This is a genomic window from Pseudomonas sp. NFX15, from assembly GCF_049132105.1.
GTDB lineage: Bacteria > Pseudomonadota > Gammaproteobacteria > Pseudomonadales > Pseudomonadaceae > Aquipseudomonas.
On sequence record NZ_JAFMPV010000038.1, the window covers coordinates 1 to 48,447 of the forward strand.

47 protein-coding genes, 2 tRNA genes and 1 pseudogene are annotated in these 48,447 nt (G+C 60.5%); 16 read left to right on the forward strand and 34 right to left on the reverse strand.

Annotated features, from left to right (window positions below; all coding sequences use genetic code 11):
- Window positions 1-37: 37 nt before the first annotated feature.
- The 4 genes from J1D76_RS25635 to rimO form a co-directional block, all read right to left on the reverse strand.
- Entirely contained in the window at window positions 38-508 is a 471-nt protein-coding gene (locus J1D76_RS25635) for a DUF1456 family protein (protein WP_108216691.1), read from the reverse strand.
- 76 nt (window positions 509-584) lie between these two features.
- The gene (locus J1D76_RS25640; protein ID WP_007992725.1) at window positions 585-1,295 is read right to left on the reverse strand and encodes an rRNA pseudouridine synthase; all 711 of its coding nucleotides are present in this window, start codon (window positions 1,293-1,295) and stop codon (window positions 585-587) included.
- Window positions 1,296-1,483: 188 nt separating this feature from the next.
- Window positions 1,484-1,957, reverse strand: a complete 474-nt coding sequence (locus J1D76_RS25645) for a GNAT family N-acetyltransferase (RefSeq protein ID WP_421141177.1) — start codon at window positions 1,955-1,957, stop codon at window positions 1,484-1,486.
- Window positions 1,958-2,069: 112 nt separating this feature from the next.
- Window positions 2,070-3,407: a 30S ribosomal protein S12 methylthiotransferase RimO gene (gene rimO / locus J1D76_RS25650; RefSeq protein WP_339546412.1), complete on the reverse strand. Its 1,338-nt coding sequence runs from the start codon at window positions 3,405-3,407 to the stop codon at window positions 2,070-2,072.
- A 291-nt stretch (window positions 3,408-3,698) separates the two neighbouring features.
- On the opposite strand from rimO, the gene J1D76_RS25655 reads away from it, so the two are divergent.
- Complete coding sequence (locus J1D76_RS25655; RefSeq protein WP_421141179.1) at window positions 3,699-5,600, forward strand: potassium transporter Kup; 1,902 nt, start codon at window positions 3,699-3,701, stop codon at window positions 5,598-5,600.
- Between the two features lie 260 nt (window positions 5,601-5,860).
- Here J1D76_RS25655 and J1D76_RS25660 read toward each other — a convergent pair whose 3' ends face one another.
- The 4 genes from J1D76_RS25660 to J1D76_RS25675 all read right to left on the reverse strand — a co-directional run bounded on the left by J1D76_RS25660 (window position 5,861) and on the right by J1D76_RS25675 (window position 10,463).
- Window positions 5,861-7,156 carry an AcvB/VirJ family lysyl-phosphatidylglycerol hydrolase gene (locus J1D76_RS25660; RefSeq protein WP_421141180.1) on the reverse strand — a complete coding sequence of 432 codons (1,296 nt, stop codon included), beginning with the start codon at window positions 7,154-7,156 and terminating at the stop codon, window positions 5,861-5,863.
- On the reverse strand, window positions 7,156-9,798 hold the full coding sequence (mprF, locus tag J1D76_RS25665; protein ID WP_421141181.1) for a bifunctional lysylphosphatidylglycerol flippase/synthetase MprF: 2,643 nt from the start codon (window positions 9,796-9,798) through the stop codon (window positions 7,156-7,158). Before mprF ends, J1D76_RS25660 begins: the two co-directional genes overlap by 1 nt.
- Before the next feature lie 279 nt (window positions 9,799-10,077).
- Window positions 10,078-10,154 (reverse strand) — tRNA-Met (locus tag J1D76_RS25670).
- Between the two features lie 232 nt (window positions 10,155-10,386).
- Window positions 10,387-10,463 (reverse strand) — tRNA-Met (locus J1D76_RS25675).
- A gap of 301 nt (window positions 10,464-10,764) precedes the next feature.
- Between J1D76_RS25675 and dinB the strand changes: the two genes are divergently transcribed.
- On the forward strand, window positions 10,765-11,826 hold the full coding sequence (gene dinB, locus J1D76_RS25680; protein WP_421141183.1) for a DNA polymerase IV: 1,062 nt from the start codon (window positions 10,765-10,767) through the stop codon (window positions 11,824-11,826).
- Between the two features lie 123 nt (window positions 11,827-11,949).
- Here dinB and J1D76_RS25685 read toward each other — a convergent pair whose 3' ends face one another.
- The 5 genes and pseudogenes from J1D76_RS25685 to J1D76_RS25705 form a co-directional block, all read right to left on the reverse strand.
- Window positions 11,950-12,903, reverse strand: a complete 954-nt coding sequence (locus tag J1D76_RS25685) for a hypothetical protein (RefSeq protein ID WP_421141185.1) — start codon at window positions 12,901-12,903, stop codon at window positions 11,950-11,952.
- Window positions 12,904-12,922: 19 nt separating this feature from the next.
- Complete coding sequence (locus tag J1D76_RS25690) at window positions 12,923-14,638, reverse strand: proline--tRNA ligase (RefSeq protein ID WP_421141186.1); 1,716 nt, start codon at window positions 14,636-14,638, stop codon at window positions 12,923-12,925.
- Window positions 14,639-14,781: 143 nt separating this feature from the next.
- Entirely contained in the window at window positions 14,782-16,341 is a 1,560-nt protein-coding gene (locus J1D76_RS25695; RefSeq protein ID WP_421141187.1) for an AmpG family muropeptide MFS transporter, read from the reverse strand.
- A 44-nt stretch (window positions 16,342-16,385) separates the two neighbouring features.
- Window positions 16,386-16,739 carry an MGMT family protein gene (locus J1D76_RS25700; RefSeq protein ID WP_421141188.1) on the reverse strand — a complete coding sequence of 118 codons (354 nt, stop codon included), beginning with the start codon at window positions 16,737-16,739 and terminating at the stop codon, window positions 16,386-16,388.
- 373 nt (window positions 16,740-17,112) lie between these two features.
- Window positions 17,113-17,187, reverse strand: a pseudogene (locus J1D76_RS25705) (hypothetical protein); the annotation flags it as partial.
- 77 nt (window positions 17,188-17,264) lie between these two features.
- Between J1D76_RS25705 and J1D76_RS25710 the strand changes: the two are divergent.
- Window positions 17,265-17,909 carry a DUF481 domain-containing protein gene (locus tag J1D76_RS25710; RefSeq protein WP_421141226.1) on the forward strand — a complete coding sequence of 215 codons (645 nt, stop codon included), beginning with the start codon at window positions 17,265-17,267 and terminating at the stop codon, window positions 17,907-17,909.
- Between the two features lie 150 nt (window positions 17,910-18,059).
- On the opposite strand, the gene J1D76_RS25715 is transcribed toward J1D76_RS25710, so the two are convergent.
- Window positions 18,060-18,269, reverse strand: coding sequence for a cold-shock protein (locus J1D76_RS25715; RefSeq protein WP_002554837.1), 210 nt, complete (start codon window positions 18,267-18,269; stop codon window positions 18,060-18,062).
- Window positions 18,270-18,624: 355 nt separating this feature from the next.
- Between J1D76_RS25715 and dcd the strand changes: the two genes are divergently transcribed.
- Window positions 18,625-19,191: a dCTP deaminase gene (gene dcd, locus J1D76_RS25720; RefSeq protein WP_007904652.1), complete on the forward strand. Its 567-nt coding sequence runs from the start codon at window positions 18,625-18,627 to the stop codon at window positions 19,189-19,191.
- Window positions 19,192-19,298: 107 nt separating this feature from the next.
- On the forward strand, window positions 19,299-19,508 hold the full coding sequence (locus J1D76_RS25725; protein ID WP_421141190.1) for a hypothetical protein: 210 nt from the start codon (window positions 19,299-19,301) through the stop codon (window positions 19,506-19,508).
- A 65-nt stretch (window positions 19,509-19,573) separates the two neighbouring features.
- Here the strand turns inward: J1D76_RS25725 and J1D76_RS25730 are convergent, their stop codons facing one another.
- The 8 genes from J1D76_RS25730 to J1D76_RS25765 all read right to left on the reverse strand — a co-directional run bounded on the left by J1D76_RS25730 (window position 19,574) and on the right by J1D76_RS25765 (window position 29,340).
- Window positions 19,574-20,338, reverse strand: coding sequence for an ABC transporter ATP-binding protein (locus tag J1D76_RS25730; protein WP_421141192.1), 765 nt, complete (start codon window positions 20,336-20,338; stop codon window positions 19,574-19,576).
- 13 nt (window positions 20,339-20,351) lie between these two features.
- Window positions 20,352-21,470, reverse strand: coding sequence for a succinylglutamate desuccinylase/aspartoacylase family protein (locus tag J1D76_RS25735; protein WP_421141194.1), 1,119 nt, complete (start codon window positions 21,468-21,470; stop codon window positions 20,352-20,354).
- A 27-nt stretch (window positions 21,471-21,497) separates the two neighbouring features.
- Window positions 21,498-22,208, reverse strand: a complete 711-nt coding sequence (locus J1D76_RS25740) for an ABC transporter permease (RefSeq protein ID WP_421141195.1) — start codon at window positions 22,206-22,208, stop codon at window positions 21,498-21,500.
- Window positions 22,205-22,933, reverse strand: a complete 729-nt coding sequence (locus tag J1D76_RS25745) for an ABC transporter permease (protein ID WP_421141197.1) — start codon at window positions 22,931-22,933, stop codon at window positions 22,205-22,207. Before J1D76_RS25745 ends, J1D76_RS25740 begins: the two co-directional genes overlap by 4 nt.
- A 56-nt stretch (window positions 22,934-22,989) precedes the next feature.
- On the reverse strand, window positions 22,990-23,772 hold the full coding sequence (locus J1D76_RS25750; RefSeq protein WP_421141198.1) for a transporter substrate-binding domain-containing protein: 783 nt from the start codon (window positions 23,770-23,772) through the stop codon (window positions 22,990-22,992).
- Window positions 23,773-24,000: 228 nt separating this feature from the next.
- Entirely contained in the window at window positions 24,001-25,671 is a 1,671-nt protein-coding gene (locus tag J1D76_RS25755; RefSeq protein WP_421141199.1) for an ATP-dependent DNA ligase, read from the reverse strand.
- Window positions 25,668-26,702 (reverse strand): ligase-associated DNA damage response exonuclease, encoded by a 1,035-nt coding sequence (locus tag J1D76_RS25760; RefSeq protein ID WP_421141201.1) that lies wholly within the window; start codon window positions 26,700-26,702, stop codon window positions 25,668-25,670. Before J1D76_RS25760 ends, J1D76_RS25755 begins: the two co-directional genes overlap by 4 nt.
- 187 nt (window positions 26,703-26,889) lie before the next feature.
- On the reverse strand, window positions 26,890-29,340 hold the full coding sequence (locus J1D76_RS25765) for a penicillin acylase family protein (RefSeq protein ID WP_421141202.1): 2,451 nt from the start codon (window positions 29,338-29,340) through the stop codon (window positions 26,890-26,892).
- A 186-nt stretch (window positions 29,341-29,526) separates the two neighbouring features.
- On the opposite strand from J1D76_RS25765, the gene J1D76_RS25770 reads away from it, so the two are divergent.
- Window positions 29,527-30,084, forward strand: coding sequence for a cysteine hydrolase family protein (locus tag J1D76_RS25770; protein ID WP_421141203.1), 558 nt, complete (start codon window positions 29,527-29,529; stop codon window positions 30,082-30,084).
- 197 nt (window positions 30,085-30,281) lie between these two features.
- Here J1D76_RS25770 and J1D76_RS25775 read toward each other — a convergent pair whose 3' ends face one another.
- The 4 genes from J1D76_RS25775 to J1D76_RS25790 form a co-directional block, all read right to left on the reverse strand.
- Window positions 30,282-30,488, reverse strand: coding sequence for an SEC-C metal-binding domain-containing protein (locus tag J1D76_RS25775; RefSeq protein ID WP_421141204.1), 207 nt, complete (start codon window positions 30,486-30,488; stop codon window positions 30,282-30,284).
- Window positions 30,485-30,979 carry an LEA type 2 family protein gene (locus J1D76_RS25780; RefSeq protein ID WP_421141206.1) on the reverse strand — a complete coding sequence of 165 codons (495 nt, stop codon included), beginning with the start codon at window positions 30,977-30,979 and terminating at the stop codon, window positions 30,485-30,487. Before J1D76_RS25780 ends, J1D76_RS25775 begins: the two co-directional genes overlap by 4 nt.
- 86 nt (window positions 30,980-31,065) lie before the next feature.
- Window positions 31,066-31,542: a YchJ family protein gene (locus tag J1D76_RS25785; RefSeq protein ID WP_421141207.1), complete on the reverse strand. Its 477-nt coding sequence runs from the start codon at window positions 31,540-31,542 to the stop codon at window positions 31,066-31,068.
- A 4-nt stretch (window positions 31,543-31,546) separates the two neighbouring features.
- Window positions 31,547-32,044 carry a DUF6231 family protein gene (locus tag J1D76_RS25790; protein ID WP_421141208.1) on the reverse strand — a complete coding sequence of 166 codons (498 nt, stop codon included), beginning with the start codon at window positions 32,042-32,044 and terminating at the stop codon, window positions 31,547-31,549.
- Between the two features lie 189 nt (window positions 32,045-32,233).
- On the opposite strand from J1D76_RS25790, the gene J1D76_RS25795 reads away from it, so the two are divergent.
- The 4 genes from J1D76_RS25795 to J1D76_RS25810 all read left to right on the forward strand — a co-directional run bounded on the left by J1D76_RS25795 (window position 32,234) and on the right by J1D76_RS25810 (window position 34,909).
- The gene (locus J1D76_RS25795; RefSeq protein WP_421141209.1) at window positions 32,234-32,923 is read left to right on the forward strand and encodes an OmpA family protein; all 690 of its coding nucleotides are present in this window, start codon (window positions 32,234-32,236) and stop codon (window positions 32,921-32,923) included.
- A 91-nt stretch (window positions 32,924-33,014) separates the two neighbouring features.
- Entirely contained in the window at window positions 33,015-33,731 is a 717-nt protein-coding gene (locus J1D76_RS25800) for an OmpA family protein (RefSeq protein ID WP_421141210.1), read from the forward strand.
- 148 nt (window positions 33,732-33,879) lie between these two features.
- Window positions 33,880-34,158: a DUF1145 domain-containing protein gene (locus tag J1D76_RS25805; protein ID WP_421141211.1), complete on the forward strand. Its 279-nt coding sequence runs from the start codon at window positions 33,880-33,882 to the stop codon at window positions 34,156-34,158.
- Window positions 34,151-34,909 carry a collagen-like protein gene (locus J1D76_RS25810; RefSeq protein ID WP_421141212.1) on the forward strand — a complete coding sequence of 253 codons (759 nt, stop codon included), beginning with the start codon at window positions 34,151-34,153 and terminating at the stop codon, window positions 34,907-34,909. The genes J1D76_RS25805 and J1D76_RS25810 overlap by 8 nt, the downstream gene beginning before the upstream one ends.
- Before the next feature lie 104 nt (window positions 34,910-35,013).
- Here J1D76_RS25810 and J1D76_RS25815 read toward each other — a convergent pair whose 3' ends face one another.
- Entirely contained in the window at window positions 35,014-35,478 is a 465-nt protein-coding gene (locus tag J1D76_RS25815) for a CopD family protein (RefSeq protein ID WP_421141213.1), read from the reverse strand.
- Between the two features lie 99 nt (window positions 35,479-35,577).
- On the opposite strand from J1D76_RS25815, the gene dinG reads away from it, so the two are divergent.
- The 5 genes from dinG to pdxH all read left to right on the forward strand — a co-directional run bounded on the left by dinG (window position 35,578) and on the right by pdxH (window position 43,462).
- The gene (gene dinG / locus J1D76_RS25820) at window positions 35,578-37,722 is read left to right on the forward strand and encodes an ATP-dependent DNA helicase DinG (protein WP_421141214.1); all 2,145 of its coding nucleotides are present in this window, start codon (window positions 35,578-35,580) and stop codon (window positions 37,720-37,722) included.
- Between the two features lie 96 nt (window positions 37,723-37,818).
- Complete coding sequence (locus tag J1D76_RS25825; protein WP_421141215.1) at window positions 37,819-40,311, forward strand: beta-galactosidase; 2,493 nt, start codon at window positions 37,819-37,821, stop codon at window positions 40,309-40,311.
- Window positions 40,312-40,528: 217 nt separating this feature from the next.
- Window positions 40,529-41,674: a serine hydrolase domain-containing protein gene (locus tag J1D76_RS25830; RefSeq protein ID WP_421141216.1), complete on the forward strand. Its 1,146-nt coding sequence runs from the start codon at window positions 40,529-40,531 to the stop codon at window positions 41,672-41,674.
- A 114-nt stretch (window positions 41,675-41,788) separates the two neighbouring features.
- Window positions 41,789-42,790, forward strand: coding sequence for an OmpA family protein (locus J1D76_RS25835; protein WP_421141217.1), 1,002 nt, complete (start codon window positions 41,789-41,791; stop codon window positions 42,788-42,790).
- Window positions 42,791-42,814: 24 nt separating this feature from the next.
- Window positions 42,815-43,462: a pyridoxamine 5'-phosphate oxidase gene (pdxH, locus tag J1D76_RS25840; RefSeq protein ID WP_421141218.1), complete on the forward strand. Its 648-nt coding sequence runs from the start codon at window positions 42,815-42,817 to the stop codon at window positions 43,460-43,462.
- A gap of 5 nt (window positions 43,463-43,467) precedes the next feature.
- Here the strand turns inward: pdxH and J1D76_RS25845 are convergent, their stop codons facing one another.
- A complete protein-coding gene (locus J1D76_RS25845; RefSeq protein ID WP_421141219.1) occupies window positions 43,468-43,704 on the reverse strand; it encodes a hypothetical protein in 237 nt (78 codons plus the stop codon).
- A gap of 168 nt (window positions 43,705-43,872) precedes the next feature.
- Here J1D76_RS25845 and J1D76_RS25850 point away from each other — a divergent pair, with 168 nt between their 5' ends.
- Window positions 43,873-44,337, forward strand: coding sequence for a glycine zipper 2TM domain-containing protein (locus tag J1D76_RS25850; RefSeq protein ID WP_421141220.1), 465 nt, complete (start codon window positions 43,873-43,875; stop codon window positions 44,335-44,337).
- Window positions 44,338-44,424: 87 nt separating this feature from the next.
- Here J1D76_RS25850 and J1D76_RS25855 read toward each other — a convergent pair whose 3' ends face one another.
- From J1D76_RS25855 to J1D76_RS25880, 6 genes are all read right to left on the reverse strand, one after another.
- The gene (locus J1D76_RS25855) at window positions 44,425-44,655 is read right to left on the reverse strand and encodes a DUF7683 domain-containing protein (protein WP_421141221.1); all 231 of its coding nucleotides are present in this window, start codon (window positions 44,653-44,655) and stop codon (window positions 44,425-44,427) included.
- A gap of 395 nt (window positions 44,656-45,050) precedes the next feature.
- The gene (locus tag J1D76_RS25860) at window positions 45,051-45,299 is read right to left on the reverse strand and encodes a colicin E3-like toxin immunity protein (RefSeq protein ID WP_421141222.1); all 249 of its coding nucleotides are present in this window, start codon (window positions 45,297-45,299) and stop codon (window positions 45,051-45,053) included.
- Between the two features lie 7 nt (window positions 45,300-45,306).
- Window positions 45,307-46,533, reverse strand: coding sequence for a colicin E3/pyocin S6 family cytotoxin (locus J1D76_RS25865; RefSeq protein WP_421141223.1), 1,227 nt, complete (start codon window positions 46,531-46,533; stop codon window positions 45,307-45,309).
- A 240-nt stretch (window positions 46,534-46,773) separates the two neighbouring features.
- Window positions 46,774-47,010 carry a DUF7683 domain-containing protein gene (locus J1D76_RS25870; protein WP_421141227.1) on the reverse strand — a complete coding sequence of 79 codons (237 nt, stop codon included), beginning with the start codon at window positions 47,008-47,010 and terminating at the stop codon, window positions 46,774-46,776.
- A gap of 18 nt (window positions 47,011-47,028) precedes the next feature.
- Complete coding sequence (locus J1D76_RS25875) at window positions 47,029-47,268, reverse strand: pyocin S6 family toxin immunity protein (RefSeq protein WP_421141224.1); 240 nt, start codon at window positions 47,266-47,268, stop codon at window positions 47,029-47,031.
- A 10-nt stretch (window positions 47,269-47,278) separates the two neighbouring features.
- Window positions 47,279-48,319, reverse strand: coding sequence for a colicin E3/pyocin S6 family cytotoxin (locus tag J1D76_RS25880; protein ID WP_421141225.1), 1,041 nt, complete (start codon window positions 48,317-48,319; stop codon window positions 47,279-47,281).
- Window positions 48,320-48,447 lie beyond the last annotated feature (128 nt).

The following is a 48,447-nucleotide window of genomic DNA, read 5'->3' on the forward strand; positions in this document are numbered from 1 at the left end:
GCCATCGCCAGCAAGCCGGCTCCTACAAGGGGGGCGTTTACTGCGGGCGTACGCGCAGGGTCAGGCCCTTGAGGAAGTTGCGCAGCAGCTGGTCGCCGCACGGACGGTAGTTGGTGTGGCCGAACTTGCGGAACAGCGCGCTCAGCTCAGGTTTTGATACCGGGAACTCGGCGGCCTTGAGGATCGCGTGCATATCGTCCTCTTTCAGCTCGAACGCCACGCGCAGCTTTTTCAGGATGATGTTGTTGGTCACCGGGACTTCGATCGGCTGCGGCGGACGGCTTTCGTCCTTGCCACGCTTGAAGATCACCAGGCCATCGAGGAAGTGCGCCATGACTTCATCCGGGCAGCGGACGAAGCCTTCTTCGTCTTCCTCTTTCTTGTCGAGGTAGGTCAGCAAGTCCGGCAGGGTCACGTTCATGCCGCCGAGCTTGATGATCTCGATGACTTTCTTGTCGCTGATGTCGAGCATGTAGCGCACGCTGCGCAGTACGTCGTTATGAATCATGTGTGCAGTCCTGATAATTCAGCTATGGGCGCCGCCGAAAACAGCGGCGCCGAAAGGTGTGGCGGCAGGGGAAGTGTCAGAACTTCTCTTTGCCGGACAAGTAGCGCCATTGCCCCACGGGCACTTTGCCGATGGACACGCCGCCGATGCGGATGCGGCGGATGGCGACGACCTTCAGGCCGACGGCCTGGCACAGCTGGGCAATGATGCCCGGTTGCGGATTCTTCATGGCAAAGCGCAGGCGGTTCTCGTTCTGCCAACTGGCCTTGACCGCCGGCAACTCCTTGCCCTTGTAGGTCAGGCCGTGGTTCAGGCGATTGAGGCCGTGCGCCACCATCTCGCCTTCAACCTCGACCACGTACTCCTGCTCGATCTTGCTGGAGTCGGCGGTCAGTTTGCGCAGGATTTTCCAGTCCTGGGTGAACACCAGCAGGCCGCTGGCGTTGGCCTGCAGGTCGGTGCTGGCGGTCAGGCGCAGGAAGTGGCCGCGCAACGGGCGTTTGCCGTAGCGGTGTTCTTCGCTCAGCGTCTCGGCGCCGAGGGTGGCCATGGCGGTGTCTGCGTCCATGCCGGCGGGCACGTTCAGCAGCAGCGTTACCGGCTCTGGCGCAGTGGCCTTGGCTTCGGGGTCGAGCTCGACTTTTTGGGTGTCGACCTTGAATTGCGGCTCGTCGATGACCACGCCGTCGACGGTGACCCAGCCGCCCTCGATGAACAGCTCAGCCTCCCGACGGGAACAGCCGACGAGTTCGATGAGGCGTTTGGAGAGACGAATCGGGTCAGTCATGTCAGGGCCGTAACAAAAAAGGGGTGGGCATTGTACCTGCGTGGCGCCGGTTAATCCCGGCTCCATTTACACCGCAGCGCTTTTTGTAGGCGCTGGCTTGCCAGCGAAAGCGGTGTGTCTGTGAAAACGATGCTGGATGTGCCGACGTCTTCGCTGGCAAGCCAGCTCCTACAGGAGGTTGTGTGGTGTCAGCCGTGTTGTGAGTGGTGCTGGTTTTGCCTCAAGCGCATGTGCAGCAGCGGGTACGGTTGGCCCATGCCATCGACTTCCGAGCGACCAATGACCTCGAAGCCCTGCTTGAAGTAAAAGCCCAGGGCTTGGGGGTTTTGTTCGTTGACGTCCAGTTCGTCGGCGTTCAGGTGTTCGAGGGCGTAGCGCAGCAATTTCTTGCCCAGGCCCTGGCCGCGATGATCGGGGTCGATGAACAGCATTTCGATCTTGCCGGCCGCCACCCCGGCGAACCCAGTGATGCGTTGGTTCGAGTCCTTGGTGCAGACCAGCATTACCGCGTCGAGGTAGCGGGTCAGTACCAGGTTTTTCAGCAGCTCGATGTAGCTGTCCGGCAGAAAGTCATGGGTGGCGCGGACCGAGGCCTCCCAGACCTGGGTCAGTTCTTCGTAGTCGCCGAGTTTCGGCGTATGGATGACCGAATGCTGACGCATGCCTGTCTGCCTCTGAATGCGTGAGTGATGTGAATCCTTTCAACGTCAAACGATAGCCGTAAAAAAGCCCCGCATCTCGTCAAGAGAGCGGGGCTTTGGGTATTTTTTGCGTTTAGATCTGTTCAGCCCACAGATCGTATTCGTCGGCGTCGGTCACTTTGCACCAGACCTTGTCGCCTGGCTTCAAGTTGCTGCCGTTGTCGATGAACACGTTGCCGTCGATTTCCGGGGCATCGAAGAAGCAACGGCCAACCGCGCCTTGCTCGTCGACTTCATCGACCAGCACTTCGATTTCACGGCCGATGCGCATTTGCAGGCGTGCCGAGCTGATTGCTTGCTGGTGCGCCATGAAACGCTCCCAACGGTCCTGCTTGACGTCATCCGGGACGACATCCAGGTCCAGGTCGTTGGCTGGTGCGCCTTCGACCGGCGAGTACTGGAAGCAGCCGACGCGGTCGAGCTGGGCTTCGGTCAGCCAGTTCAACAGGTACTGGAAATCTTCTTCGGTTTCGCCGGGGAAGCCGACGATGAAAGTCGAACGGATGATCAGGTCCGGGCAGATTTCGCGCCAGTTCTTGATGCGTGCCAGGGTCTTGTCTTCGAACGCCGGGCGTTTCATCGACTTCAGCACTTTCGGGCTGGCGTGCTGGAACGGGATGTCCAGGTACGGCAGGATCTTGCCGGCGGCCATCAGCGGGATCAGCTCGTCAACGTGCGGGTACGGGTAAACGTAGTGCAGGCGCACCCAGACGCCCAGGGTGCTCAAGGCTTCGCAGAGTTCGGTCATGCGGGTTTTCACCGGCGCGCCGTTCCAGAAACCGGTGCGGTACTTAACGTCGACGCCGTAGGCGCTGGTGTCTTGCGAGATCACCAACAGCTCTTTGACGCCGGACTTGACCAGGCGCTGGGCCTCGTCCAGCACGTCACCGACCGGACGGCTGACCAGTTTGCCGCGCATCGACGGGATGATGCAGAAGCTGCAGCTGTGGTTGCAGCCTTCGGAAATCTTCAGATAGGCGTAGTGGCGCGGGGTCAGCTTGATGCCTTGCGGCGGCACCAGGTCGATCAGCGGGTTGTGATCCTGGCGCGGCGGCACGACTTCGTGCACGGCATTGACCACTTGCTCGTACTGCTGCGGACCGGTCACGGCCAGCACGCTCGGGTGTACGTTGCGGATGTTGCCTTCCTCGACGCCCATGCAGCCGGTCACGATGACCTTGCCGTTTTCCTTGATGGCTTCGCCGATCACTTCCAGGGACTCGGCCTTGGCCGAATCGATGAAGCCGCAAGTGTTGACCACGACAACGTCAGCGTCCTGGTAGGTGGACACGACGTCATAGCCTTCCATGCGCAGCTGGGTAAGGATGCGCTCGGAGTCGACCAGTGCTTTGGGGCAGCCCAGGGATACGAAGCCAACCTTTGGATTGGCTGACGCAGGAGTGGTGGACATGTCTAACCTCGGTATTTTGTGACGCCTCGTGCCGAGTGCGGCAAGACGACGGACGGGCGCTTATTTGGCGCCTCTGATCAAAAAGTGCGCAATTCTAGCGATGGTAAGCCCACTTGACCAGCTTTATGCAGGGAAATACGACGAGTGCTGCGCTATGCTTCGCGCCGTTACGCTTTACTGATTTTTTACAGTCAACAAAACGTCTGTAACGTGAAGTAAAACAGCGCATGCTGCACGACAAAGCATAGTGCTTCTTTCAAGAAGCCCGAGTCTGGGTAGTAGGAGTGGTGGATGGGTCAGGCAAGTAGTCAGACTGCGGGCGCCGAGCATTCGGCGGTGAAGCCGATCGGCATGCTGGTCGCGGCAGTCGGGGTGGTTTATGGCGATATCGGCACCAGTCCGTTGTACACCCTCAAGGAAGTGTTTTCCGGCGGCTATGGCGTGCCGGTTAACCACGACGGGGTGCTGGGGATCCTGGCGCTGATCTTCTGGTCGCTGATCTGGGTCGTGTCGATCAAGTACATGATGTTCGTCCTGCGGGCCGACAACCAGGGCGAAGGCGGGATCATGGCCCTGACCGCGCTGGCCCGGCGGGCGGCGGCGGGGCATGCGAAGCTGCGCGGCTTCCTGGTGGTTTGCGGTCTGATCGGCGCGGCGCTGTTCTATGGCGATAGCATGATCACGCCGGCGATTTCCGTCCTCTCGGCGATTGAAGGCCTGGGACTGGCGTTCGACGGCATCGATCATTGGGTGGTGCCGCTATCGCTGGTGGTGCTGGTCGGGCTATTCCTGATCCAGAGCCACGGCACGGCGCGGATCGGCATTCTGTTCGGGCCGATTATGGTGACCTGGTTCCTGGTGCTGGGCGCACTGGGTGTCTACGGCATCCTGCAGCACCCGGAAGTGTTGCAAGCGATGAATCCGGTGTGGGGCGTGCGCTTCTTTGTCGTCCACCCGGGCATGGGCCTGGCGATTCTCGGCGCGGTGGTGCTGGCATTGACCGGTGCCGAAGCGCTGTACGCGGACATGGGTCACTTCGGTCGCAAGCCGATCGCTCGCGCCTGGTTTCTGCTGGTGCTGCCGGCGTTGGTGCTCAACTATTTCGGGCAAGGTGCCTTGCTGCTGGGCGACCCGGAAGCGGCGCGCAACCCGTTCTACCTGCTGGCGCCAAGCTGGGCATTGATCCCGCTCGTCGGCTTGTCGACCCTGGCCACGGTGATTGCTTCGCAGGCAGTGATTTCCGGCGCGTTCTCCCTGACCCGTCAGGCGATCCAGCTCGGATACATCCCGCGCATGCACATCCGGCACACCTCCAGCGCCGAACAGGGCCAGATCTACATTGGCGCGGTGAACTGGGCGCTGATGGTCGGCGTGGTGCTGTTGGTGCTGGGCTTCGAATCCTCGGGTGCGCTGGCCTCGGCCTACGGTGTGGCGGTGACCGGGACCATGCTGATGACCAGCATCCTGGTGTCGGCGGTGATCCTGCTGCTGTGGAAATGGCCACCGCTGCTGGTGGTGCCGGTGCTGTTGGGCTTCCTGCTGGTGGACGGTGTGTACTTCGCCGCCAACGTGCCGAAAATCGTCCAGGGCGGTGCCTTCCCGGTGATCGCCGGTCTTGCACTGTTTGTGCTGATGACCACCTGGAAGCGCGGCAAGCAGTTGCTGGTCGATCGCATCGACGAAGGCGGCTTGCCCCTGCCGATCTTTATCAGCAGCATCGCCGTACAGCCGCCACACCGGGTGCAAGGCACCGCGGTGTTCCTGACGGCACGCGCGGACGCCGTGCCCCACGCGCTGTTGCACAACCTGCTGCATAACCAGGTGTTGCACGAGCAGGTGGTGCTGCTGACGGTGGTGTACGAAGATATCCCGCGGGTACCGCCAACCCGACGGTTCGAGGTCGATGCCTATGGCGAGGGCTTCTTCCGGGTAATCCTGCACTTCGGCTTTACCGACGAGCCGGACGTACCGAAGGCGTTGAAGCTGTGCCATCTCGACGAGTTGGACTTCAGCCCGATGCGCACCACGTACTTCCTCAGCCGCGAGACGGTGATTGCCTCGAAGCTCGAAGGCATGTCGCGCTGGCGTGAGGCGCTGTTCGCGTTCATGTTGCAGAACGCCAACGGCAACCTGCGGTTCTTCAATCTGCCGCTGAACCGGGTAATTGAGCTGGGTACTCAGGTGGAGATGTAAGCGACCCACAAAAAGCCCTCGTTGCCTTGCGGCAGCGGGGGCTTTTTTGTGGATGGTCATCCGGGCCGGTGTGATCTGTGTAGGAGCTGGCTTGCCAGCGAATGCGGTGTGTCTGTGACGTTGGTGTTGAATGCGCGGACGCCTTCGCTGGCAAGCCAGCTCCTACAGGTTTGTGTGATCTCTGCTGGAGCTGGCATTGTGTGGTGGAATGAAAAAGCCCCCGTTACCGTGAGGTAACGAGGGCTTTTTTGGGGCTCAGATCACTCTGTAACCGCCGCGTCCTTCGGTTGGCGCTTCTCGATGATGTCCACCAGGCGCTTGGCCAGTGCCGGGTAGTTCTCGTCGAAGTGGTGGCCGCCAGGCAGCTTCACGGCTTCGCCCACCGCGGTCTTGTCGGTGCAACCACTTTCGTCGGCTTCTTCTTCACCGTAGATGCACACTACTTTGGCTGCGGGCAGCTTGGCCATTTCCGGGCCGGTGGCGGCTTCTTTGCCGGCGTTGCCGAGCCAGCCTTCGACTTCGATTTCGAAGCTGCCGGTACGGGCGAAGGCCAGCAGGATGATCGCATCGACGCGATTCTGCTCCGAGGCCTCGAGACGGTTGTAGATCGCTGGCAGCACATCCGCGCCGAACGAGTAGCCGGTCAGGATGAAGCGCTTGGTGCCCCATTTCTGCCGGTAGTGCTGCATCAGCTCGGCCAGGTCCAGTGCGCTCTGCTCCGGGCTCTTGTGCTGCCAGTAGTAGCGCAGGGTGTCGATGCCGACCACCGGGTAACCGATCTTCGCCATCTCGCCCGCCACGTCGCGATCCAGGTCACGCCAACCGCCGTCACCGGACAGGAACAGGGTCACGGTGTCCTTGGCCTGGCCCGCTGGCACTTCGACTACCGGGATCTGCAGGCCGCCAGCGGCCTTGTCGCCACCGACGAGGATCTTGCGCAGTTCGTTGTTCAGCACTTGCGGCAGGTTGATGTCGTAGTCGCTGATGCTGGTTTCGGCGTTCGGCTGGTCACGCACGAAGCCGGCACTGGCGTCATCCGGGTTGTCGTTCCAGGCCACCAGCCAGTGACCGTGGGCGGCACTTTTCGGAAACAGGTGCGTGCAGCCGCCTTTTTCCAACGCCAGATCGACCGAGATGGCCTGGGCCTTGTCGTCTTTCTGTTCGGCTAGCCAGCGCCAGGCCAGCACGGCACCCGGGCCGATACCGCTGACCAGGGTTGCCGGGCCATTGAGTTCGCGCAGACCCGATTGCAGGGCTCGGCTTTGCAGCAGGCAGTCTTTGGGCAGGATCACTTGGACAATTTGCGCCGCGGCGCTGCGGCTCAGGGTCATCAGCTGCTTGTCGCTGAGTTTTTGGTCGTCATTGACGGCCACCAGCACCTGGGCGCGTGGCTTCGTGCCGGGGATGACACGGGTCATCGCCGCGCCGTCGGCCGGGGTCAGCAGTTCGAGGGTCGGTTCCGGTGCCGGGCGTTTCAGGTACCAGTAACCGCCACCAAGAATCGCGGCCAGCACAATCAGTGCGACCAGGATGTACTTCAGGGAGCGTTGAATCATCAGCGTTTCACCAATCCAGTCAAGCCGCCCGCGATCAGGGCAGCAGTGTCGGCCAGCGCAACCAGCGGATCGAGTCCGGCGGGCACAGCCATATAACGGGGTTCCCAATCAGGCTGGAACTTGTCTTTAAAACGGCGCAAGCCTTGGAAGTTGTACAGCTGCTCACCACGGCGGAATACCATCGAACCCAGGCGCTGGGTCAGCGGTGCACCTCGACGGGGTTGCAACCCCGACAACGGCACCATGCCCAGGCTGAAACGCGCGTATCCATGGTTTTTATAATGTTGAATCAGGCCGACCATCATGAACTCCATGGTCAGCTTAGGGGCCTCCGGGTGCGCACGCATCAGGTCGAGGCTGGCCAGGTCATGGCCGTAGGTCTCGAGCAAGTTGGCAAACGCCACCGGGCGCCCTTCGAAACGAATCACCGCGATGCGGAAATACTTGAGGTAGTCATCACTGAAGCGGCCCAGCGAGAAGCCTTTTTCGCGGACATTCTTGCCGGTCAGCCAGGCATCGGAGATCACCTTGAGCTCATCCATCGGCGCATGACCCGGCTCATGGATTTCCAGCGACAGCCCATCGCGGGTGCCACGGTTCCAGGTGTAGCGCAGGTCCTTCATCTCTTTGCCCTTGGCTTCGAGATCGAACTTCTTGAGTTCGACCCGGGCTTCTTCTCCGAGCTTGATCGCGGTCAGGCCGATGTCCATGTAGTACGGCAGGTTCTCGGCACGAACCTGATAGAACACGGGACGGGCGTGGTGGAGATCGCACAGATCGCGGAACTGCCAGATCATTTCGGCGCGTTGCTGGCCCGGGCCGATCGGATCGTAGAGGGCCACCAGGCTGCGGCCACGACGGGCGTACATCAGGAACGCTTCGTCATTGGGATGGAACAGTAGCGCCTTGTCACCGGTCAGCGCCAGGCCGCCATCCGGTTGGGCCGAGGCCATGAGGATCTTGTTGGCGCGCTCCAGTTCATCGGGCGTCGGCAGGTGAATGATCGGGCGCGCGGTACGCAGCAGCCAGGTCAGCGACACCACCACCAACAGCACGGCGGCACCGAGCAACGAACGCAGGCCACGCGGGGCATCGGCGTCGAGGGTGAACTGCCACCACAGTTGATGGCTGTACGGAACGTCCTGATAGGCGAACAGCAGCAACCAGATCGACGCACCCAGCACGCACAGGCTGGCCACCAGGTACAGCGGCGAAAACGGCACTTCGGTCAGGCGGCTTGGGCGATAGAACGAGCGACGGAAGACTCCGAGCAGGCTGGCGGTGAGCATCAGCAGGCTGGCTTCTTCCCAGTCGAAACCCTTGAGCAGCGACAGCAGGGCGCCGACCAGCAGCAGAATCGTGGTCAGCATCCACGCGGCGGACAGCCGGCGACGCAGGCCCTGCGCCAGCAGCAGGCACAGCACGCCCACCAGGCTGGCGCCGAAGTGCGAAGCATCGACCAGGCGATGAGGGATCAGGAAACCGATGTGTTCCAGGCGCGTGTCGATTTCCGGGGTGGCGCCGGAGAACAGCAATACCACGCCGGAGAGGAACACCAGCACCGACAGGATCGGTGCCGCAAGGCCCGAGGCTGCGCGCAGGGTCTGGCGAGTCTGGAACAGGCGCTGGCCTTCGTTGATCAGCAACAGCAGGCACGCCACCAGCAACGGCAGGACCACATAGATCAGGCGATAGAGCAGCAGGGCGGCCGCCAGTGGCGCAGCGCCAAGAGTGTCGGAAAACGCTGCGAGCAAGATTGCCTCGAATACCCCGACACCGCCAGGCACATGACTGAGTACACCGGCCGCCAGGGCCAACAGGTAAACCAGCAAGAAGGCACCGAACGGTGGCGCTTCCGGCAGCAGCAGATACAGCACGGTCGCGGCAGCCGCAACGTCGAGGGCAGTAATGATCAGTTGCAGGAACGTCAGGCGACGCCCCGGAAGGCGCAGCGTGCGGCGTCCGACCTGGACCAGCAGGTTGTCCTGCAGGGGTTGTTCCGGCAGCCGACGGCGATAGATACCGATGGCCAGCACCGAGAACAACAGCAGCACGACCGCTGCCACCACGCCCAGCAGCGTCTCGGACAGACCCAGGGCAATGGACGCGGCAGGCAGGTCGCTGAGCGTCGCCAGGGCCGCCAGCGGTGGCAAGGCACACCCGAGCGAGAGGCTGGCAAACAGCGTCATGCGCGCGACCTCACCCGCCCCCAGGCCATGACGGGCGTACAGGCGATAGCGAACCGAGCCGCCCGACAACATTGAAAGGCCGATGGCGTTGCCAATGGCGAAGGCGGTGAAGCCACCGAGTGCCAGGGTGCGCGGTGCCAGGCTGACCCCGGCATAACGGCTGGCCGACCATTCGTAGCCCAGCAGGATGATGAAGCCGACGATGGTTGCGCCCAGGGCACCCAGCAAGGCCGGCTTCGGTACGTCGAGGATCGAGTCGTGTAGCGCGTAGAGATCGAGTTCGCTCAACAAGTGGCGACAGGCAATCAGCGCGATCGCGAACAACAGCAAGGTGACCGCCAGGCCAATGGGCTGACGGTATTTGCTCACTCGATCGAGCAGGCGCAGACGCTCAGCCTTGATCGGTTGTGTCGCTGTGACAGTGTCTTGTGGATCAGACGAGTTGGCGCGCATCAATCACCTCTTGGATTGTGCGCGACAGGATGGGGGTATCGAGCCAAGTTACCAATCCCTGTAGAAAAAAATAATCACAAATATTAACGCCTATCACCCGGCAGCGGGGACGGCATGTCATCGGTCGTGAAGGCTTCGGCCTGCGATAGAGCATAGTCTGAACTCGGCGCATGGGTGGCTCCCAAACGGCTTGTTGCACAATGACAGATCATTGTTGCGAAAGGACTTTTTCAACAGATACAAAAAAGGCCACTCTTTCGAGTAGCCTTTTTTGATGTTTGGTTGCGGGAGCCGGATTTGAACCGACGACCTTCGGGTTATGAGCCCGACGAGCTACCAGACTGCTCCATCCCGCGTCTGTGTGGCGGCATTCTATAGAGATATGCCGGGGTGTCAACCGTTAATCCTGAAGCAGGTCAAATAAACGCTCAAGCGCGGCAAACCGTCGCAGTCGTGTCCTAAGTTTCAGAATCGAAACGATTTCTGCTTTTTGCTCGATTCAGTGAGTAGGGCTGGTTGCGCGGCCCGACAATACAAAACAGGCACGCACAAAAAAGGCCACTCTTTCGAGTAGCCTTTTTTGATGTTTGGTTGCGGGAGCCGGATTTGAACCGACGACCTTCGGGTTATGAGCCCGACGAGCTACCAGACTGCTCCATCCCGCGTCTGTGTGTCGGCATTCTATAGAGATACGCCGGGGTGTCAACCTGCAATTCTGAAAAAAGCTGTTCAGGTTCAATTGGTTAGCTTGCGTAGGGGCAGGGCGGGTCTTCTGCGGGGCAGGCAGGGCAAGGGTTGCGGCTCTATTGGGGGTGCTTTTTCGATTGAAAAAATAAATTCATCAGTGGCATTTCCCACAAACCGAAAAGAACATTCCGACCACTGGTGCTATATACAGGTGTCGGTGAGATACTGCCCGTCCGGCACTCGCATGCGCCTTTTCTTATCCAAGAACACAGCTTTGATATGACACAGCGAAAGATCATCCATGTTGATTGCGACTGTTTCTACGCCGCCATCGAGATGCGCGACGACCCGAATCTGGCCGGCAAGCCTTTGGCGGTCGGCGGCTCGGCGGATCGACGCGGGGTGATTGCGACCTGCAACTACGAGGCGCGAGCCTATGGTGTGCGTTCGGCGATGTCGTCAGGGCATGCGCTGAAACTATGCCCGGACCTGACCATCGTCAAGCCGCGCATGGAGGCCTATAGAGAAGCCTCGAAGGAAATCCATACGATCTTTCGCGATTACACCGACATCATCGAGCCGCTTTCGCTCGACGAGGCCTACCTTGACGTATCGGACAGTGCGCATTTTGGCGGCAGTGCAACGCGCATCGCCCAGGACATCCGTCGTCGGGTGTCCAATCAACTGCATATCACCGTGTCGGCCGGCGTGGCGCCGAACAAGTTTCTGGCCAAGATCGCCAGTGACTGGAAAAAACCCAACGGTCTGTTCGTCATTACCCCCGATCAGGTCGAGTCGTTTGTCAGTGGCCTGCCGGTGAGCAAGTTGCACGGGGTGGGCAAGGTCACCGCCGACAAGCTCGGCAAGCACGGTATCAGCGATTGCCTGCAACTGCGCGAGTGGGGCAAATTAGCCCTGGTGCGTGAATTTGGCAGCTTTGGCGAGCGACTCTGGAGCCTGGCCCGTGGGATCGATGAGCGCGTGGTGCACAACGACAGTCGTCGTCAGTCGATCAGCGTGGAAAATACCTACGACGTCGATCTGCCTGATCTGAAGAGTTGCCTGGATAAATTGCCCGAATTGCTGGAGACCCTGGCCGGGCGCATGGCGCGCATCGACAGCAGCTATCGGCCGGGCAAGCCCTTCGTCAAAGTGAAATTCCATGACTTTACCCAGACCACACTGGAGCAGGCCGGGGCAGGGCGGGATCTGGGGAGTTACCAGTTAATGTTGACCCAGGCGTTCAATCGCGGCGGTAAGCCGGTGCGGCTATTGGGGGTCGGGGTGCGGCTGGAGGATTTGCGGGGCGGGTTTGAGCAGATGGAGTTGTTTGAGCGGTAGCGGTAGATAAGAAGCTTTTGGTGAATGGCAAGCCGCCTTCGCGAGCAGGCTCGCTCCTACAGGGGATTTTTGTGCACCTCAATTCCACTGTAGGAGCGAGCCTGCTCGCGAAGCTTTTGCCTTTTAGTTCAGTCCCGGATTCGCGACCAGGCGGTCGCCATTTTTCGCGAGGGACTTGAGGAATTCGCCCTGCAGTTGCGGATCATTGCGCGTCAGTTCGATCAGGCTCTGTTCCAGCTCACTGGCTTCTTCTTCAAGGCCCAGCTCCGACAGGCGTTTGACCCGGTGCACCCACTGGCTCACTTCATCACCTTCGAGGTCGTCGTAAATCAGCCCGTGGGCCTCATACAATTTGCTGCGCAAGGTGCTGCTGATGGCCAGCGAAGAGTCGGTGTGAACCTCGCCCGGTACGTCGGCAACCCGGATTAGCAAGCGGGTCAGATGGTTGATGTCATGTTCGGCGAACGGGCTGTCCAACAGGTTCAGGCGCAAGACGCCATTCTTGTCGGTGGTCAGATCAAAAGTGTCCTTGCCAGCCTTCACCTCGACCGGACGCTCGCTCCACGGCAGGCTTGAGTATTCCATGCGCTTGTCGCGCTGGATTTCATCAATGCCGGCGAGGTTTTGCTGGGCGCGTCCGTGAGACGGCGTGTTCATGAACGGGTTGAGCCCGGCGAAACCGTAGCTCAGCCAATCCTTGGTCATGCTGTCCGGCAGGTTGCCCAGGGCGAAGACGTTGACCACGTTGGCGCCGATACCAGCCACCACCGCCACCGCGCCCAGCGGGATCTCGTAGATCTCCCGCCAGGGTTGGTACGGCGTGTAACGGTCGTAGTGGCGCGTGACTTCGTACTCGGTGACTTCGAAAGTCTTCTGCTCGTGGATTCTCACCCGCCGCTGCGGCAGCTCAAGCACATCGGGCTCGCCGACATCGATCTGCAGGCTGTGGTCGAGCAATTTGCGCTCGACCCGTTCCTCGTGCTCGCTGCGTTGTGACATGTGATTGGCACAGCCGCTGACCAGCAGGGCGCCGCACAGGGCGGCGCCACCGAGGCCTAAGGTGTTTCGCTTGAACATGACGTCTCTATATCTGGTATCAGCGGCGGATGCGGGCCTGAAGGAAGGACAGTACGTCGGCGACCGGCAGCGCTTGTGCCTCGGCTTCGGTACGGCTCTTGTATTCCAGGTTGCCGTCGGCGAGGCCGCGGTCGCTGATCACGATCCGGTGCGGAATGCCGATCAGTTCCATGTCTGCGAACTTGATGCCCGGGCTGGTTTTCTTGTCGCGGTCGTCCAGCAGCACTTCGAAACCGGCAGCGGTCAGTTGCGCGTACAGCTTGTCGGTGGCTTCACGTACCTGCTCGGTTTCGTAGCGCAGCGGTACCAGGGCGATCTGGAAAGGCGCGAGGGTGTCGCTCCAGATGATCCCCTTCTCGTCATTGTTCTGCTCGATGGCGGCGGCCACCACGCGGGACACGCCGATGCCGTAGCAACCCATTTCCAGGGTGACCGGCTTGCCGTTCTCGCCCAGCACTTCGCACTTCATCGCCTTGCTGTACTTGTTGCCTAGCTGGAAGATGTGCCCGACTTCGATGCCGCGCTTGATTTCCAGGGTGCCCTTGCCGTCCGGGCTCGGATCACCGGCCACGACGTTGCGCAGGTCGGCGACGGTCGGAACCGCCAGGTCGCGCTCCCAGTTCACGCCAAAGTAGTGTTTGTCGTCGATGTTGGCACCGATGCCGAAGTCGCTCATCAGCTCGACCGAGCGGTCGATGATGATCGGTATCGGCAGGTTCAACGGGCCGAGGGAACCGGCGCCGGCGCCGATGGCGTCACGCAGTTCGGCGTCAGAGGCCATGACCAGCGGGCTGGCAACGCCCGGTTGCTGGGCCGCCTTGATTTCGTTGAGCTCGTGGTCACCGCGGATCACCAGGGCGATCAGCTTGCCTTCTTCTTCGGCGTGCACGATCAGGGTCTTGATGGTCTTTTCAATCGGCAGATTGAATTTCTCCACCAGAGCGGCGATGGTCTTGGTGTCCGGGGTGTCGACCAGGCGCAGTTCTTCGGTCGCAGCGGCGCGCGAAGTTTCGCGCGGCACGGCTTCGGCCTTCTCGATGTTGGCGGCGTAGTCAGAACCGTTGCTGAACACGATGTCGTCTTCACCGGAGTCGGCCAGTACGTGGAACTCGTGGGAGCCGGCACCGCCGATGGAGCCGTTGTCGGCTTCTACAGGACGGTATTTCAGGCCCAGGCGAGTGAACACGTTGCAGTACGCTTCGTGCATGCGGTCATAGGTGACCTGCAGCGAGGCCTGGTCGGCGTGGAACGAGTAGGCGTCCTTCATGATGAATTCGCGGCCGCGCATCAAGCCGAAGCGTGGACGGATTTCATCACGGAACTTGGTCTGGATCTGGTACAGGTTGATTGGCAGCTGCTTGTAACTGCTCAATTCGTTGCGCATCAGGTCGGTGATGACTTCTTCGTGGGTCGGGCCCGCGCAGAAGTCACGGTTGTGACGATCCTTGAAGCGCAGCAATTCAGGGCCGTACTCTTCCCAGCGACCGGATTCCTGCCACAGCTCAGCCGGTTGGGTACTCGGCATTAACACTTCGAGAGAACCGGCGGCGTTCATTTCCTCACGAACGACGGCCTCGACCTTGCGCATTACTCGCAAGCCCATCGGCAGCCAGGTGTACAGGCCCGAGGCGAGTTTGCGGATCATGCCGGCGCGCAGCATCAGCTGGTGGCTGATCACGACCGCGTCGGAAGGCGTTTCTTTCTGTGTGGCGAGCAAAAATTGACTGGTGCGCATGGTTGGCCGTTATCGATTGCTGATGACGAGAAATGACGGAGCATTGTACGGGCGAGATCCGCTGGCGTACAGGCGTGCGGTCGGTGGTGTGGCAGCAGGGCGCAATTCGCGCCACCCTGTGCAAAAGTTCCTGCAAACGTTTCCTACGATTCTTCGGCGACCTGGGTCGGCACCGGTTCCGGCGTGGGCGTGGGCCCGGCGCGGCGGCTTTCCTGGAACCAGTGCAAGGCGATCAGCAGCAGGGTGGGTACGCCTAGCAGGGCTGTGATCAGGAAGAAGTTGTGGTAACCGAATTTTTCCACCATGACCCCGGAGTAGCCGCCGATCAGGCGTGGCAGCAACAGCATGATCGAACTGAGCAGGGCGTACTGGGTGGCCGAGAACTTGAGGTTGGTCAGGCTCGACAGATACGCGACGAACGCCGACGTGGCCAGGCCTGAACTGAAGTTATCCAGGGAGATGGTCACGATCAGCATCTGCAGATTCGGGCCCATGTCGGCCAGCATCAGGAACAGCAGGTTGGTGGCGGCAGAGGCCGCACCACCGATGAACAGGATTGGCAAGATGCCGAAACGCACGATCAGCAGGCCACCCATGCCGGCTCCGACGAGGGTCATGATCAGGCCGAAGATCTTGCTGACGCTGGCAATCTGGTCCTTGGTGAAACCCTGGTCGATGTAGAACACATTGGCCATCACGCCCATGACCGTATCGGACATGCGATAGGTGGCGATCAGCCCGAGCAACAGGAAGGCCTGCCAGCGGTAACGCAGGATGAAATCGTTGACAGGTGTCAGCACGGGCGCCAGGCCACGGCGGCCCACGGCCGAGAGGCAGAGGGCCGTCAGGGTGGTGTAGAGGATCGCTCGCAGGAAGGCGCGGTCTTCGAGCAGCAGGTCAAGCAGGCTGACGCCATTGAATAGCACGCTGGCGAAGTCGGTGTAGTAGAGCTGGGTGAACATCGCGGGTACGGAAACCAGCAACACGATCAGCACGAACACCGATGCCAATTGATGCACAAAACTGTATCGGCCGGCCTGCAACTGAGTACGCAGTGGCACGGGCGGTTCGCGCATGAACAGGCTGGTCAGCAATGCCGGGACCATCAGGGCGCCGAACAGGATGTAGGTGCCAGCCCATGCCGAATGCTGGTAATTGAAACCGGTCGAGCCGAAACCTTCGGCGAAGTACAGGGCACCGGCGGTAGCCAGCAGGGCGGCGATCCGATAACCGGACATGTAGCTGGCGGCGAGTGCGGCCTGGCGGTTGTCCTCGGCGATTTCCAGGCGGTAGGCGTCTACCGCGATGTCCTGCGTCGCTGAAGCGAAGGCGACGACCACGGCAATCGCGATCAGCCAGGACAAATGCTTTTGTGGGTCGCAGAAACCCATCCCGATCAGGCCAAGGATCACCAGGGCCTGGGACAGTACCAGCCAGGATCGTCGTCGACCGAGCTTGCCGAGCAATGGCAGGCGCCATTGGTCGAGCAGCGGGGACCAGACCCACTTGAAAGCGTACGCCAGGCCGATGAGGCTGGCATAGCCAATGGTTTCACGCGCTACGCCGGCTTCACGCAGCCAGACCGAAAGCGTCGAAAACACCAGCATGTAGGGCAGGCCGGCGGCGAAACCAAGCAGCAACAGCACGAGTGTCGAAGGGCTGGCATAAGCGGCGAGCGCGGCGCGCCAGGTTTTACGGGGCATGGGCTGGAGTCTGCCTCAAGAAATACGGAAACAAAGCGCGCACTCTAACCGCTGTGCTCTACCGGGCGCCAGCCATGCCGCTGAATATCAACACGATTGTTCAGGATACTGACCCCCTCCATGCGTAAACGTGCGCGCTGTTCGTCGCCCGAGGCACTGCCCGCGGGCAGGCTCAGGCGCCCACCGGCGCCCAGCACGCGGTGCCAGGGCAATTTACTGTCGCCCGGAAGCTGGCTGAGTGTGCGACCAACCCAGCGGGCGGCTCGCCCCAGCCCTGCAAGCTCGGCCAATTGACCGTAGCTGACGACTTTGCCCTCGGGTACTTGCGCCAGCGTCAGGTACAGCGCCGTGCGTCGGATTTGCGCGGCGCTCTCGGGTTCATCGGTTGAATCGCTCACGGGCGTTATTCCTGAAGTAGTCGCTTTACCGCCTGTAGAGTAATTCCTGCACCGCTGGTTGAGAAATGAACTCGATAGAAATAGTCAGGTCAGTCCTTGTCAGGGTGTTGTTCCTACGGATAATGCCGACTTTTCTCGCAAGCTCGAGTTTGTATGTTGCTTATGTTGTCCAGATCCCTGTTATGCCTCGCCGTCCTCAGTGTCTCCACGCCCCTATTAGCCGATACCGTCTGGTTGAAGAACGGTGACAAGCTGAGCGGCAAGATCACGCTGTTCGATGGCGGCAAGTTGCTGATCCAGACCGAATACGCCGGCGCAGTGACCATCGACTGGAAGCAGGTCAAGACCCTGGACAGCGACCAGGAGATGCTGGTCAAGCAGGATGCCTACCATGGTGAGAAAGCCAAGTCGCTGAAGGCGGCGGACGCGGGCAAGGTGACGCTAGCCAACGGCGAAGCGCCGAAGACCGTCGAGCTGGCGAGCATCCAGCAGATTCTCAAGCCAAAACCGGTGGTCGAGGACCTGGTGTGGAAAGGCAACGTCGATCTCTCGCTGGATTCCCAGCGAGCGGAGAACGATACCGACGACTACGGCCTCGATTTCAAGACGACCGCGCGTCACGGTCGCTGGCGGCACACCGCTGAGGGCGAATACAACCGCGCGTTCCAGGATGATGTGGTGACCACCGACAACTGGCGAGCCGAATACTCCATCGACCGCTTCCTGACCGAACAATGGTTCTGGCAGGGACGCATGGTGTACAAGCGCGACAAGGTCGAAGACCTTTCCCGCCAGCGTACGGTCGGTACCGGTCCCGGCTATCAGTTCTGGGATGATGAGCTTGGAGCGTTCTCGCTCGGCTCGCTGCTCAATCGCACGGACTATGAGTTTGCCGATGGCAGCAAGGACAATTTCTACGCCTTGGCCATGAAGTGGGATTACAACCGCTACCTGGTGGGCAAGCGTGTCGAGTTCTTCACCAATGGTGAGGTTGGCAAGCCGCTGTCGGGCGTGGCCGATTACGCACTCGATGCCGAAATGGGGTTGCGCTACAAGGTGACTGACTGGGCTTCGCTGAACCTGAAGGCGGAACGCAATATCATCAGCGGCACCGACGATGCGGACCTGGACAAGACCCGCTACACCGCGGGGTTTGGCGTGGCCTGGTAAACAGATGAAAAAATCGCCACCTGCGACTATTCCTGAAGCTTAAGCACAGGCATTGTCGAAGGCGGCGATTTTTTTTGGTGCGGGCAAAACACTCGCCCACAAAAAAGCCCCGCTGTTGAGGGCGGGGCTTTTTACTAAAGCAAGGACAAGTTAGATAACTTGAACTTCTTCAGCTTGCATGCCTTTCTGACCGCGGGTAGCGATGAAAGAAACCTGTTGGCCTTCTTTCAGGCTTTTGAAGCCGTCGGATTGGATAGCTTTGAAGTGAACGAACAGGTCGTCACCGGATTGTGGAGTGATGAAGCCGAAGCCTTTTTCATCGTTGAACCACTTAACGGTACCGGTTTGGCGATTAGACATGGTGTAACTCCTTGAACAAAGATAACTGCGACTCAGGAAGAACCCTGGCCGAGACTGAGTGCAAAGAGCAGGAAAAATTCTTGTAGATGGTTGGATCGAAATTCAACATATCGTGTAGAGATTCTCAGTGACACAAGCAGCACAGTGGCGCCACCTTAACCCTTTTTCCGGAACGTGCCAATGCTTCTTGCGAAGGTTTCTCTGTTTTAGGGATCGGCGGTGTGACGGTTCGTCGCCAGGGCCCGCAATTGCTGCCGGTTCGGCGAGAACTTGCAGCGCGGACTTTGAACCCGGCGGCGCGCCCGGTAAGATGCCGGACAGAATTTTTCGACCTCGCTATTCAGGACACCCCGCCATGAGCATCAAATCGGACAAGTGGATTCGCCGCATGGCGCAGGAACACGGCATGATCGAGCCTTTCGTCGAGCGCCAGGTGCGCGGCAGCGACGATAGCCGTGTGATCTCCTACGGCGTGTCCAGCTACGGCTATGACGTGCGTTGCACCAATCATTTCAAGGTGTTCACCAACATCAATTCGGCCATCGTCGACCCGAAGAACTTCGACGCCGGCAGTTTCGTCGACATCCACAGCGACGTGTGCATCATCCCGCCGAACTCCTTCGCCCTGGCCAGCACCGTCGAGTACTTCCGCATCCCGCGCAATGTCTTGACCATCTGCCTGGGTAAAAGCACCTACGCGCGCTGCGGCATCATCGTCAACGTCACGCCGCTCGAGCCTGAGTGGGAAGGCCATGTGACCCTGGAGTTCTCCAACACCACCAACCTGCCGGCGAAAATCTACGCCAACGAAGGCGTGGCGCAGATGTTGTTCCTGGAATCTGACGAAGAATGTGAAGTGTCCTACAAGGACCGTGGCGGCAAGTACCAGGGCCAGCGTGGCGTGACCCTGCCGCGTACCTGAGTCAGCCGTCTGGCAAATGCCGGGAATTCCTGAGCGGGCGTACACTCTATGGGGTGTACTGTTCCGGTCTGCGCAAAGCGGGCCGGACCATCGCTCAGGAGTGCCGAATGAAGATCGATCCCCGAATCAGTGCTGAACTGGCAAGGCTTGAACCCAATCAGGTTGGCGTTCTGGCCTGGTCATTATTGGCGCATCCGCCCATCAGCATGGCGGGGGGCATCCCCGGTCAGCCTGACCCCGATACCCCGAACGAACAGCCCAACGAGCCCGGCGAACCGACCTTGCCGGATGAGCCGCCGCCGGTGCCAGTGGCGTAATAGACCAGACACGACAAAACCTGCGGGAGCGAGCAGGCTCGCTCCCGCAGGTTTTGTCGCTGGCGTTACTTGAGGTTTCCGCTGAGGAACTGCTTCAACCGCTCGCTCTTCGGGTTGCCCAGCACGTCGTCCGGCGCGCCTTCTTCCTCTACCAGGCCCTGGTGCAGGAACAGGACCTGGCTGGACACCTTGCGGGCGAAGCTCATTTCGTGGGTCACCATGATCATGGTCCGGCCTTCCTCGGCTAGGCCCTGGATCACCTTGAGCACTTCACCCACCAGTTCCGGATCCAGCGCCGAGGTCGGTTCGTCGAACAACATGACTTCCGGCTCCATCGCCAGCGCGCGGGCAATCGCGACCCGTTGCTGCTGGCCGCCGGACAGGAACGCCGGATACTGGTCAGCCACCCGGGACGCCAGGCCTACTTTGTCGAGATAACGGCGGGCGCGGTCCTCGGCTTCCTTCCTGTCGCAGCCCAAGACCCGGCGCGGCGCCATGGTGATGTTTTCCAACACCGTCATGTGGCTCCACAGGTTGAAGTGCTGGAACACCATGGCCAGGCGGGTGCGAATGCGCTGCAATTCATCGGCATCGGCCACGTGCATGCCGTGGCGATCCTTGATCATGCGCACGTTCTGCCCGTCGAGGCTCATGGCGCCGTCGTTGGGTTGTTCGAGGAAGTTGATGCAGCGCAAAAAGGTGCTTTTGCCCGAGCCGCTGGCGCCGATCAGGCTGATCACGTCGCCGGTCTTGGCCTTGAGTGAAACGCCTTTGAGGACTGCGTGATCGCCATAGCTTTTATGCAGGCCTTCGATGGTCAATTTGTACATGGGGCATGCATCCTCAAGGCGAAAGTAGATAGCCGCTGCGATAGGCTTCGGTGCCCGCGACGTGGGCGATCACCATGCCGGCAGTGGCCATGCGGCGCAGCGAACGGGCGTACATCAGCCCGGCGGCGGAGCAATGAACGGGGGTGACGCGATCGTTGATCGGGTCGATGATCTCGGCGATCAGTTGCCCGGCCTCCAGATACTCACCCGGCAGCGCGGTGAACACGAGCAGCCCGCCAACGGGCGTGGCCACTGGCTCGACACCGGCCAACGGCGTTGCGGGGTAGGGCAGGTCGGGCAGGGGCGAAGGTTCGCCGGCGATTGCGCCGAAATGGATCAAATAGTCGATCAGGGCCTGGCAGTCGAGGCTCGCCAGCGGGTGATTGACGTCGCCTTGGCCGCGCAACTCGACGGTCACGGAAAAGCTGCCCGGCGGAATGTCGAAGTGCTCGCCGAAGCGCTCCTTCAACTGCCACCACAGCAAGGTGAAGCATTCGTCGAATGATTGGCCGCCGGAATCGGTGGCCAACAGGCTGGCTTCGGCACCGATGTAGCGCGCCAGCGGCTCGACCCGGGGCCAGGCTTGCGGCGTGGTGTACAGGTGCGACACCGCTTCGAAATCGCAATGCAGGTCGAGCACCATGTCGGCGTCGCAGGCCAGTCGTTGCAGGGTCAGGCGCTGGGATTGCAGTTGGGTGCCGGCAGTCTGCCGGGCCAGTGCCTGGCGCAAGTGGCGGCGGATCAGTTGCAGGTTGTGCTGCGCATCGTCATTGAGCTGGCCATCGATGGCGTTGCCGACTTCCTCGCTGAGGTCGATGAACCAGCGGTTGAAGTTCTGCCCGCTTTCCAGCTCGTAGCGACCCAGCGGTACATCCATCAGCACCTGTTCCAGGCCGACCGGGTTGGCGATGGGTACCAGCACGATTTCGCTGCGCAGGCGTCCGGCGGCTTCCAGCTCCGCCAAGCGTTGCTTGAGGTGCCAGGCCACCAGCATGCCGGGCATTTCGTCGGCGTGCAGGGAGGCCTGGATGTAGATCTTGCCGGTGGCCGGTTGTGGGCCGAAGTGAAAACTGTGGATCTGTCGTGCGGTCCCCGGCAGCGGGGCCAGCAGGTCGTGTTTCTGGTGGCGCATCGGTTGTTTCCTGAAACTGGTTGAGACCTAGTGGGTCGGCCCGAGGAAGGCCAGCCATCGGCGTTCGGCAAGTCGGAACAGGCCGACCAGTGCAAACGTGACGGTCAGGTAGATCAGTGCGGCGATGCCGAACGACTGGAAGGTCAGGAAGGTCGCCGAGTTGGCGTCCCGAGCGACTTTCAGGATGTCCGGGATGGTCGCGGTGAAGGCCACGGTGGTCGAGTGCAGCATCAGGATCACTTCGTTGCTGTAGTACGGCAATGAGCGACGCAGCGCCGACGGCATGATCACATAGGCATACAGCTTCCAGCCGGTCAGGCCGTAGGCCTTGGCGGCTTCGACTTCGCCGTGGTTCATGCTGCGAATGGCCCCGGCGAAGATCTCCGTGGTGTAGGCGCAGGTGTTCAGCGAGAACGCCAGGATGGTGCAGTTCATCGCATCGCGAAAGAACGAGTCGAGCACCGGCTGCGCGCGGATGGCCGCCAGGCTGTAGATCCCGGTGTAGCAGATCAGCAGCTGGATATACAACGGCGTGCCACGGAACAGGTAGGTGTAGAACTGCACCGGCCAGCGAACATAGACACGCGGCGACACGCGTGCGATGGACAGCGGAATCGACACCAGGAAGCCGAAGAAGATCGACGCGCTGAGCAACCACAGCGTCATGGCCAGGCCGGTGATGTTCATGCCGTCGCTATAAAGGAAGGGTTTCCAGTATTCCTGCAGGAGCTCGATCATCGTACGGCCTCCCGGGTCCCGGCGGAGTAGCGGCGTTCAAGCCTGCGCAGGATGAAGTTGGATGCGCTGGTGATCAGCAGGTAGATCAACGCGGCGAGCACCAGGAAGTAGAACAATTGATAGCTGCTTTTGCCGGCGTCCTGGGCGGCCTTGACCAGGTCGGCCAGACCGATGATCGACACCAGGGCCGTGGCCTTGAGCATCACCATCCAGTTATTGCCAATACCCGGCAGCGCATAACGCATCATTTGCGGGAACACCACGATCCAGAAACGCTGGCCGCGTTTGAGGCCATAAGCAGTGGCGGCTTCGACCTGGCCCCGTGGAACCGCGAGGATCGCGCCACGAAAGGTTTCGGTGAAATACGCGCCGTAGATGAAGCCCAGGGTAATGACCCCGGCGCTGAACGGGTTGATCTCGATGTACTCCCATTCCATGTAGTCGGTCAGGGACGTCAGCCAGGTTTGCAGGCTGTAGAAGATCAGCAGCATCAGGACCAGGTCCGGTACGCCGCGAATGAGGGTGGTGTAGAGCTGGGCAGGTACGCGCATCAGTTTGATTTTTGACAATTTGGCACTGGCGCCCAGCAGCCCGAGCAACACGGCTACCAATAGCGACAACGCCGACAGCTTGATCGTCATCCAGGTGCCTTGCATCAGCAACGGACCGAAGCCCTGGAGGCTGAAGGCAGAGAGCCCCAGATTTTGTAATAGGTTTTCGAACATAAATCAGCAACCTGATCGGAAGAAAAAAGCGCCCATCGCGAGATGGGCGCCGGGCATTATTTGCCGCTGTACAGATTCAGATCGCCAAAGTGTTTCTTCTGGATGGTGGCGTAGGTGCCATCATCGTGTAACGCTTTGATACCTTTATCCAAAAGTGCTTTCAGCTCGGTGTTACCTTTCTTAATGCCAATGGCTGTCTTGGCTGGCAGCAAATGGTCGTCGAGTGGTTTGCTGACGTCATAGTCGGCACCTTGTGGCGACTTCAGGAAGCCCAGTTCGGCTTGCAGCATGTCCTGGATGCCCGCGTCGAGACGACCGGAAGTCAAGTCAGCGTAAACCTGGTCCTGGTTGGCGTAGGCCTGGGTTTTCACGCCAGCCTTGTCCAGTACGGCCTTGGCATAGGCTTCCTGGATGGTGCCTTGTTCGTAGCCGACGGTCTTGCCCTTGAGCGAGGCGATGTCTTCGGTCACGCCCGAACCTTTCTTGGACACGTAGGCGGTTGGGCCGGAGAACAGCTCGCTGGAGAAATCGATGACTTTTTCGCGGGCTTCGGTCTGGGTCATCGAGGAGATCACGCCGTCGAATTTATTGGCTTTGAGGCCCGGGATCATGCCGTCGAAGTCACTTTCGACCCATTTGCACTTGACCTTCAGTTCGGCGCAGATTGCGTTCCCCAGATCGATGTCGAAGCCCACCAGGCTGCCATCGGCCGCTTTCGACTCGAACGGTGCGTAGGAAGGATCAACGCCGAAACGCAATTCTTTGTATTCCTTCGCCATGGCGGAGCCAGCTGCGATGCACAACGCCAGTGCAGAAAGGGTCAGCAATGCTTTTTTCATTATTCAATCCCTAAAAACCAATATGAGCGCTTGTGGCGCAGAATTATTGTTACTGGAAAGCGTAAGACCTATAGAAAGTAGCAATTTCCGAACCAGAGTGCCGAACAAGCGTTTTAAAAGGTGCCTGGAGTTTGGCCGGAGACAGATTTATGCACGAAAACGGGCGCATGGAAATGGGCGCACCAGTTCGGTTCGAAAAGAAAAAAATATCAGGGGTGAGCCGGCGGGCTAGCCGAGCAGATTCTGCAGGGTTGACAGGCTGTCGGCGTCTTCGACCGACTTGTCCTTGCGCCAGCGCAACATCCGCGGGAAGCGTACGGCAATCCCGCTCTTGTGGCGACGGGAGAGGGCGATGCCTTCAAATCCCAGTTCAAACACCAGGCTCGGTTGCACGCTGCTCACCGGCCCGAATTTTTCCACGGTGGTCTTGCGCACGATGCTGTCGACCTGGCGAATTTCATCATCGGTCAACCCCGAATAGGCTTTGGCGAACGGCACCAGCGAGCGTTCGCTGGCGTCCGGCGGACCGTCCCAGACGGCGAAGGTGTAATCGCTGTAGAGACTGGCCCGGCGCCCTTGTCCCCGTTGCGCATAGATCAGCACGGCGTCGACGCTGAACGGGTCGACTTTCCATTTCCACCACACGCCCATGTCCTTGGTCCGGCCGACGCCGTACAGGGCATCGCGGGCCTTGAGCATCAGGCCCTCGACACCCAAGGCACGGGACGCCTCGCGTTGGCGGGCGAGGTCGGCCCAGGTGTCGGCGGTCAGCAGCGGCGAAACGCGCAGCAACGGGTTTGCGCAGTGATCGACCACTCGTTCCAATTGCTCGCGGCGTGCGGTTTGCGGCTGGTTGCGCCAGTCTTCGCCCTGCCATTCCAGCAGGTCGAAGGCGAGGAGCACCACCGGTACTTCTTCGAGGATTTTGCGGTCCACGGTCTTGCGAGTGATGCGCTGCTGGAGGAGAGCAAACGGTTGGACGGCCACCCCGGTGTCCTTGTCGCTGTTGGGGGGCGCTGGTTTCCAGGCGAGGATTTCGCCGTCGATCACCGTGCCGTCGGGCAGCCTGGCCAGCAAACTGTCGAACTCGGGAAAGCGCTCGGTGACCAGTTCTTCACCCCGCGACCAGATCCACATAAGCCCGTCGCGCTTGATCAATTGGGCGCGGATGCCATCCCATTTCCATTCCACCTGCCAGTGCTCGACAGGGCCGAGCAGTGCGTCGAACTGCTGCACCGAGGGCGACAAGGCGTGGGCGAGAAAAAATGGGTAAGGCTGGCCGCCGCGCTGCGCGTGCTCGTGGCTCGATTCGGCTGCGATCAATTTCAGGTAGCTACCGGCATTCGGGCGATGGCTCTGGTCGGTGTAGCCGACCATGCGCTGGGCCACGCGTTTGCTGTCGAGATGGGCCATGGCTGCCAGCGCACGGGTGACCAGCAGCTTGGACACGCCAACGCGCAAACTGCCGGTGATCAGCTTGATACAGAGCATCAGGCTCTGGCGATCGAGTTGTGCCCACAACGCCGGTAATTTTTGCGCTAAGTTTTGCGGCGTTTCACCGCGCAGGGGCAGCAGCTTGTCCTCGATCCATACCGCCAGTCCATCCTCTGAGCGATGGGCAGAATCCGGCAGTAGCAGGGAAATGGTTTCCGCCAGGTCGCCGACGGCCTGGTAGCTCTCTTCGAACAACCATTGCGATAGACCGGAGTACGCAACGGCCATCTCCCGCAAAATGCGCACCGGCACCAGTTGCCGTGGGCGTCCGCCGGACAGGAAATACACCGCCCACGCAGCGTCTTGCGGCGCAGCACTGGCGAAGTAGTTTTGCATCGCCGCGAGCTTGGCGTTGTTCGACGTGGAGGCATCGAGTTCGGCATACAGCTCGGCGAATGCCTTCATGGCAACACCTCGGCGGGTTCGGCTTCGGCGAGGGCGATGTCCTCGTCGTCATTGCCGTATTCGGTACTGAACGCCGAGGCATCGAGGCCCAGTTCGCGCAGATGGCGCACCAGCACCCCGACCGAGCCATGGGTGACCAGTACTCGTTCGGCGCCGGTCTGTTCGATGGCCCACAGCAGGCCGGGCCAGTCGGCGTGGTCAGAGAGGACGAAACCACGGTCCACACCACGGCGCCTACGAGTGCCGCGCAAGCGCATCCAGCCACTGGCAAAACCATCGCTGTAGTCGCCGAAACGCCGCAACCAGCTGCTGTTTGCCACAGAGGGCGGTGCAAGGACCAGCGCTTTGCGCAGCAACGGGTCGCTTTTCTTCATTTCGGTGGCATGGATCGTTGGCGGCAAATAAATGCCTGCTTCGCGATAAGCCTCGTTGATCGTCTCCACCGCGCCGTGCACCAGAATCGGGCCCAGTTGCGCGTCGATGCCATGGAGGATGCGCTGGGCCTTGCCCAGGGAATAGCTGAACAGCACGCTGGTTCGGTTGACCGCCGCATTGGCCTGCCACCATTGATTGATTTCGGCAAACACTTGCGCCTGGGGTTGCCAGCGGTAGATCGGCAGGCCAAAGGTCGATTCGGTAATGAAGGTATCGCAGCGCACTGGTTCAAACGGCGCGCACGTGCCATCGGGTTCGATCTTGTAGTCCCCGGACGCGACCCAGACTTCACCGCCGTATTCCAGGCGCACCTGAGCTGAGCCGAGCACGTGGCCGGCAGGATGGAAGCTCAGGAACACGCCGTGGTGTAGCAGGCGTTCACCGTAACGCAGGGTTTGCAGGCTGATGTCGTGGCCCAGTCGTGCGCGCAGGATCGCTTCGCCGGGCGCAGCCGCCAGGTAATGCTGGTTGCCGGCGCGGGCATGATCGCCATGGGCGTGAGTGATGACCGAGCGTTCGACCGGCCGCCACGGGTCGATATAGAAGTCGCCGGCGGGGCAGTACAAACCTTCGGGGCGCGAGATAACAAGGTCCATGGCGGTGCCAGAGTGAAGGGAACTTGTTAGCTATGAGGTGAGCGCGAGGCGAGAAGTTCTATCTGTTTTCAAGGTGCCAATCCCGGCCTTTGTAGGAGCGAGCCTGCTCGCGATCGCGGTGTTTCAGTCACATCGATGTTGACTGATAGGGCGCCATCGCGAGCAGGCTCGCTCCTACAAAGGGCAATTACTTGCCGGGTGTCAGCGTCAATCGATTCTTGCCATAGGCGTTGTCGAAGTTCTGCGGTTGCATCGGCAGGCTCATGTACTGGCCCTTGAGCCAGGGGTCGATGCTGTTGAGGTAGTTGGGACTTGCCGGGTTGCCGGACTGGCCGGTGCTGTTCTGCGCCATCAGCGGTTCGGACTGGCCGAAGTCGACGATAAAGCGCATGGCTGGCGCCAGCGTGGTATTGAAGTCCTGGCCCCAGGCGAATGCCGCGGTGTTGAGCGTGGTGTGATCGCCGCCGGCCGGCAGCGGGTCGCGCACGGTCTGGCCGCTGCTGTTTTTCCATTCATAGCGGTGCAGTTTGCCCCACTGCCAGGCTTTGTGGTCGCCGCCCAACTGGCTATCACCCGCGCTGATCGCGGCGGCAAGGCTGCGCGCGAGAATGGCCGGTTTGTCTTCTTTTTGCGCGGTGCGCACGTCATCCCAGAACGGGCTGTCTTCACGCCCGAGCAGGTGATCGGCCTGGGCGGCGTAGGACAACTTGCCGTCGGCGACAAAGGCTTTCCAGGCCGGGCTGCTTTCAGGGCCCAACTCGTCGAGGAAGATCTGCTTGGTGCTTTCCTGCAGGAACAGTTCGTAGATCGCCGCATCGGCGGACGTCGGGCTGAGCTTGCCGTCGAACGCCATCAAGCGGCTGTAGGCTTCGTGAGCCTTGGACCGGTCGGCCGCCGGCAGGGCCTCGATGGCGTGTTTGAGCGGCTGGGCCATGCCCGGTGCTTCGAACATTTTCTTCAGCTTGGCGGCGAAGGTGGTGGTCTGGTCGTACTGCATCGCGATCACGCTTCGGCTGTCGTGCTTGCCGGCGCCGGCCAGTTCAGCCAAGCGCTCGCCGCGTTCCGGCGCGGCCCAGGAATTGGACAACTGCATGCCGTAGCCATGGGGAATGACCCGCTGGTTGGCGGTGCCGATCCAGCCTTGGGCCGGGTCCTGGTCGTATGGGTGCAGCATCGGGTCGGCATAGCCGTCCCAATCGTAGCGACCTTCCCAACCCGGCGAGGGCAGCAGGCCTTCGCCTTCGCGGCGGTTCGGGTAACGTCCGGTGACTTGCCAGCCAATGTGGCTCGCGTCGGCAAACACCAGGTTCAGCGCGATGGCGCGGATCTCGCGGCTGGCGTCCGAGGCTCGCTCGACGCTCTGGGCGCGGGACAGGTCGAAGAAGGCGTCCAGGGTCTTGTCGTCGGTGAAGCTCGGCGTCTGCAAGGCCAGGCCGTAACCATTGGCGAGCGTGGTGCCCTGGGCGCTGTTGAGCAGCGGACCGTGGCGGGTTTCGTACACCGCTTCGCGAATCGGCCGCTGGCCTTTGACGAAGTAGGTTTCGTTGCGCACGATCGCCGGCTGCCACTTGCCGGCGTTTTCGTAGGTGAGCCCATTGCCTTGGCGTTTGATTTTCTCCAGGAACAGGTCCTGGTTATCGCCCATCACCGAGGTCATGCTCCACGCCACTTTGCCGTTGAAACCGCCCAGCACCATCGGCAGGCCAGCGATGGTCACGCCGGACGCCTGGTATTTTGGCGCACGAATCTGCACGTAGCTGAACAGAGACGGCACGCCCAGCGGACCATGACTGTCGCTGGCCAACAGGCTTTTGCCGCTGCGACTGCGTTGCGGGGCGATGGCCCAATTGTTCGAGGTGGTGGCGCCCAGCAGGTTGAGGTCGGACAGTTGGCCCGTGGCCTTGCTCAGTTCGGCCAACCCCGGTACTTGCCCGTTGAGCTTGAGGCCTTGCAGTTTTTCGCTTTCGCCAACCGGCAACTTTTCATCGGGCGCCGACGGCGTCAGCCACGCCAACTTGTCGGTGGTGATGGTCTGGGCCAGCACCAGTGAGGAAATTTCTTCCGGCAGGTTGGTCGACTGGCTGAAGTTCAGCAGGCAGAAAATCAGCGCGGAATCTTCCGGCTGCCAGTATTCAGGCTGATAACCGGTGGCCGCGAGGTCCGCCGGTAGCTTGTCGCGGTAGCGGAACAGGTAGGCGTTGACCCCGCGGGCATAGACTTCGAAGAAGCGCTTGAGGCGCGGCGAAGAGGCTTTATACAACTCGCCGGCGCTTTTCTTCAGATTGACGGCGCGCATGTAGCGGTCGGCATCGAGCAAATCTGCGCCGTACATCTCGGCCAAACGGCCTTGGGCCAGCAGGCGCAGGGTGGCCATCTGGGTGATGCGGTCGCTGGCGTGCACGTAGCCCAAGGTGAACAGGGCGTCGTGGAAGCTGTTGCTTTCGATCAGCGGCATGCCCATGGCATTGCGGCGTACCGAAACGTTCTGCGCCAGGCCCTTGAGCGGTTGCACGCCAGAGGTCGGCGGGAGGCTGTCCTGGGCGTTGAAGTTCTGACAACCGGTCAGGCTCAAGACGCCGGCCACTGCTGCGGCAACGCCGAACCGGGGTAGAAAACGAGTAAGGGCTGGCGAGGCCATGGCAAAGCTCCTGCGGGGGGTAGCGTCAGTAAAGGCGCTACGTTAGTGAGCAGGAGGTGGCCGCGCAAGCGGGGCATCGGCTTATTTGAACAATTGTCGGCTAAACGGGGAAGATCGCCGCCTTGTCAGGCGCAACCGGTGATGTTGAAGTGCGAATCGGCCAACAATCCAGGGAGAACAATCGGCATGGCGCTCAAGACAAACGCGGCCCTGATCATCATCGACCAGCAAAAGGGCATCCTGCACCCCAAGCTCGGTCGCCGGAACAATCCCCGGGCGGAAGAACGCGTGCTGGATTTGCTCAACCATTGGCGGCGGACCGCTCGGCCAGTGATTCACGTGCAGCACTTGTCCCGTTCCGAGGACTCGGTGTTCTGGCCGCAGCAGTCGGGGGTGGAGTTTCAGGAACGGTTTACGCCCATGGCCGGTGAACGGCTGATCCAGAAACAAGTGCCGGATGCGTTTTGTTCGACGGGGTTGGAAGCTCAGTTGCGCGAGGCGGGGATCGAGCAGTTGGTCATTGTGGGTGTCGCGACGAACAACTCGGTGGAATCCACGGCACGCACCGCGGGCAATTTGGGATTTGAGGCGTGGGTAGTCGAGGATGCGTGTTTTACCTTCGACAAGGCTGACTTTTTCGGCCAGGCCCACAGCGCGCAAGAAGTGCACGCGATGTCGCTGGGGAATTTGCATGGCGAGTACGCGACGGTGGTCAGCACAGCCTATGTATTAAAAGCTGAATGAAAAACCTCTAGGAGCAAGCTTGCCCGCGATAGCGCCAAGTCAGTCACCTTCAATGTTGAGCGTGGTACCGCAATCGCGAGCAGGCTCGCTCCTACAAGAGATCTGCATTCGCAGGACGATCGCCTGGCGCAGATTAAATGTAGGAGCGAGCCTGCTCGCGAAGAGTCAACCGGCGAAGTAAGACTTCGCCCGAAGCATCAAGCGCCGTGGCACTTCTTGAATTTCTTGCCGTTGCCACAAGGGCAAGGGTCGTTGCGGCCGACGTCTTTCATGGCGTTGCGCACCGGTTCCTGGTGAGCGTGGCCGCAGTTCGGACCGTGGACATGACCGTGGTCGTGATCATGCTGGTGATGGTCATGATCGTGATTGCAGTCAGGGCCGTGGACGTGGGGTTGCTGGGTCATCGGTGTTGCTCCGGAATTAAATCGGCGGGGATTATCACGCCATTGCGCGCCAGGTGCACGTAGTGGGCGATGAAAATACCGGTTTCCAGTTCACCTTCCAGACGATAGGGGATGGGTTGATCGGGTTTTTTCAGCATTTTCACCAGGTCCCGCAGCTTCGACCACAGGTTGGTACGGATCGGCACCTTGAAGTAGGCACTGTGCTTGGGGCCGACCGTGAACCAGTGTTCGTATTCGCCGTCGGCCAGCAGGATGTCGCCCAAGTGAACGCGATACTCCAGGCTGCGGATGGTCAGGTCACTGTCGTTGGGGTTGTCGACGCGAAAGTGCAGGAGGAATTTCTGCTCCAGCATCTTGGCGCGCACCACTTCGATTTTCACCAGGTGGACCTCGGGGTCCGGCTCGTCGTCACCGAACCACGACGCGCAGCCTCCGAGGCCCAGTGCCAGAAACACGGTCAGCAGATAGCGGGCGCTGCGGTGGATGATCATCGTGGTGTCTCTCCCTTGAGCCCAGCATAGACCCAAAAGATCGCAGCCTTCGGCAGCGCCTGCGGGGTGGGTGGCCACGCCATGTCCTAACTGCTGAAATACCCCGCACAGCACTTCTTGAATTTCTGCCCGCTGGCGCACGGGCAGGCGTCATTGCGGCCGAGCTTGAGCGCCACGGTGGGATCAATGAAATACCAGCGCCCGGTGCTCTGCACGAACGATGAGCGCTCTCGATGACTATGCTCGCCGTTGCTGTCGTGCCAGCGCGCAGTAAATGTCACGAATGCATGTTCAGGCTGGCCGCCCAGCACTTCGGAGCCTTCCACTTCAAGGCCAAGCCAGGTGCTTTGTGCGCTCCAGTCACTGATCGATTGTCGGTCCAGGCCGGCCTGCTGGGCGGGCAGGGTGGTGGCCACCAGATAGTCGACCAGCCCCAGCACATAGGCGCTGTAGCGTGAGCGCATCAAGGCTTCGGCACACGGCGCTGGGTGCCCGGCATGATAGTGACCGCAGCAGGCGTCCAGCAGGGTACCGCTGCCACAGGGGCAAATGGATGTACTCATTGCATTACCACCAGTATTTCCCGAAGTTTTCCGGATTGGCCCAGAAGCGTGAATTAAGCCAGTCGGGGACTTGTTTGTATTCAAGCAGATCGTAGGTGAACAGGGTCAGGACCTGTTCGTCCCGTTGAAAACGTTCGCTGGCTTGCAGGGCCAGGGAGAAAAAGTCTGTTTCCTGCCAACCACAGGCTGGCAGATCCGCCAACACGGCAATGCGGCTGGCGTTGAGATTTCGAATGCCACCGAGCAGGTTCAACCCGTCGCGCTTGGGCAAATGCTCCAGGCAATCGACCACCAGGGCCAGGTCGAACCGGCGGGCTGCCAACTCGGCTGGCAACGGTCCGGGCGCCGCGAAAGCCACGTTGCAGTCCGGGTGCGCGAGCTTGAACGCTTCCAGTGCCGGGAACTCGCTGGCGCCGATCAACAACAGTCGCGCGGGGGCATATCGGTCAAGCAAAGCGGCCAGTGCCTGCTGCGGCGTGCGTGAAGAAATAGCTGCAATCATCGAAGTTCCTCAATCAGATCTGCCAAGACTAGCCTGCCCGTTCGTTCGGGCCTAGAGCGCCTGGGCGGCAAAAGCGCCAACCTGTCGTTATTAGGTGAATAAACAGCATGGCCTATTGCTGGCGGAGTTTAATACTCGGGTCTTTACTACCTGAATCGGTTCTAAGCCGATCCTTCAGGAGAAAACTAGATGAGCATAGTTCGGACAGCATTACCCTTGGTTCTGCTAACCAGTGTCTTGACTGGTTGCGCAGGTTTGCAGAAAACCGACTGGCCGACGTGTGCGGCAGTCGGTGGTGTTGTGGGCGCGGGCCTCGGTGCGACCGAAAGCTCGGCATGGGCAGGGTATGGCGCTTTGCTCGTTGGCGGTACGGCAGCGGCTTATTGCTGGGTTCACGGTGATGGCGACGAAGACGGCGATGGTGTGCCGGACAGTCGCGACAAGTGCCCGCACACGCCTAAAGGCGTTCAGGTCGATGCCAACGGTTGCCCACCACCAGCACCTGTGGTCGAAGAAGCGGTTGTGGTCAAGGAAGAAACCATTGTTATCCGCGATGTTCACTTCCAGTTCGATAAAGCCACGCTCACGCCTTCCGACAAACAAGTACTCGACAAGATTGCCACTCGCCTGAAAGCGGAAGCGCCAACGGCCCGAATGACCGTCACTGGCCATACCGACAGCGTAGGCAGCGACGCCTACAACCAAAAACTGTCAGACAAACGCGCGCACTCGGTCGTTGAGTACCTCATTGAGCAAGGCGTGCCGCGCAGCAACTTCGTGTCGGTTGTCGGTGCAGGTGAAAGCCAGCCGGTTGCTGACAATAAAACCGCCGACGGCCGTGCACAAAACCGTCGTACGGAAATCAAGATCGAGCGTTAAGTCCCCCTCGCATCCGCGCCTTGTGCAGTCGCGGATGCGGGTCTTTACTCCTGTGTAACCGGTATTGGCCGGTGACACAGGAGCTTTCAATATGACCGTTCTCACAAGGACCGTCTTGCCGGTTCTGCTACTGGGCAGCCTCTTGAGCGGCTGCGCGACCCACAGCGATGGCACTGCCCCCCTCAATCAACGCACCTGGCCAATCTGCAGCCTCATCGGCGGCCTGGTCGGCGGTGGCCTGGGCGCAATCGAAAGTGGCGGTTGGGCCGCGGGTGGCGCGGCGCTGGGGATCCTTTCCGGTGGCTTGATCTGTTATGCCCAGGATGGCGACGAAGACGGCGACGGCGTATTCGACCGACGTGACCGTTGCCCCGATACACCGGCCAATACCCCGGTCGATCATCGCGGTTGTCCATTGCCGCAGTATCCGGTCAGCGCCACGCCTGAACCGGTGCAGTCCGAAGTCATCACCCTGAGCGATGCCGGCGACGTGCTGTTTGCCTTCAACCAATCCGACCTGACTCCGACGGCGAAGAGCAAACTGGATGCGTTGATGAGCAAGTTCGAAGACGCCAGTGTGGTCAGTATCAAGGTGGTGGGTCATACCGACAGTGTCGGTTCGGATGCCTATAACCAGGCCCTGTCGGAACGACGTGCCAGCAGCGTGGCGGAATATCTGATCAGCCAGGGCGTGGCGCCAAACAAAGTCACCAGCGAAGGCAAGGGCGAGAGCCAGCCGATCGCCGACAACGCGTCGGACGAAGGTCGTGCGAAAAACCGTCGCGTGGAACTGCACATAAACCGCTGACCCTAGCGCTAGAGCCGTCGGGCGACACATTTGTGCGCCGCGACGGCCGTTCGGCGGCGTTCATGAAGAATTTTCCATTGCCCTCTGGCTTATCCCGCGTGGAAGCCGTTACTGTGCGCGCAAACAATAATTCTTATCGGGGCAGCGTATGAAAGTTTTATGGGGGCTGGGGCGGTTATTGACCCTGGCGTTCTGGTTGGTGGTGCTGATCAATCTGCTCACGCCATTCGTCTACCCGCTGCACCCGATGGTCAATCTGGCCGGCGGCGTGCTGGGGGGCATTCATCTTCTGGAAGCCTTGCTGTGCTATCGCAGCCTGCGTGGTCGCGCCCATCCGTGGCTTGACCGCCTGAAGATCGTCATTTTCGGCGTCTTCCACCTGCAAACCATTCCTGCCCCCACCGCTTCGAAGGCTTCCCATGCGTAAACTCTGTCTGCTCGCCGTTCTCATCAGTCCATTGGCCAGTGCGCAGGTGGTGAGCGTTGAAATCAATTCGCTGATGCGTTTGCCCAACACCGCCAGCACCCTGCAACTGGAACGTCTGGAAGTGGCCGACTACGGCACTTTGCTGATTCCCTCGAACGTGACCGAAGTCACCGTGGGCGAATTGCACCTTGGCCGTGAGGCACGCATCGCCATCGTGCCCGGGGAGCAGGCGCTGGCATTGAAGGTCCATCGCGCCGAGTTGTCCGAAGGCAGCCAGATCACCGCACGCGGTGCGCCGGGGACTTACCAGAAGGCCGCCCGCGCCGGGCGTAACCTCGACTTGCAGATCAAGGCCCTGACCGCGCCGCAATTGCTGGTGGATGCGCGGGGTGGCGCAGGCGCACCAGGATTCGTCGGCCTCGACGGTGGCAATGGCCAGGACCCGGGCTGCACCTGGGGCCAGGCCGGTCATGGTGCCGATGGCAGCAACGGCAGTGACGGACAAGCAGGTGCACCGGGCGCGCTGGTCAAACTGGCCGTGCCGCATGACTACCCGGCAGACCGGATCAAGGTGCAAGTGGCCGGCGGTGCCGGCGGCCTGGCCGGCCCTGGCGGCAAGCCCGGCGCGGGTGGCAAGGCCAAGGGGTGCCTGGTCTACAAGGCCGATGGCGGCAAGAGCGGCAAGCCTGGCGTCGACGGACAGCCTGGGCTCCAAGGTGCGGCGGGTGCGGTGACGGTGCAGCGCTTGTAACCCTTTAGATCTTTATTAGCTGGGCAATTGCCTTCGCGGGCAAGCCCGCTCCTACAGGGTTCAGTGATCCACTAGATGTAGGAGCTGGCTTGCCCGCTAAGCTTTTAAAACATCGGCCGAGCCGTAGCAATCGCCACCAGCGCCAACCCCACCAGCAAATTGATCCCCACCAACCGGCGAATCCGCCCCAGTATCGCGGCCCCGGCTGGCCAATCCTGTGCGGCCACGGCCGTACGCAACTCCGGCAGCATCAACGCCTGAATGCGGATAAACAGCGCCGTCATCACCACGTACAAGCCCATCATCACCTGCACATAGCGCGGCGCGGTTTCAAAGCCGTTGAAGTGCATATGCAACATGCCCACGCCACTGACCGGCAACAGCACGACCGCCACCCAGACCCAGCGAAAAAAACCTTGAAACACTTCTACCCACAGCTTCAACCGGGCAGGGCCTTCAAGTGCCTTGATCGCCGCGGGGCGCAGGACCATCCAGGCGAAAAACATGCCGCCGACCCAGATCAGGGCGGCCATTACATGCAGGCTATAAATGAGGCTAAAAGGTGTCATTGGGGCACTCCGTTCTGCGCGGGATTGATTCGCGGGTTATGATACCCGCCGATCCGAACCACTGAAAATTTATCCAGCGTTTTTTGCGCCCGACAAACAATGATCAGCACCGAACTCAAAACCACGATCCAGGGCGCCTACTCGCGTTTTCTCGAAGCCAAGAGCCTCAAGCCGCGCTACGGCCAACGCCTGATGATCGCTGAAATCGCCAAGGTCCTGGGTGACATCGACACCGACGACGAAGGCCGGCGCAGTGGCGACCCCGCGATTGTCGCGGTGGAAGCCGGCACCGGTACCGGCAAGACCGTGGCCTACAGCCTGGCGGCGATCCCGACGGCCAAGGCCGCCGGCAAACGCCTGGTGATCGCCACGGCCACCGTCGCCCTGCAAGAGCAGATCGTCTACAAGGACCTGCCCGACCTGATGCGCAACAGCGGGCTGAACTTCAGCTTCGCCCTGGCCAAGGGGCGCGGGCGCTACATGTGCCTGTCCAAACTCGACATGCTGTTGCAGGAAGGCCACGCGCAGACCGCCACCGCGCAGTTATTCGAGGAAGAAGGCTTCAAGATCGAGGTCGACGAGGCCAGCCAGAAGCTGTTCACCAGCATGATCGAGAAGCTCGCCGGCAATAAGTGGGACGGCGACCGCGACAGTTGGTCCACCGCGCTGGAAGACGCCGACTGGGCGCGCCTGACCACCGATCACAGCCAGTGCACCAACCGCCATTGCCCGAACTTCGGCCAGTGCGCCTTTTATAAGGCCCGCGAAGGCATGGGCAAGGTCGACGTGATCGTCACCAACCACGACATGGTCCTGGCCGACCTGGCCCTGGGCGGTGGCGCCGTGTTGCCGGACCCGCGCGACACCCTCTATGTGTTCGACGAAGGCCACCACCTGCCGGACAAGGCCATCGGCCACTTCGCCCATTACACGCGCCTGCGTTCCACCGCCGACTGGCTGGAAACCACCGCCAAGAACCTCACCAAGTTGCTGGCGCAACACCCGTTACCAGGGGACTTGGGCAAGCTGATCGAGCAGGTGCCGGAGCTGGCGCGGGAGATCAAGACCCAACAACAATTCATGTTCACCGCGTGCGAGCAGGTCGCCGACTTCAAGCCCGGCGAAGACGTCGAAGGCCGCGAGCGCCCGCGTCATCGTTTCGTCGGCGGGGTGATTCCCGAGCACATGCGTGAGATGGGCATCGAGTTGAAGAAAGGCTTCGCGCGCCTGACCGACCTGTTCACCCGCCTGACCGATTTGCTCAAGGAAGGTATGGACGGGGAGGTCAACATCGGCATTGCCAGCAATCAGGCCGAAGAATGGTACCCACTGTTCGGTAGCCTGTTGTCGCGCTCATCCGGCAACTGGGAGTTGTGGACCGCCTTCACCGTCGAAGACCCGGAAGACAACCCGCCGATGGCGCGCTGGCTGACCCTGGCTGAAAGCGGCTCGCTGTTCGACATCGAAGTCAACGCCAGCCCGATACTTGCGGCTGAGATGTTGCGGCGCAATCTGTGGAACGTGGCCTATGGCTGCCTGGTGACGTCGGCGACCCTGACCGCCCTCGGCACCTTCGACCGCTTCCGCATGCGCGCCGGCCTGCCGAAAAAAGCCGTGACCGCTGTGGTGCCAAGCCCATTCCATCATGCCGATGCCGGCGTGTTGCGCGTGCCGAACCTCAACGCCGACCCGCGTGATGCCGCGGCGCACACCGCCGCGATCATCCGTGATTTGCCGGAACTGGTCGAAGGCTCGCGAGGCACGCTGGTGCTGTTTTCCTCGCGCAAACAGATGCAGGACGTGTTCGACGGCCTCGACCGCGACTGGCGCAAGCAAGTGTTCATCCAGGGCAACCTGTCGAAGCAGGAAACCCTGAACAAGCACAAGGCGCGGGTCGATGGCGGCGATTCCAGCGTGTTGTTCGGCCTGGCGAGTTTCGCCGAAGGGGTCGACTTGCCCGGTGCCTATTGCGAGCACGTGGTCATTGCCAAGATTCCCTTCTCGGTCCCTGATGATCCTGTCGAAGCGGCGCTGTCGGAATGGATCGAAGCCCGGGGCGGTAATCCGTTCATGGAAATCTCCGTACCGGACGCCTCGCTGAAGCTGGTCCAGGCCTGCGGGCGCCTGCTGCGTACCGAAGAGGACCGCGGCACCATCACCTTGCTCGACCGGCGCCTGGTGACCCAGCGCTATGGGAAAGCGATCCTCAACGCCTTGCCGCCGTTCCGTCGAGAAATTTCCTGAAGCACCGGTGGGCAGTTTTGCCCACCGCGTTGTCTATCTCTCTGCCATCGCTTTTCCACTGGCCCACTGAAGGTCGTTAGGGAGAATTTCGTTCTCATGATTTGCCGCTCGCTGCCTGCTGTTTTTGCCCTGATGTTCGCAACACCGCTGTTGGCCGCGCCTGCCAGCCAGCAGACGCTGTTCAACTTTGTACGCCCCGCCGATGTGGTCCAGGTGGCGACCCAGGACGCCAGCCTGCCGCAATCCAACGCCGAGCAAACCCCCGAGGGCGAAGTGCTGCGCCGGGTGACGTTCAACCCGGTCGCCCGGCCAACCTTGCGCCTGACCCCGCAAACGGGTGCGTGGGACTGGTCGCAATCGGGTGTCATGAGCCTGCGGATCCAGAGCGCAATGAACTGGGCCGTGACCCTGTACGTGACCATCCAGAGCAATGACGGCAAGACACTGGTCAGCCGCGTCGATCTGCCAGCCGGCCCCGCGCAAACCCTGTTGGTACCGTTGCAGGCAACGTCTTCCTTGAACCTTGGCATGAAAGCCGGTCCGCCGATGCCGATGACCGTCGATGGTCAGCGGGTGCTGCTGGCCAGCAGTGCCGGTGAGCTGGATCGCCAACAAGTGGTGTCGGTGAGCCTGTCGATGGATCAACCGAAAGCGCCACAAAGCATTCTGCTGGAGCGCTTTGGCGTGCAGGATGGTGAGTCGGTGACCCAGGCGGTGTATGGCGGATTGGTCGATGCCTATGGCCAGTCGACGCGCGCCAAATGGCCGGAAAAAATCGGCAGCGACGAGCAACTCAAAGTCGCCGCCGCCAAAGAACAGCAGCAACTGAAATCCTGGCTGGCCGAGCGTCAGAATTCTTCTCTGGACAAATTCGGAGGCTTGACCAAGGGCCCGTCGTTCAAGGCCAGCGGCTTTTTCCGTACCGAAAAACGTGACGGTCGCTGGTATCTGGTGACGCCTGAAGGGCACCCGTTCTATTCCCTTGGGGTGAACACCGTGGCGGCGGACGTCAACCAGACCTACGTGGCCGGCCGCGAGTGGATGTTCCAATCCCTGCCCAAGCCGGACGAGGCGTTGGCCATTCATTTCGGTGAAGGCGACAACCGTGGTGGCAACGGCGTCGATCAAGGACGCGGCTACAATGCCGGGCGCTGGTACGATTTCTACGGGGCCAACCTGCAGCGGTTGAATGGCGATCCGTGCGCGCTGGGCAGTGAAACCAAGGCCGGCGTCGCCGCGGCGGCCAAGGCTGATGCCAGCGAAGCGGCAGCCACCCAGGCAGCGGAGCAGCCCGTTGTTCCTGCGACGGCCGAGTCCGGCGTCGCCGAGGCGGCGAAGACTGAAGCGACAGTCGCGAAAGCTGCTGAGCAAAAACCGGCGCAACCGTGCAAAGCGCCGTTCGACGAGCAGCGCTGGGCCAGCCACACCCTCGATCGCCTGCAAGCCTGGGGCTTCAACACCATTGGCAACTGGAGCGCGCCGGCACTGGCCAGCGCGGACCGCGTGCCGTACACCTTGCCGCTGTCGATCGTCGGCGACTACGCCAGCATCAGCACCGGCACCGACTGGTGGGGCGGCATGCCTGACCCGTTCGATCCGCGTTTCGCCATGGCCACCGAGCGTGCAGTGGCGATTGCCGCCCGCGACCATCGCGACGATCCTTGGCTGATCGGTTACTACGCCGACAACGAACTGGCCTGGGCCGGTCCCGGCGACGACCCTAAGGCCCGTTATGCACTGGCTTACGGCACCCTGAAAATGACCACCGACGTGCCGGCCAAACGGGCGTTCCTCAAGCAACTGCGCGACAAGTACCGCAACCAGGCGGGGCTGTCGAAAGCCTGGGGCATCGATCTGCCGGCCTGGGAATTGATGGAAGACCCGGGGTTCGTGCCGCCACTGCCAAGTGCCGAGCACCCGGAAATCGAGGCCGACTTCAAATACTTCCAGAAGGTTTTTGCCGACACCTATTTCAAGACCATTTCCGATTCGCTCAAGTGGCACGCGCCGAACCAACTGTTGCTCGGTGGACGGTTTGCCATCAGCACACCGGAGGCCGTGGAGTCCTGTGCCCAGTATTGCGACGTATTGAGCTTCAACATGTACACCCTGCAACCGCAGGATGGTTATGACTTCGCCAAACTACGCAGCCTCGACAAACCGGTGCTGATCACCGAGTTCAACGTCGGTTCGGCGGACCGCGGCCCGTTCTGGGGCGGCGTCACACCGTTGGCCAAGGAAGAGGATCGCGGCCCGGCGTACGCCAATTTCCTCAAGCAGGCCTTGAGCGAGCCGTCGATTGTCGGTGTGCACTGGTTCCAATATCTGGATCAACCGGTCACCGGGCGCCTGCTGGATGGCGAAAACGGTCATTTCGGCTTGGTCGGCATCACTGACCTGCCGTTCCAGGGCTTTGTCGACAGCGTGCGCAAGAGCAATCTGGCGACCGTCGAGCAACTGGGCAAAGAAGCCGAGAAAGCGGCGACGGCCGCCAACAAGGCCAGCCATGACACCGAGGGCGGCCGCAAGGCCGAGGCCGGCAAGGGCCCGGGGACGGGCGCTGGCGGGCATTCGGGGAATGGTCACTGATTCCTGGCACACTGTGACAGTGTTCTTCGCCGTTCAAGCCAGCGCCTCCAGGATCTCCACCGACCTTGTAGGCGCTGGCTTGCCAGCGAAGGCGCCCGCGAGTTCACCTGGGATGTTCCCTTTAAACTTGACCATCCAGCCCAACCCTGTTCCCAAAACCCTTAAGGGCTGGAACAATGCCCGCCACTTTGTAGAGCGTTGATCCGGGGAGTTTCGGGTGCAGATTCAGGGACATTACGAGCTTAAGTTTGAAGCCGTGCGTGAGGCATTCGCGGCACTGTTCGACGATCCCCAGGAGCGCGGCGCGGCGTTGTGCATTCAGGTCGGTGGCGAAACCGTGCTCGACCTGTGGGCCGGCACGGCTGACAAGGACGGCGCCGAGGCCTGGCACAGCGACACCATCGCCAATCTGTTCTCCTGCACCAAGACCTTTACCGCGGTCACCGCGCTGCAACTGGTGGCTGAAGGCAAGCTGCAACTGGATGCGCCGGTTGCGCGCTACTGGCCGGAATTTGCCGCCGCCGGTAAAGAGTCCGTCACCCTGCGTCAGTTGCTCTGCCATCAGGCCGGGCTGCCGGCCTTGCGCGAATTGCTCGCGCCCGAAGCCCTTTACGACTGGCAGACCATGGTCGACGCCCTGGCCGCCGAAGCGCCGTGGTGGACGCCGGGCGAAGGCCACGGTTATGCGGCGATCACCTATGGCTGGCTGGTCGGCGAGCTGTTGCGCCGGGCTGACGGTCGGGGGCCGGGTGAATCCATCGTCGCGCGGATCGCCAAGCCGTTGGGCCTGGACTTCCATGTCGGCCTGGCCGATGAAGAATTCTATCGCGTGGCACACATTGCCCGCGGCAAGGGCAACGTCGGCGACACCGCCGCCCAGCGTCTGCTGCAAGTGACCATGCGCGAGCCAACGGCCATGACCACCCGGGCGTTCACCAACCCGCCATCGATCATGACCAGCACCAACAAACCCGAGTGGCGCCGTATGCAACAGCCGGCCGCTAACGGTCATGGCAATGCCCGCAGCCTGGCCGGTTTCTACGCCGGCCTGCTCGACGGCAGCCTGCTGGAAAGCGACATGCTCGATGAACTGACCCGCGAGCACAGCCTCGGCGAGGACAAGACTTTACTCACCCAGACCCGTTTCGGCCTGGGCTGCATGCTCGATCAACCGGACGTACCCAATGCCACGTTTGGCCTGGGCCCGCGGGCGTTTGGTCACCCGGGCGCCGGGGGCTCCATCGGTTTTGCCGACCCGGAGCACGATGTCGCCTTCGGGTTTGTGACAAATACCCTGGGACCGTACGTCTTGATGGACCCGCGCGCGCAAAAGCTGGTGCGGGTCCTCGCCACTTGTCTGTAAAAACCGCTCAAGGGTTCCAGGGCCGGAACCCGATAGCCTTTTCGGTTTCAAACCGTCTGTTTATACGGGCCGACATGGCCTGATTTTTTTGACTTCATTTTTTGTGGATACCCAATGTCTTCCAATAAAACCCTCGCCTTGGCCCTGTGCTTCGCCATTACCGGTTGCGCACAAACTCCACAGAAAGACGCGGCAGCCCCTGTCGCCAAGACTGAAAGCCACTGGTACTGGCCGTTTGGCACCGACGACAGCGCCGACAAGCCTGCGGTCAAGCCCGAGGTAAAATCGCCAGTCAAACCGGTCGCTGTCGCCAAGGCTGACACTGACAGCGGCAGCAAGTGGTGGTGGCCGTTCGGTGGTAGTGACCAGAGTTCCGCCAAGGCAGTGCCGATGCCTGACCCGAAAGTCACCCAGGCTTGGCTCGACGACTACGAGCCGCGTCTGCGCGAGGCGGTCAAGGACAGCAATCTGCAACTCGAACGCCGTGAAAACGTATTGGTGGTGACGGCGCCGGTCGAAGGCTCGTTCAACCCGAAACGTCCGGCCATGCTGCTGCCGGTCACGCTCGGTCCGTTCACCCGGGTGGCAAAAATCCTCGAGGCTGATCCAAACACTGCGATCCTGATCCTCGGTCATAGCGATACGTCGGGCGCGGCACCAGACAACGTCAAGCTGAGCCAGGAGCGTGCCCAGTCCGTTGCGGCGATTTTCCGTCTCAGCGGGTTGCAGCGTGATCGCCTGATGCTGCGTGGCCTGGGCGGTGATGCGCCGCGTGCCGCCAACGACAGCGTCGAAGGGCGTGCACTGAACCGTCGTGTCGAGCTGCTGGTGACCCCGCAAAACACCATGGTCGCGCTGCTGAGCAAATACAACATGCCTGCGCCGGCACCAGTGACCATGGTCGCTGCGGCTGACGTCAAGCCGGTTGCCAAGCCTGTGACCCCGGCTCCAGCGGCTGCAAAGGCCACCGTACCTGCGACGAAAAAAGCCCCGGCGAAAAAGGCCCCAGCCAAGAAAACGCCAGCGAAAACAGCAACCCCGGCGAAAAAGACTGCGCCAGCCCAGGCCGCCACGACTGACAAGAAGGTCGTCAGCACCGATACTGCGAAGCAGTGATCCGTTAACCAAAAGGAATGCGCCATGACCCAGGGCCTGGCTGATATGCGTCGTGACTACACCCGTGATGGCCTGACCGAGGCGCAAGCCCCGGCCGAGCCATTTGCGTTGTTCCACCAGTGGTTCGCCGACGCGGTGAAAACCGAGCAGGCGCCAGTGGAAGCCAACGCCATGACCCTGGCCACCGTCGACGCGGACGGTCGACCGCACTGTCGCATTTTGCTGCTCAAGGGCCTGGACACGCAGGGCTTCACCTTCTTCACCAACTACGACAGCGCCAAGGGTCAGCATCTGGCCGCGAATCCATTCGCGGCCATGACGTTCTTCTGGCCGGCGCTGGAGCGTCAGGTGCGTATCGAAGGACGGGTGGTGAAGGTTTCGCCCGAGGAATCCGATGCCTACTACCAGGTCCGTCCGCTGGGCAGCCGCCTGGGGGCCTGGGCCTCGCCGCAAAGCCGGGTGATCGCCGACCGTGGCGAGCTCGAAACGCTGCTCAAGGACACTGAGCAACGTTTCAGCGACTCTCAGCCTCATTGCCCTGAACACTGGGGCGGTTATCGCCTGCTGCCGGAACGCATCGAGTTCTGGCAGGGCCGTGCGAGCCGCCTGCACGACCGCCTCAACTACCGCCAGCAGGGCGCCGACTGGATTCTTGAACGCCTGGCACCCTGAGCAGTCTACCGACCGGAATAGCCTGCCGCAGTGGCCTCCAGCCACTTCGGCAGGTCTCGACGCTTGATTTTCTGCGCCTGGGCACCCGCCAGTTGTTCGAGCATGAAGGTTTTTTTCTGCTCATCCTTGCCCGCCAGCGCTAATGCCAGGTCGCGGTCCATCCAGCGTCTGATCCGCACGTACAGCCACCCGTGGAAGTACAGGCCTGCGACGGTCGTGACGAAGATGATAAAGTAATCCATGAAAATCCTTGGCCCGTGGCGCAGTTTTGCGATTTTGCCGCTACTGTGTGGTGAGTTCGTAGAGGCCGCTTAATAAGGCCTGAATCAAACCCATTTTATCCGGGCGGCGTCGTGACAGGCGTCAAGCAGCGGGGTTTAATGACTATCTGTTTCTTTGGAGTTAATGCTATGCGTAAGTCTGTTCTGCTGGTTGCTTCCTTTTCCACGATGGCGATGTTACTCACAGGTTGCCAATCGAGCCTGACCGGTGACTCCTACTCCCGTGACGAGGCGCGTAAAGTGCAGACCGTTCGCATGGGTACCATCGAATCCCTGCGTCCGGTGAAAATCGAAGGCACCAAGACCCCGATTGGCGGCGCTGCAGGCGCAGTGGTCGGCGGCGTTGGCGGCAGTGCCATCGGCGGCGGCAAAGGCAGTATCGTTGCAGCGGTCATCGGCGCAGTCGCCGGCGGCCTGATCGGTTCGGCCGCCGAAGAAGGCATGACCCGTACCCAGGGCGTGGAAATCACCGTGCGCGAAGACGACGGCAGCATGCGCGCCTACGTGCAGGAAGTGCAGCCGAACGAAGTGTTCCGCGTGGGCGAGCGAGTGCGTATCTCCAGTGTGAACGGCACGAGCCGCGTTTCGCACTAAGCGGGAAGGTGGGAAAAAGAAAACCCCGATCAGGTGAACTGGTCGGGGTTTTTACTTTCTGAAGCCGGTGGCTGAGCGCTTCAGTTTCTATACGTTGCAACTGAGCTGGAATATCAACGCTGGATTATGAATTTTCTTGCCCAATATTCCCTCCAGAGCCTCAAGCTGTTCGGATGTAAGGTCGTATCCTTCCCACCCCTGTTGGTCTGATGTCCAGCCCATAATTGCTTTCAGCTCTTGATCGTATCCTTTCGGTAACTGTTCTTCGAAAACGAGGAACTCACTTACTCTATCGAAGGCCTCAATTATGTAGATCATGGTTCCACTTTCCTGGTGCTATCTGCGGGTTTGGTTTGTTCGCCCGTTGTCGGGGATGTCGAGGGTGTTGGTGCCGTCTTCGGCCGGGGTCCAGATCAGTTCGATGCCTTCGCCGAGGTCGGCGATGTATTGGCTGCCGCGCAGGGATGCGTTTTTTGTCTGCCTGACACGCTGCTAAACAGACGATGTTAAATACAGATCAAATTCTCTAGGCAACTTCAAAGAGCAGGTGTTTTCGATTTTGAGAATTTGGGTCTCGGTAAGCTTGTAGTCATGCAAGGCGTCTTCCTCTTCCAACCACCCCATAATCACCGTTAGCTCTGCTGTCGCGATAGGAACCGGCTTCTCATACGAAGGAAAATCCTCTCCTTTCATAACTCCCATTATTCGATGTTTCACGGTCGATATCGAAATGCAACCTGATAATCAGAAGTGTTGATATCGATCTGATGCCTGAATAGCGGCTGAAGTGCAGTGACCCAACTTTCCAAAACATCGAATCCGCCGTCGTAGATTTCTTTTTCTTCCATCAAACCTAATGCATCGATTATCGAACCGTCGTCGCCAAGGTCGGCAGAGTATTCCTTCCCTTCGGCTATTTCCGATGCTTTGTTATACCAATTCAACCTGACTTTTAGTCCCATTATTGCCTCACAAGTATTTTTTGATGTTGCGGTTTTTCTTGGACAGACCTCTTTGTTCACCCGTTATGTGATCGAACGAGCCGAGATGGCTTCCGTCGCTTGCACGATAGACTTCCAACTCCCCATGTTGTGAGTCCCATTCATAAACTCTCCTGCCTTTGGCATCAATCCAGCGCTCTCGAAGACCTCCACCTCCTTGTTTTGGAGTTTTATTTTTCGTCTCTTTCAGACCCGCAATGCCTGTGATTTCTTCCGTTTCTGGTGCTGAGTGATAGTCGTGTTCAGGATTAGGGAGCTTCCTGCCTGGAACACTCAGAACAATATAAACCGGCCTTACCCCCGACCCCACCGGAAACACCAGAATGAAATCCTTGTAATCCGGCGGAAAAACCGGATCGACGATGATGCTGTCAGCCTGTTTCGTCGGCGGGAAAATCCAGATGTGCGGGGCTTGCGGGGCGGCTTGCAGGGCGGGGATGCCGAGGGTGTTGGTGCCGTCTTCGGCCGGGGTCCAGATCAGTTCGATGCCTTCGCCGAGGTCGGCGATGTATTGGCTGCCGCGCAGGGTGAGTTGCACGACGTCGACCATTTCCCAGTCGCGGTTCCTGCCGGTGTAGAAGCCGTAGCCCTTGAGGCTGCCGTCGGCCTGTTGCTCGACGTGCAGGCGCATACGGGTGCGGGCTTGCTTTAGGCCGCGCAACTGGTCTTCGGTATAGAGGGCGCTGTCGCCCAGGCTGGGCGTCCAGAACAAGGCAACCAGCCCGACCAAGGTGGCCATAGCTGTCGCGCCAACGGCGCCGATGGCCGGGGCCACGAGAGTCGAGGCACTCAGGGCCAGGCGGCCAACACCCAGCGCCACGACGCTGCCACTGATCCTTTCCAGCGTCAGCAGACCGTCATCATCGACGTCGCGGGCGCCGAGCCAGGCTATTTCGCCGTAGTCCCTGAGACTGTCGGTCGGCACCATTCCCGACGGGTTGGAGTAGTCGATGATGGCGTCGGGCAGGTTGCAGGATTTGGCGAACACGCACCCGGCGCGGGTCGTTTCTGCCGCTTTTACCACGACTTGCCGGCGGTCCATGTGCGCTTGCTGCCGCGCGAGCATGGCCTCGTAGGCCTTTTGTCGGGCTTCGCGTTCGGCGAGTTCGCTGGCCGTCATGTCGCGCCAGGTCACGTGATGTCCGTCGCCGGACGGCGGGTTTTTAACGCGGGGAATGTACTTGTTGCCAGCCACGGTTCGTCCTTGGTTGCGTCCATCGGCAGCCCCCCGGAAGAGGGCTGCGCGACGTTAACCAAGGTGGTTGAGTGTGGCTGTAGGACGCGTCTGCGATGACGCTAGGAATTTTCGCTGTTTATCTTGAGATCAATGCAGTCATCCACGTTTCGCACCATGCAGGGTATGGGCAAAAGAAAACCCCGATCAGGTGAGCAGGTGGGGGTTTTCTTTCAGGGACTTCTTAAAAGGGAGGGCGTGTTATTCATCTGAGTGCCCTACAATCTGAAAAAGGTACTGTGGATCGAGGAAAGCTCGGTTAAGCATAATTTGCAATTCTTCAATTTGATGGGAGTCGAGGTCATACCCGTAAATTTCATCTTCTGCTTCGACCCATCCCATTATTTTTCGCAATTTTTCGATCATTTTGGATGGGATGTGGACTTCAAAACTCAGTTCCTCAGTTTTTTTATCAAAGGCGTAAATTACGTGATTCAGGTATTTATCCCTCCAAGCTTATGATTCTACGCCTATATACAATGCTAAATGGCGTGGCAAAACTATCTGTAGTTCAAACTCAATTTGCTGTACTTGTGTTGGTGTAAGTGAAAATTCTCCCTCGGGGCTATCAGTGAGACTTTTCCACTTCATTACATCTAAAATCGCTTGTTCGCGATTTGTTGGAATGTCAAGTTCGAATTGCAATGAGTCATCTTCACGGTCATCAACAAAAAAGCCGCTAATATTTAAGTGCACGGTTTGTTCCTCATTTCGGTGTCCTTCTTTCCGGTTTGGCAGGCTCTAGCTGCTTTCCTGTTTCATGGTCAAACTCGCCTAAGTGTTTACCTTGCTTGTCGTATATCTCAACGGTACCGTGCATAGAGTCCCACTCGTAAATACGTCCTTTACGATCTTTCCATCGCCTACGTTCTCCTCCGCCACCTTGGACATGATTTTTGGACTTGGTCTTTATTGCGTCAGGATAGGCTGTCAGCTCCTTAGGAGGTCGATGGTAAGTGAGACCACTGGTGCCAACACTCACTACTACATAAACCGGCCGAACCCCAGTCCCCACCGGAAACACCAGAATGAAATCCTTGTAATCCGGCGGATAAACCGGATCGACGATGATGCTGTCAGCCTGTTTCGTCGGCGGGAAAATCCAGATGTGCGGGGCTTGCGGGGCGGCTTGCAGGGCGGGGATGCCAAGGGTGTTGGTACCGTCTTCGGCCGGGGTCCAGATCAGTTCGATGCCTTCGCCGAGGTCGGCGATGTATTGGCTGCCGCGCAGGGTGAGTTGCACGACGTCGACCATTTCCCAGTCGCGGTTCCTGCCGGTGTAGAAGCCGTAGCCCTTGAGGCTGCCGTCGGCCTGTTGCTCGACGTGCAGGCGCATGCGGGTGCGGGCTTGCTTTAGGCCGCGCAACTGGTCTTCGGTGTAGAGGGCGCTGTCGCCCAGGCTGGGTGTCCAGAACAAGGCAACCAGCCCGACCAAGGTGGCCATAGCTGTCGCGCCAACGGCGCCGATGGCCGGGGACACGAGATTCGGGGCACTCAGGGCCAGGCGACCAACCCCTAGGGCCACGACGCTGCCACTGATCCTTTCCAGCGTCAGAAGGCCGTCATCATCGACGTCGCGGGCGCCGAGCCAGGCTATTTCGCCGTAGTCCCTGAGACTGTCGGTCGGCACCATGCCCGACGGGTTGGAGTAGTCGATGATGGCGTCGGGCAGGTTGCAGGATTTGGCGAACACGCACCCGGCGCGGGTCGTTTCTGCCGCTTTTACCACGACTTGCCGGCGGTCCATGTGTAGTGGTCTAATGAAACCGGACACCCATTTAGGCGAGAATGCTCGCCAGATCGAGGTGTCAGATGACCAAACAACGCCGCTCCTTTACTCCTGAATTCAAACGCGAGGCTGCCGACCTCGTGCTC

Coding starts and splice junctions, on each gene's coding strand:
- J1D76_RS25850 (WP_421141220.1), top strand. CDS start 43,873: ATGCGTAAGTCTGTTCTGCTGGTTGCTTCCTTTTCCACGATGGCGATG.
- J1D76_RS25750 (WP_421141198.1), bottom strand. CDS start 23,772: ATGAAAAAAGCATTGCTGACCCTTTCTGCACTGGCGTTGTGCATCGCA.
- mprF (WP_421141181.1), bottom strand. CDS start 9,798: ATGCGCGCCAACTCGTCTGATCCACAAGACACTGTCACAGCGACACAA.
- J1D76_RS25785 (WP_421141207.1), bottom strand. CDS start 31,542: ATGAGTACATCCATTTGCCCCTGTGGCAGCGGTACCCTGCTGGACGCC.
- dinG (WP_421141214.1), top strand. CDS start 35,578: ATGATCAGCACCGAACTCAAAACCACGATCCAGGGCGCCTACTCGCGT.
- J1D76_RS25685 (WP_421141185.1), bottom strand. CDS start 12,903: ATGTTCAAGCGAAACACCTTAGGCCTCGGTGGCGCCGCCCTGTGCGGC.
- J1D76_RS25810 (WP_421141212.1), top strand. CDS start 34,151: ATGCGTAAACTCTGTCTGCTCGCCGTTCTCATCAGTCCATTGGCCAGT.
- J1D76_RS25725 (WP_421141190.1), top strand. CDS start 19,299: ATGAAGATCGATCCCCGAATCAGTGCTGAACTGGCAAGGCTTGAACCC.
- J1D76_RS25825 (WP_421141215.1), top strand. CDS start 37,819: ATGATTTGCCGCTCGCTGCCTGCTGTTTTTGCCCTGATGTTCGCAACA.
- J1D76_RS25775 (WP_421141204.1), bottom strand. CDS start 30,488: ATGACCCAGCAACCCCACGTCCACGGCCCTGACTGCAATCACGATCAT.
- J1D76_RS25790 (WP_421141208.1), bottom strand. CDS start 32,044: ATGATTGCAGCTATTTCTTCACGCACGCCGCAGCAGGCACTGGCCGCT.
- rimO (WP_339546412.1), bottom strand. CDS start 3,407: ATGTCCACCACTCCTGCGTCAGCCAATCCAAAGGTTGGCTTCGTATCC.
- J1D76_RS25735 (WP_421141194.1), bottom strand. CDS start 21,470: ATGCGCCACCAGAAACACGACCTGCTGGCCCCGCTGCCGGGGACCGCA.
- J1D76_RS25745 (WP_421141197.1), bottom strand. CDS start 22,933: ATGTTCGAAAACCTATTACAAAATCTGGGGCTCTCTGCCTTCAGCCTC.
- J1D76_RS25805 (WP_421141211.1), top strand. CDS start 33,880: ATGAAAGTTTTATGGGGGCTGGGGCGGTTATTGACCCTGGCGTTCTGG.
- J1D76_RS25760 (WP_421141201.1), bottom strand. CDS start 26,702: ATGGACCTTGTTATCTCGCGCCCCGAAGGTTTGTACTGCCCCGCCGGC.
- J1D76_RS25695 (WP_421141187.1), bottom strand. CDS start 16,341: ATGCCCCGTAAAACCTGGCGCGCCGCGCTCGCCGCTTATGCCAGCCCT.
- J1D76_RS25835 (WP_421141217.1), top strand. CDS start 41,789: ATGTCTTCCAATAAAACCCTCGCCTTGGCCCTGTGCTTCGCCATTACC.
- dinB (WP_421141183.1), top strand. CDS start 10,765: ATGACACAGCGAAAGATCATCCATGTTGATTGCGACTGTTTCTACGCC.
- J1D76_RS25815 (WP_421141213.1), bottom strand. CDS start 35,478: ATGACACCTTTTAGCCTCATTTATAGCCTGCATGTAATGGCCGCCCTG.
- J1D76_RS25845 (WP_421141219.1), bottom strand. CDS start 43,704: ATGGATTACTTTATCATCTTCGTCACGACCGTCGCAGGCCTGTACTTC.
- dcd (WP_007904652.1), top strand. CDS start 18,625: ATGAGCATCAAATCGGACAAGTGGATTCGCCGCATGGCGCAGGAACAC.
- J1D76_RS25755 (WP_421141199.1), bottom strand. CDS start 25,671: ATGAAGGCATTCGCCGAGCTGTATGCCGAACTCGATGCCTCCACGTCG.
- J1D76_RS25780 (WP_421141206.1), bottom strand. CDS start 30,979: ATGATCATCCACCGCAGCGCCCGCTATCTGCTGACCGTGTTTCTGGCA.
- J1D76_RS25795 (WP_421141209.1), top strand. CDS start 32,234: ATGAGCATAGTTCGGACAGCATTACCCTTGGTTCTGCTAACCAGTGTC.
- J1D76_RS25855 (WP_421141221.1), bottom strand. CDS start 44,655: ATGATCTACATAATTGAGGCCTTCGATAGAGTAAGTGAGTTCCTCGTT.
- J1D76_RS25770 (WP_421141203.1), top strand. CDS start 29,527: ATGGCGCTCAAGACAAACGCGGCCCTGATCATCATCGACCAGCAAAAG.
- J1D76_RS25765 (WP_421141202.1), bottom strand. CDS start 29,340: ATGGCCTCGCCAGCCCTTACTCGTTTTCTACCCCGGTTCGGCGTTGCC.
- J1D76_RS25640 (WP_007992725.1), bottom strand. CDS start 1,295: ATGACTGACCCGATTCGTCTCTCCAAACGCCTCATCGAACTCGTCGGC.
- J1D76_RS25655 (WP_421141179.1), top strand. CDS start 3,699: ATGGGTCAGGCAAGTAGTCAGACTGCGGGCGCCGAGCATTCGGCGGTG.
- J1D76_RS25690 (WP_421141186.1), bottom strand. CDS start 14,638: ATGCGCACCAGTCAATTTTTGCTCGCCACACAGAAAGAAACGCCTTCC.
- J1D76_RS25635 (WP_108216691.1), bottom strand. CDS start 508: ATGATTCATAACGACGTACTGCGCAGCGTGCGCTACATGCTCGACATC.
- J1D76_RS25860 (WP_421141222.1), bottom strand. CDS start 45,299: ATGGGACTAAAAGTCAGGTTGAATTGGTATAACAAAGCATCGGAAATA.
- J1D76_RS25800 (WP_421141210.1), top strand. CDS start 33,015: ATGACCGTTCTCACAAGGACCGTCTTGCCGGTTCTGCTACTGGGCAGC.
- J1D76_RS25730 (WP_421141192.1), bottom strand. CDS start 20,338: ATGTACAAATTGACCATCGAAGGCCTGCATAAAAGCTATGGCGATCAC.
- J1D76_RS25645 (WP_421141177.1), bottom strand. CDS start 1,957: ATGCGTCAGCATTCGGTCATCCATACGCCGAAACTCGGCGACTACGAA.
- J1D76_RS25880 (WP_421141225.1), bottom strand. CDS start 48,319: ATGGACCGCCGGCAAGTCGTGGTAAAAGCGGCAGAAACGACCCGCGCC.
- J1D76_RS25715 (WP_002554837.1), bottom strand. CDS start 18,269: ATGTCTAATCGCCAAACCGGTACCGTTAAGTGGTTCAACGATGAAAAA.
- J1D76_RS25740 (WP_421141195.1), bottom strand. CDS start 22,208: ATGATCGAGCTCCTGCAGGAATACTGGAAACCCTTCCTTTATAGCGAC.
- J1D76_RS25660 (WP_421141180.1), bottom strand. CDS start 7,156: ATGATTCAACGCTCCCTGAAGTACATCCTGGTCGCACTGATTGTGCTG.
- pdxH (WP_421141218.1), top strand. CDS start 42,815: ATGACCCAGGGCCTGGCTGATATGCGTCGTGACTACACCCGTGATGGC.